We start from the raw sequence: 55,365 nt of genomic DNA, 5'->3' as shown, positions 1-55,365 counted from the left end.
CCAGGCCACCTCCCTGGACCTGCTGGACACGCTCGACGGGCGCGTGGGCACCGGACGGTGGCTCGACGAGGCGATCGCCCGCCAGCCCGCGGTCGTCCTCGGCGCGGTCGCCGCCCGGAGGCTCGGCGTCACCCGTACCGGAGTCCAGGTGTGGGTGGGCGAGCGGTGGTTCACCGTGACGGGCGTGCTCACCTCGCTGCCGCTGGCGCCGGAGATCGACCGGGCCGCGCTGATCGGATTCCCGGTCGCGCGGGAGCGGCTCGGCTTCGACGGCCATCCCACGACCTTCTACGAGCGGTCGACCGAGGAATCGGTGGCGCGGGTCAGGGGCATGCTCGCCCGGACGGTCAGCCCCGAGCGGCCGCACGAGGTCGCGGTCTCACGCCCGTCGGACGCGCTGGCGGCCCGCGCTGCCGCCGCGGGCACCTTCACCAACCTGCTGCTGGGGCTCGGCGCGGTCGCGCTGCTCGTCGGCGGGGTGGGCGTGGCCAACACGATGGTGATCTCGGTGCTGGAGCGACGCAAGGAGATCGGGCTGCGCCGGGCGCTCGGCGCCACGCGGGGGCAGATCAGGATCCACTTCCTGACGGAGTCGCTGCTGCTGTCGGTGCTCGGCGGGGTGGCAGGACTCGCGCTCGGCGGCCTGGTGACCACGGGGTACGCGCTGTCGCGGGGCTGGCCGCCCACGGTGCCGCCCTGGGTGCTGGGGGGCGCCTTCGCCGCCACGCTGGCCGTCGGTGCGGTGGCCGGGATCTACCCGGCGATCAGGGCCTCCCGGCTGGCTCCCACGGCGGCCCTCGCGGCAAGCTGACATCCGGCCGGGAACGTGGAAACGCTCCCGGCAGGACACCTATGACCGGAGTCCCGGTGCCGAGAAGAACACCGGAATCTTCAGGACATCCCTACGGCCGGGCGAGGGCGTACATCTTCGTGGAGCCGACCTTGATCGTGGTGCAGTAGTACTCGGGACCCGCGGAGTTGGCGTCGGAGTTGCACTGCTTCGCGCCCGCGGTGGTGTACGGATACCACCTGACGACGACCTGGGCGGAGGCCGGGGCCGGAGCGAGGACGACGGTCATCGCGGCGGCGGCGATGGCGGTCGACAGGCCTAGAGAGATACGCCTCATGGCAACCTTCATGCGCGAATCCTTTCGAGGTATGGAGCCTTGCGGAAAGACGACGGTGAACGCCGATTCCGACGGCCCTATCCACGGAATTTCGGTCCGAGCCTATGGATGACGTGCCTGTTTTCCGCCTGTTTTCCGCACGAGTCAGAGGCAGGGACCGGTCCCCGCGCGGCCGGAGGGATGCCCTGATCTGGGGCGATGTCGTGATCTTTCCGCCTGTCGGCCCTACACTCGTGCGGAGTCAGGAGGTGGGGAGGGGGCAGGGAGCCGCTGATGGCAGGTGGGGACGCTTCCGCGCCGGCGACGCTGTTCCGCCTCCTCGGGCCCGTCCAACTGGAGGCGGGGGCCGAACGGGTCACCTTCTCCGGCAAGCAGGGAGCCCTCCTCACGGCCCTGCTGCTGCACGCCGATCGCGTGGTCTCGACGCAGCGGCTGGCGGAGGCGGTCTGGGGCGAGCCGTTGCCCAGCGGCTCGGCCTCCCGGGTCAGGATGCTCGTCTCCGAGGTGCGCCGTGCCTGCGCCGCCCTGGGAACCGACGTCATCGCCACCCAGCGGCCGGGCTACGTCCTGCGGCCGTCCCCTGGAGGGCTCGACCTCGCCTGCTTCAACTCCCGGGTGGCGCTCGCCCGCGAAGCGGTGGCCGAGGGCCGGTCCGAGGAGGCGCTCGGCCACTTCGACCGGGCGCTGGGCTGGTGGCGGGGCGCCCCGCTCGCCGGGGTCACCGGCTCGTTCGCCGAGGCGCAGGCCGAGTGGCTGGACGGGCTGAGACTCGACGCGCTGGAGGAGCGGCAGTCCGTGCTGCTGGCCCTGGGCAGGAACACCGACGTCGTCACGGAGGCCCGCGCGCTGGCGGCCGAGGCCCCGCTCAGGGAACGCCTCCACGGGCAGCTCATGCGGGCGCTGTACGAGAGCGGACGGCGCGGCGAGGCACTGGAGGTGTACCGGCAGTTCCGGGACCGGTCGGTCGGCGAGCTGGGCCTGGAGCCCACGAACGAGCTCCAGCGGCTGCAGCGGCTGATCCTGCGGTCCGACGCGGGCCCGCGCGAGCGACCGGGCACGGACCGCGCGCCGCGGCGGGACGAGCCGCCCGTGCTGCCCGTGCCCAGCCAGCTCCCCGCGGCCCCCGCGTCCTTCACCAACAGGAGCGCCGAACTGCGGGAACTCGACCGGCAGCTCGGCGCGGACAGCGTCGGCGTCGCCGTGATCAGCGGGCCCGGCGGCATCGGCAAGACCTGGCTGGCGCTCCACTGGGCGCACACCCACCGCGACCGCTATCCCGACGGACAGCTGTACGCGAACCTCCGCGGTTTCGACGACGCCGAGGAACCGGTGCCGCCGGGCACCGTGCTGCGGCACTTCCTGGGAGCGCTGGGTGTGCCCCCCACGGTCATCCCCGTGGAACAGGAGGCGCAGGCCGCGCTCTACCGTTCCGTCCTGGCGGAGCGCCGGCTGCTCGTCGTGCTGGACAACGCCAGGGACAGCGCCCAGGTGACGCCGCTCATCCCGGGAAGGCCGGGCTGCACCGTGCTGGTCACCAGCCGCAACCGGCTCGTGAGCCTGCACGCCACGCACTCCGCCCGGCTGCTGGAGGTCGGCGCCTTCTCCGACGAGGAGGCCCACCACATGCTCTCCCACCACCTCGGCCCGGAGACCATGGCCGCAGACCCCGCCTCCGTCGGCGTGCTGCTGGAGCACAGCGGCGGCCTGCCCCTGGCCCTGGGCGTGCTGGCCGCCCGTGTCAGCGCGCATCCGGGCTTCCCCCTGGCCGTTCTCGCCCGGGAGCTCCGCGATCCGGCCACCAGGCTCGACGCGCTGCAGACCGGCGATCTGGGCGCCGGTCTGCGTGCCGTGTTCGCCTCCTCGTACGCGGCGCTGGACGCGCGGGCCGCGCGGCTCTTCCTCCTGCTGGGGACGGCCCCGGGCCCCGAGATCGGCCTGCCCGCGACGGCCGCGCTCGCCGGGCTCCCGCCCGCCGAGACCCGCGCCCTGATCTCCACGCTCGAGACCGCGAACCTGGTCCGGCAGGTCTCCCCCGGCCGCTACTGGATGCACGACCTCGTCCGGCTGTACGCCGCCGAACAGGCCGAGGCCGACCTGCCCGCCGGCACGCGGCGACAGGCTCTGGTACGCCTGATCGAGGCCTACACGGCGATGGCCTGCGCAGCGGACCGGGTGCTCTACCCCCACCGCCCCGCCATCGCGGCCCCTCCCTGGCAGGGGGACGACCCGGCCTTCGAGGACGCCACGGCCGCGCTGGCCTGGTTCGAGACCGAACTGCCGTGCCTGCTGGTCGCGCACCACCTGACCCCCGGGCTGGGCATGGACGCGGCGGGCTGGCAGCTCGCCTGGGGCATGAACACCTTCCTGCTGCGCCGCTCCTTCAACAGGGAGCGGCTCGCCTCCTGGGAGATCGCGCTGGCGGCCGCGGACCGGCTGGACGACCCGCACACCACCGCCGTCGTCCACTGGCACACGGGATACGCCCACGCGGCGGCCGACCGGATCGACGAGGCGATCGACCACCTCGACCGGGCGCTGGAGCTGTTCGAGCGGGCCAGGGACTGGTCCAGGCTGGCCCAGGTGCACCACACGGTGGGCTGGATGTGGAGCGTGCGCGGGCAGCCGCGGCGCGGGCTCCGCCACGCGCGGGCCGCGCTGCGGCTCCAGCGCGAGGCGGGCGACCCCATCTGGGAGGCCAACGCCCTCAGCGCCGTGGGCTGGATCCGCCTGCAGCTCGGCGAGCACGAGGCGGCGCGCGACGCCTGCGAGCGGGCACTCACGCTCTTCCGCCGCCACCACGACCGCGGTGGCGAGGCCGCCACGCTCGACAGCCTCGGCATGCTCGCCTTCCGCCAGGGCGAGTACGAGCGCGCGCTGGAGTACTACGGGCAGTGTCTCGACCTGCGCAAGATCACCGGGAACGCCTTCCAGAGCGCCGACACGCTGGTCGGCCTGGGCGACGCGCACCATGCGCTCGGAGACGACACGGCGGCGAGGGACGCCTGGCGGGACGCGCTGGCCCTGTACGAGTCGCAGCATCGCCGTGCCGAGGCCGAGCGGGTGCGGGAGAAGGTCTCGGCGACGCGTGATTGACAGGGGCGGCCCCGCGCTCGGTCAGCGGAGCGCGTCCACCGGCTCCATCCTGGCGGCACGCAGCGCCGGATGGAGCCCGGCCAGCAACCCCACCACGGCTCCCACGACGGGCGCGGCGACGGCCAGTCGTACATCGAGCAGCGGTGTCCACTGTTTGGCCGCGGACACCGCGACGATCGTCACCACGCCCAGGCTCGCGCCGATCACACCGCCGGTCAGCCCGATCAGCGTCGACTCGAGCAGGAACTGGGCGGCGATGTGCCGCCTGGCCGCGCCGAGTGCGCGGCGCAGGCCGATCTCGGTGACCCGCTCCATGACGGTGACGAGGGAGACGTTGGCGATGCCGACCGCGCCGACGACGAGCGAGACCAGGCCGAGGATCATGAACAGCGCGTTGACGTCGTCCTGGGCCTGGTCGCGGGCCCTGGTCGGGCTGGGCGGGGCGACGACCTGCAGCATGTCCTCGTTCCCCGGGCTGAGCGCGGCCGGCGCCTGTCGGGAGATCAGCCCGGTGGCGCCCAGCGTGGTGTTGACCAGCACCCTGTTCACGTCCCGGAGACCGAACCGCCGGCCCGCGGTGTGCGGGACGATCACGGCGGTGCTCAGGTTCCGTTCGCGGCGCAGGTCGCCGAGCACCCCGATGACGGTGTACGCGTGCTTTCCGATGAAGACGGCCGGCGCCCGGTCGAGCGCGGTGACGCCGAGCATCCTGGCCGCCTGGTCGCCGAGCACCGCCACCCGGTCGCCCCGCCTGACGTGCCCGCTGTCGTAGAACCGGCCCCGCACCATCCGGCCGCGCGCCGCCTCCGGCAGCCCGGTCGTCGCGGCGAGCACGGTGAGGGACTGCGTGGTGACCCGGGTCGGGTCCACGATGTCGGTGGACCGCACCGACAGGTTGGCGCCCTCCTTCGACTCGGCCACGGCGGCCGCCGACTCGACCCCGCGCAGCCGGGTCAGCCGGTCGACCGCGGTCCATCCCACCAGCGGAGCGTGCGGCGACTCCGGCACCTCGACGGTGATGGCGGTGGCCACGAGCTCGTCGAAGCGGCCGACGATCTGGTTGCCCGCGGTGGCGGCCACGCCCAGCGTGACCACGAGCGTGGTGATGCCGAGCACGGTGCCGAGCGTGGTGAGCGCCGCTCGGACGGGTCTGGAGAGCAGCCCGGCGGCCGCCTCGCCGGCCAGGTCCCGGAAATCCATCAGGCCTCCGTCAGCATGCCGTCGGTGATCCGGACCCGGCGCTCGGCGCGCTCGCTGACTTCTCGCTCGTGCGTGATGACCACGATCGTCAGCCCTTGCGTCCGCAGCCCGGCGAACAGGCTGAGCACGGCCTCGGTGTTGCGGCTGTCGAGGTTGCCGGTGGGCTCGTCGCACAGCAGCAGGGCCGGCTCTCCCATGAGGGCCCGGGCGATGGCCGCGCGCTGGCGCTCGCCGCCCGACAACCGGCCCGGTGGGAAGCCCGTACGGTGGCCGAGGCCGACGCGTTCGAGCGCCGCCAGCGCCCGCTCCCGCCGTCCCCTCCGCGGCCGCCCGCCGTAGACCTCGGCGAGCATGACGTTCTCGGCCAGGCTGCGGTGGGGGAGCAGGTGGAAGGACTGGAAGACGAAGCCGATGCGGTCGCCGCGCAGCCTGGTGCGGGCGCCGTCCTTCAGCGTCGTGGTCTCGGTTCCGTCGAGGCGGTAGCTGCCCGTGGTCGGGCGGTCGAGCAGGCCCAGCACGTTGAGCAGCGTCGACTTGCCGGAGCCCGACGGGCCGACGATCGCCACGTAGTCGCCCCGGTCCACCCGGAACGACACGTCGTCGAGGGCGCGTACCGGAGGCCGGGAAGGGAACTCCTTCGTGATCGCGCGCAGCTCGATGACCGGCTCAGACATCGCTCACCACCACCCGGTCGCCTTCCTTGAGCTCGCCCGTCACCTCGACGTTCCCGTCGGCGGCCAGGCCCGTCCGCACCTCGACGTCCCTGGTCCTGTCGGAGGCGTACTCGACGCGGACGCGTGTCCTGCCGTCCGCGCCGGTGATGACCGCGGCGATCGGCACCACCAGCACCGGCTCCTCGGTCGCCCCGACCGTGATCCGCGTCGTCACCGCGGTCCCGGCCTTCAGTCCCTTCATCGAGGCGGGGGTGAGCAGGACAGGCCGGCCCCCGTCGGCGGCCGGTCCCGCGCTCTCGTTTCCCACCGCGGCCCGCTCGCCGACGGCGGTGAGCGTCGCCGGGAGCTTCCTGCCGGTGCCGGCCTCGATCTCGGCCCGCATGCCCGCCCGCAGCAGGCCCGACTCCGCCGCCTCGACCGTGCCCGTCACCATGAAGACGGAGCTGGTCACGGTCGCGACCTCGGCCTCGACGCGCTGCCCCGGCTTCACCTCGCTCTTGTGCACGCGGGCCGGCAGCTTCGGCAGGAACACCACCTCCCCTGGCGGTACGGACGTTCCGTACGTGCGCGCGAACTCGGCGAGCATCGCCTCGGCCGCCGCCACGTTCTTCCTGGCGTTGGCGACCTTGAGCCGGGCCGGCGCGAGCTGCCTGGCCTGGCGCAGCGCCTGCTCGGCCGTGGCCAGCGCCTCCCGCGCGTCGCGCACGGCCTTGCGCAGCTCGGTCAGCCGGGTATCGCGGCCCTGCGCGGCCTCCGCCAGGATCCTGCTCCTGGCCTCTCCCGCGGCGGCGAGCTCCGCCTCGGCGTTCGCCACCCGCATCTCCAGCAGTTCCCTGTCGACGGCCGGGGCCGTGGCCCGGGGGCCGTCCGACGGGGCGGCGGTGGGCTGGTCACCGGCCGCGGCGAGGGCCCGCCGCGCCTCCGCCAGCTTCTCCCGCGCCGTGCGCGCCGCCTCGTCGGCCGCCGCCAGCCTGGTCTCGTCCTCGGACGTGAGCCGCCGCGACCCGGCCTGCTCCAGCGCCTTCTTCGCCGCCGCGAGGTCGGCCTCGGCGTTGGCCGCCCTGAGCTTCAGCGGGGACACGTCACGGCCCCGGTCGAGCGCCTGGCGCTCGGTCGCGAGCGTCTCCCGCGCCGTCCGCACGGCCTGGCGCAAGGTGTCGTAGGTCTGCCGGTCGGCGAGTGCCGGCTTCTGGGCCTCGTACCCCTTGGCCGCGTACATCCTGGCGACGGCGGCGATCGTGGCCTGGTCGAAGACGCCGGTGCGCGGGCCGCCGTACCCGAGCCTGCGCAGCGCGCGTTGCAGTTGCCCGACGTCGGCGCCCTCGGCGCCGGGCGTGATCGTGCGGTGCATCGGCACGGCGCCGCGCAGGGCGAACACCGGGCGGCCGTTGACCTCCATGAGCACCGCGCCCTCCACGAGCCTGCCCTTGCGCGGTGCCCGGGTGGCTCGCTGCAGTTCTTCCCCGCCGCCGACGGCTCCGGCGAGGCTCACGGGCAGCGGCGAGCCGTACTCCACCGTGCCGCTGACCACCACGGCGCTGACCAGCCGGCGGCGTTCGACGGCGACGGTGACGAGCGAGGGCCGCGGCGCGGCGCGGCGGGCGGCCTCGTCCGCGGGTGAGCGCAGCCTGGCACCCAGGGCCCAGCCGACGCCGGCGATGACCACGACGCCGGCGAGAACGGCGACGAGAAGCTTGCGCGGGGACTTCATCGGACCCGCGGCCCGCCGATGGACGTCGTCACGGTGTCACGCCCCCGAACATCCGCGTCACCCTGTCGCTGATCTCCCGGTTCCTCGGCTCGTACGCGGCGTAGAAGTCCTTGCCGCACTCCACGTCGTCCAGGGCCGCCTTGATCTCCTTGTCGGCCCACTGCCGGGCCGTGGCGGGGGCGAGGCGCGGAACGATGTAGCGCCCTTCGCCGATGCCTTCCTCGGGGATGTCGTCGTTCAGGGCGATCCGCTTGAGCTGCTCCTCGAACGTGTTCGGGACCTGCCTGCCGATGTCCGCCGGCCTGACGGAGTCGATGCGGTAGCCCTTGCCCTTGAGGCAGTCGCCCATGGCCGCGGCCAGCTCGATCAGCTCGGGGTCGCCGTTGAGCTCGCGGTCGAGCGTCTGGTCGATCATCTGGTTGCGCTGCTCGGCCAGGTCCTCCGCGGAACGGACGACCCGGCCGGTGACCTTCTTGACCGCCTGGGCCCGGCAGGATTCGAGCGCCTTGTCGTAGGCCGCAAGCTGGGCGGGGGAGAGCTCGTTCTTGATGGTGAAGTTGGGGCTGTCCGACTCGCTCCAGACGACTTCCTTGAGGCTCGGGTCGGCGATGGTGGTGAAGATGCCGAACCCGCGCTTCCTGGCGATCGCCCGCATCGCCTCGTAGTCGCCCGAGGCGGCCTTGTCCTGTTCGTCGCCGGTCTTCGGATCGGGGGTCCAGGCGACGTACTTGAAGCCTTCCTGCTTCATGCAGTCGGCGATGGCCGACTGCGTGAGCTGAGCCTGGTCGGCCTTGCTGTCCTCGGCCGGCTGGGGCGCGGATCGGGTCTCGGCCGCGGAGGCGCACGCCGCCGTCCCGGCGAGACAGAGCGCGGCCAGACCCAGGAGGAATCTGTTTGGCATGCGCGGGACCATACTACGTTCAACGAAGTATGGTCAATCGAGGCAGTGGCGCCGATGCCTGAAGGGCGCGAACGCCGCGGCCAGGGCCAGCAGGACCAGCACGCCCTCGTAGGCCAGGTGCTGTTTCGTCAGCTCCGGCGCGTGCAGGATCATCCCGCCCGAGGTCGCGAGCAGGTAGACGCTCGCGGCGAACGCCCACCGGTGGTCGCGTGCCAGATATCCGCACAGCGCCGCCAGGCCGAACGCCGTCACCTCCGCGGCCATCCTGCTCAGACTCAGGGGGTGACCCGCCTCCTCCGCCATCCAGGCCGGACCGGCCCAGGCGGCGGGCACGATCGCCGCCCACCACCACCATGACCTGACCCGCGGCGGCCGGCTCCGGGAGATGAGCACGAGCAGTCCGGCCAGCGCGACCGCGTAACCGGCCGCCGCGACGAGCGGACTGCTGTCACCGAACAGCGGCCGGTCGCCGAGCGGGTTCGGATAGACCGGGAGCACGGTCAGGTCGAACGCCGGCCGCCCGGCCGCGATCGCCGCCGCCTTCACCCCGGTGACCAGCGTGAGCGCGAACGCCGTACGCAGCCGTCCGCGCTGGACGGCCAGCAGCGCGAGCGCCGACAGCAGCGTCCACAACGGCAGCGTGCCGGCGTACGGCAGAAGCGCGGCCAGGTTCGCCGCCGTCACGGCGGTGACGGCCAGGTGGAGGCCGTCCGCCCAGGCGTTGCCCGTCGCCTGATGCAGGATGCGGCTGCGCACGCCGCCCAGAAGCAGGCCCCACACCTCCTTCGGCGGCGGGACGGTCCGTCCCGCCGCGTCGGCGAGCAGGACGTCGAGCAGTTCGTCGCCGTAAGCGGTGCGGTAGTGCCTCGGGTAGGCGAGCAGCAGCTTGCGGTAGCGCCGTTCCAGGACGGACGGGGCGGGTGGTTCGACGGCGGAGGCAGGCTTGACGATCGTCATGGACCGGCCGGGCGCAGGACGAGCGAGGCGGCCGCCTGCATCCGCCTCGCTTCGGCCTCCACCAGAGCCCGGCCTTCGTCGGTGATGCGGAAATAGCGGCGGTTGCGGCCGTTGATCAGCTCTTCGCGGTCCACCGTGATCACGCCGCGATCGTTCAGGCGTTCGAGGATGCCGTACAGCGTGCCGACCGACGGCTGGACCCGGCCTCCGGACAGCTCCTTGATGGACTTGCTGATCGCGTGCCCGTGCAGCGGCCCCGCGCGCAGAGCGGCGAGCACGAAGAACATCGGCTCGCTGACTTCGGAGGTTCCTCTTGGCATGAGGCCGACATTATTCCGTTCAACGGAGCATCTGCAACGCCGCTCATCCCCTCTGGCGGCGCACGATCTCGTCGATCCAGATGGGCGCGAAGGGGGACGTGCAGCCCGGGGGAGTCGGGTAGTCCTTGAGCACCTGCAGCCGCTCGCCGATGTCGACGGCCCGGGCGCGGTGCTCGGCGTGGTCGATGCCGATCTGGGCCAGACAGTTGTTCATCGCCCACTGCAGGCGGTCCGGGGCGTCCTTCATCTCCGCCTCGATGACGTCGAGCAGTCCCGCGAGGTCGAGGATCTCGGGCTTCTTCGTCACGCGTTCGGTGGTCAGCGCCCAGCCGGCGCTCGCGACCACGGGGTCCGGGTCGGCGGACCAGATCAGGCGCAGCTCCTCGGCGTGCGGGTTCTTCTTGACCACGTAGTTCACGAGCCAGTCGTGGACCTTGGGCGTGCGCGCCTCGCGCAGCATGGCGTCCAGCTCGTCCCGCCCGAACGCCTTCGGGCGGCAGATCAGGATCGCCACCAGCCTCGCCGCGGTGTCACCCGTCTCCCAGAGCCGGACCGAGAGCTCCTGCTGCGTCTTCAGCCGCTTCGCGAGCGCGCGCAGCTTGCCGAGGTTCACCCCGTGATCGTCACCGTGCTTCTCGTTGACCGCGCGGGTCTTCGGGTCCTCCAGCTCGGCCAGCTCGGCCATCACCTCGGCCGCCGTCGTCTCGGCCACCTCGGCCTCCTGTCCGGTTGCGTACGACGGGGCCACAGTCTCATCTGGCGCTTATATAAGTCAAGGCTGATTGAGTCGGGCCTCGGTGCACGCGTAAAAGTGGGTCGGTCCTGCCAGCCAGAAGCCGGTGCTCCGCGTCTTCTTTGCGGGATGTGTCTGTTGTAGATATCTGATATCGGCGCGGTCAGTGTTCAGGAGGGTGACATGGCGAATTCCTCTTCGAATTCCCGCGGATGGCTGGGGCCGCGATCTGTAGCTTTTTGGACGGTAATAGCAGGAATTGTCGGCATTCTATCCCTTGTCGTGGCGGTAGTGCCGTTATGGCAGGAGACATCGTGGACCGATCCAACACCCAGTCCCACCAGCTCACCCTCACCGGCCGACTCCTCCGAACAGCCCAGCGAAGAGCCATCCGAGGAGCCGACCGAAGAGCCGGTCGAGGAGACCGAAGAGCCCGTAGTGGAGGAAACGGAAACATCCGATCCTGATTCTACCGATATTCGTTCACCCATGCCGGTGCCAGCGCCTACGCCTGTTCCGTGGAAGGCCGGCTCCACTCGGTGAACGGATGGCCCTCACAGCTGATGGTGATCAACGAGAGCCCGTACTCCATACAGATCCATTGGCTGGACAGCGCGGGAAACCGGCAGCAGTACACGACGCTGGAGCCCGGTCACAACTACCGGATCGACTCGTTCGGCAACCACGCCTGGCTGATCGCCGACCATGGCGCCAACTGCATCCAGATCTTCGGCCTGGCCGCCAACGGCTCCACCATCACCGTCTCCTGACGAAGGAGCCGGAGTGAGCGGTGCGGACGGTGAGGCGGCCGTAGGTCAGCTCGCCGGTGATCCGGACGTGCGGCCCGCCGGCGAGCCGGGAGGCGGGGGCCTTCCACACCACGGAGCCCCATCCGGTGCGCACCCCGTCGGCGTTCGCGCTCGCCCCGGCGGGCAGGATGATCGTGGCGCTGCCGAACGGGAGCCGGAGCTCGATGTCGATGTGCGGATGCCGGATGACGGCCTGCGACAGGTCGAGCCGTACCCTGCCGTACTCGGAGCTGACGCGCAGGCGGCGCGGGACCTGCCAGTCGCCCGCTCGCCTGATGCTTCCGCCGGTGGTCTCGAGCACGACCACGTCGTCCGGCAGGTCGGCGAGGATCGGCTCCAGGTCCTTCGCGGAGGTGGCGGTCAGGGCGAGTTCGAGGCGCTGTTCCAGCTCGGCGGGCTGGAGCCGGCCGTCCGCGTACGCCTGCTGGACCAGCTCCACCGCCATCTCGCGGTCGTCGGGGGTCATCGGCTGACGGCCTTCTTGTACAGCCGCGTGGCGAGCGGCGCGAACACGGCCAGGAGCAGCACCGACCAGAGGAACGACACCGGCACCGCGTGCCGCAGCGGCCAGGCGTCGGGGACGGGCATGGCGGGGCTGGTGTTGCCGAACAGCTCGCGTGAGGCCTGGATCAGGGTGGAGACCGGGTTCCATTCGGCGATCGGCTTCAGCGGGCCGGGCAGGCGCGCGCTGTCGACGAACGCGTTCGACAGGAAGACCAGCGGGAACGACATGATCGTGGCCACGTTGTTGAAGACCTCGGGCGTGCGCAGGGCCAGCGCGACCGTCGCCGTCACCCAGGAGAAGGCGTACGCGAACAGCAGCAGCATGAGGAACCCCAGGGCCGCCTCCCACGGCGAGGTGTGCACGCGCCACCCGACGAGCAGCCCCACGAGCGCCATCGTCACGATGCTGGTGACGTTCATGATGACGTCGGCGACGGTCTGGCCGGTCAGCACGGCCGAGGGCGACATCGGCAGCGTCCGGAACCGGTCGAAGATGCCTCTCTGCAGGTCCTGGGTCAGCGTGTAGCCGGTGATCTGCCCGCTGGAGACGATCGTCATGACGAAGATCCCGGGCAGCAGGTACTCCACGTACGACACGCCCGGCAGGCTGATCATGCTGCCGAAGACGTACGTGAACAGCAGCACGAGCACGATCGGGAGCATGACGACGCCGCCCAGCAGGTCGGGCGCCCGCCGGATCTTCAGGGCGTTGCGCCTGGCGATCGTCACGCCGTCGGCGACGGCGAGATGCAGGGTGTTCATCGTGCGGTCTCCTTGGTCTTCTCGTCGGCCTCGCGTCCCGTGAGGGTCAGGAACACGTCGTCCAGGGTCGGCCGGCGCAGCCCGGCGTCGCGTACGGTGATGCGTTCGGCGGCCAGGCGGACCAGCGCCTCGGTGAGCGCGGACGCGCCGCCCGCGACCGGGATCGTCACCCGCAGGGCGGTCGCGTCGCTCTGCGGGGCGCCCGCGGACAGCGGGGCCAGCACGCGCGTCGCGGACGCCAGGTCCGCGGCGCTCGTCACCGACAGCTCGATCCGGTCGCCGCCGACGTGGCTCTTGAGCTCGTCGGCGGTGCCGAGCGCGATGACGCGTCCGTGGTCGACCACCGCGACGCGGTCGGCGAGCCGGTCGGCCTCCTCCATGTACTGGGTGGTGAGCAGCACCGTCGTGCCCGCCGCGACGAGCTCGGAGATGACGTCCCACAGGCTCGCCCTGGCCCGCGGGTCCAGGCCGGTGGTGGGCTCGTCGAGGAACAGCACCGGCGGGTCGGCGACCAGCGCGCCGGCCAGGTCGAGCCGGCGCCGCATGCCTCCCGAGTAGCCCTGCACCGGGCGGTCGGCGGCGCCCGTCAGGTCGAAGCGCTCCAGCAGCTCGCGGGCGCGCTCCCGGCTGCGCCTGGTGCCCAGGTGGTAGAGGCGGCCGACCATCTCCAGGTTCTCGGCGCCGGTGAGATGGTCGTCGACGGCGGCGTACTGGCCGGAGGCGCCGATCCGGGCGCGTAACCGGCGCGCGTCGCGGACGACGTCGAACCCGGCCACCGTGGCGTGTCCGGCGTCCGGTGTCAGCAAGGTGGTCAGGATCCGCACCGTGGTGGTCTTGCCGGCGCCGTTCGGGCCGAGCAGCCCGAGCACGGTCCCTTCCGGGACGGTCAGGTCCATCCCGTCGAGGGCGACGACGTCGCCGTACTTCTTGACCAGACCTTCGGCCACGATCGCGTCAGGCATGAGCTTCTCCTCACTTGTCAGGAACGGTGGATGACGATGTCGCCGTAGGAGGTGTGGGCCCGCACCTTGACGACGTCGCCGGCCGGGCCGGGGCCGTCGGCGGAGTCCAGGCCGACGTCCACGGATCCGTACTTCGAGCTCACGTCCAGCCAGGCGGCGCTGCCGTCGCGGATGCCCAGCTCCAGCCCGCCGCCGGTGGTCTCCATGACGACCGAGCCGCGGACCGCCTCGCCGATCCGGACGCTGCCGTACGCCGTCTTGGCGACGACGCCGGCCAGGACGCGGTCGACGGTGGCGTCGCCGTGGGCCGTGTTCAGCCGCAGCTCGCCGGTGACCTCCCGGAGGCGGATCTCGCCGTGCGAGTTCCTGATCACCGCCGTGCCGTCGATCTCGCCGACGCGGATGTCGCCGTGGTCCGTGGTGATCTCGGCGTGCCCGGCCGCGCGGGTGACCGAGATGTCGCCGTACGTGGTCTTCAGGCGGAGCCGGCCGGCCGCTTCCACCTGGATGTCGCCGTAGGAGGTGGTGAACGCCACCTCGCCGAGCGGTCCGCGGCAGCGCAGGCCCGCCGCCCGCTTGACGTCGAGGCGGGAGCCCGCGGGCAGGTCGATGGTGACCTGGACCGAGCCGCCCTGGCCGAGCAGCAGCGAGCGCGCCCAGTCGGCGGGCGACTCCACGAGCTTGCCGAGAGACAGGTCCCGGTCGGAGGTGTCCTTGTCGGCGCGGACCAGGAGCCTGCCGCCGGCGTACTCGACCTCGGCGCGCTCGGCGGCCCGCACGTCGGCGTCGTCGAACTCGTCGGCCGGGCGGATCTCCACCACCGTGTCGTCGCGGTCGCCGGCGTTGACCCGGACGGTGGCGGTCGCCATGTCGATGATGGCCAGGATCGGCTCGGGGGTGTGGAAAGCGGGCATCATGGTCCCCTCGTCATGGGTCGGCGTGGTCATCAGCGCACCCATCCGCTGTAGCGGTTGCCGCTCTGCCGGGTGGCGCGGCGTCCGGTCTCGCCGGGGTCGAGGGCGGCGGACACGGCGCGGACCAGCCAGGCGTTGACCGACAGGCCGTCGCGGGCCGCCGCCTCCTCGATGCGCGGCTTGAGGTGCTCGGGAACCCGGAGCGAGATCCGGGCCGTGCCGCCCTCGTCGGCGTCCGGCGGTGGCGGGGCGGGCGGTGGCGCGGCGGGCCGGTCGCTCTCACCCTCGTCCTCGTACGAGCTGCCGCCCGGCGGTGGCGTCACGACGAAGCCGGGGTCGCGGCCGCGCAGGCGCACCTCGACGGAGCCGGGCGCGAGGTCGCGGGTGATCTCGTCGGCGGCGGCGGAGAGAGCCTCGAGCAGCGCGAGCCGGGTGGCCGACTCCAGCGTGGCGGCGAGGCGTTCGCCCAGCACGCGGGCTTCCTCGCCGCCCGCCCCTGCGGCGATCGCCAGCTCGCGGCGGAGGTGATCGACATATGGTGCGAGGTCCATGACGCCACTATGACGCTATTCTGACGCCATTGCAATCCCATAGCGGCGTCTTCATAGCGTCATAGGGGTGTCGGGCCGACCCGTCGTGGCTAGTCCCAGCGGAAGAACACCGCCGCGATCACCGTGCCGAACACCACGTTCGCCGCCAGGGCGACCAGGTGGGCGGCCTCGACGGGCGCGCCGACCCAGGCGGACGACAAAGCCTGGACGCCGGCGCCGAACGGCAGCCACTGCCCGATCGTCGCGACCGCCTCCGGCAGGTTCTGCATCCCGCCGAACATGCCGCCGGTGGCCCCCAGGAGGAAGAAGAGGGTCAGGCCGATCGCCACGGCGGAGTTCGGGGTGGGCGACAGGGCGGCGACGATCAGGCCCACGGCGTACATGGCGGCCACCGTCAGCGCCAGCACGCCGAGCGCCGCGCCGATGTTCACCGGCGTGTTGGCTCCGAACGCCAGCATGGCCACGGCGTAGGCGACCGCGATGCCCACGGCGATCTGCACGATCCCGACCACCGCCTGGGCGACCAGGACCATCATGGGCGAGGCGGGGGTCACGCCGAGACGGCGCAGGATGCCGCTGTGCCGGTAGGCGGCCAGGAAGCTCGGCATGTTGACGATGCCGGTCGTGGCCATGACGATGGCGAACACCAGAGGCAGCACGAACACGTCGAGCGCCGTGCGGCCGTGCGCGACGACCTGCTCACCGGCGGACGAGGCGTTCATCACCAGGATCAGCACGGGCATGCCGATCGGCACGATCAGCCCGGCGGTGTCGCGGGCCACCATCTTGAGCTCGCAGATCAGCATCTGGCCGAAGGCCCGCGGGCCGGGCCGGTACACGGGGATGTCCGTCATCGGGTGCTCTCCTCCTCGGGGTCCAGCCGGTGCCCGGTCAGCGCGACGAACGCGTCGTCCAGGTTGGCCTGCACGCTGCGGGTCTCGGTGGCCACGACGCCGGCCCTGACGAGCGCGACGCTGACGGCCTGGAGCAGGTCTCCCTTGCCCTCGACCGTGACGCGGTCGCCGTCCGCCCGGACGCGCTCGACCTCGGCGAGCCCTTCCAGGAGCCCCTCCGGTACGGGGGAGGCCGCGCGGAAGGTGACCCGCTGGGCGAACCCGGCCCGCCTGACCAGCCCGGCGGGCGAGTCGAGGGCGACGACCCGGCCCGCGTCGAGCAGCGCGACCCGGTCGCACAGCCGCTCGACCTCCTCCATGGCGTGGCTGACGAGCAGGACGGTCACGCCGGACTCGCGCAGCCCTTCGACGGTCGCCCACATGTGACGGCGCGCCTCGGGGTCGAGCCCGGTGGTGAGCTCGTCGAGGATCACCACCCGGGGGCGTCCGATGAGGGCCAGCGCGATCGACAGCCGTTGCTGCTGGCCGCCGGAGAGGTGGTCGAACCGGGTGCGGGCGGAGTCGGTCAGGCTGACCGACTCGATCAGCTCGCCGGCCGGCACCGGGTCGGGGTAGAAGGTCGCGTACAGCCGGACCAGCTCGGTGACGGTCAGCGCATGGTGCAGGGTGGCGTCCTGCAGCTGGACGCCGAGGACCTGGCGCAGCCGGGCGCGGTCGCGCCGGACGTCCAGGCCGAGCACGCGGACGGTGCCGCGGTCGGGCCGCCGGAGACCGGCGATCATCTCGACGGTGGTGGTCTTGCCGGCCCCGTTGCGCCCCAGGACGCCGAAGATCTCGCCGGCGCCGACCGACAGGCTGATCTCCTCGACGGCGACCTTGGCCCGGTAGCGCTTGTGCAGTCGTTCCGCCTCCACGGCGGGCGTTGATGGCATGCCTCCGACGCTAGGAAGGGGCGGGTGCCGGGCGCCTGTGCCGATGGTCAGCAGGCGCACCCATGACTTTCGGCACCCCAGCATCGGGCAGATCGCTCGTACAGTGGCGTTATGCGGCGAATCGAGCCGGACGTGTGGGCCGGTCTGGCGATGCTGCTGGTGTGCGTCGGAGTGGGCGCTCCGACGCTGCTCGGCGTGACCGAGACGTGGGCGCCCCTGCCTGTCTGGAGCGCGTTGTTCGCGGGCCTGATGCTCGCGTGCCTGGGCGCCGTGGTCTGGGAGGAAGACAAGAAGAAGGCGGCGTGGGTCTGTTACGCCGCGGCGGTCGTGCTGGGCTGGCTGACGGTCCTGACGGCGCCCCGGGCCGGATGGCTGCCGATCCTGCTGGTCTTCACCGCGACCTTGAGCGCCTACGTCGCGCCACGGTGGGCGGGCCCCGTGGTGATCGCGCTCAACACCGCCGTCATCGCCGTGACCGCGGGCCTCGCCGGCGCCGACCCCACCGGGATCGGTCTCGGCGCGCTGCTGTACCTGCTGATCCAGACGGCGGCGGTGCTCAGCTCGGTGGCGATCATCCGGGAGCAGCGGCTGCGCCGCGAGCTGGCCGAGGCGCACGTGGAGCTGCGGGCGGCGAGCGTCATCCTGGCCGACACCGCGCGAGCGCACGAGCGCCTGCGCATCGCCCGCGAGCTGCACGACCTCATGGGACACCAGCTCACGGCGCTCACCCTGGAGCTGGAGGTCGCCAGGCACCACGAGGGCGCCGCCGCCCGCACCCACATCGAGCGCGCCGACGGGGTGGCGCGCAACCTGCTGCGGGACGTGCGCACGACCGTCGGGCAGCTCCGCGCCGACGCGCCCGACCTGCGCGAGTCCCTCGACGCCCTGGTACGCGACATCCCGGGGCTCGACGTGGGCATCAGCATCGACGACGTGAGCCTGTCCGAGGAGGTGACGCTGACGCTCATCCGCGCCGTACAGGAGATCGTCACCAACACCATCCGGCACTCCGGCGCGACCTCGCTGCGCATCAGCATCGAGAACACGCCCGGCCAGGCCGTCAAGCTCACCTCCGTCGACGACGGGCGCGGCAGCCCCGAGCTGCGGCTCGGCAACGGCCTGCGCGGGCTGCGCGAGCGCATCGACGCCATCGGGGGCGACGTCAGGCTCGACGGCAGCGACGGGTTCCGCGTGACGGCGACGGTGCCCGCGCGATGATCCGGGTGATCGTGGTCGACGACCAGACCCTGGTGCGGCAGGGCATCCGCAGCCTGCTCGACCTGACCGACGACATCGAGGTGACGGGGGAGGCCGACGACGGCATGTCCGCGCTGGCGGCGATCGAGGAGCACGCCCCCGACGTCGTCCTGCTCGATCTGCGCATGCCCCGCCACGACGGCATCTGGACGCTGAACGCGCTGCGCGAGCGCGCGGGCGACGCGCCGCCGGTGCTCGTGCTGACCACGTTCGACAGCGACACCCTCGTCCTGGACGCGATGCGCGCGGGAGCGGGCGGCTACCTGCTGAAGGACGTGACGCTGGAGCGGCTGACCCGGGCGATCCGCGTCCTGGCCGGCGGGGGGACGCTGATCTCGCCGTCCATCACCGAGCGGCTGATGCGGGCGGTGGGCCGCCGCCCGCCGCCGGACGAGGCGGGGCTGCCCGCGATCCAGCAGCTCACCGAGCGCGAGCTGGAGGTGCTGCGGCTGGTCGCGGAGGGATACAGCAACCGCGAGATCGCGCGGGCGCTGTTCCTGGCCGAGGGCACGGTCAAGAACCACGTCTCGACCGTGCTGCTCAAGCTCGGCGCGCGAGACCGCACGAACGCGGTGCTGCGCGCCCTGCACGCCCACGTCCTCGACTGATCAGAGCTTGATACGGGCCATGACCGGCAGGTGGTCGCTGCCGGTGGCGGGCAGGGTCCACGTGGTCACCGGCGTCGCCGCCCGGGTCATGACGTGGTCGATCCTGGCGAGAGGGAAGGCGGCGGGCCAGGTGAAGCCGAAACCCTCGTCCGCCGGGATCAGCCGCGAGGTGACCGGGGCCAGGCCGCGGTCGTCGAGGGTGCTGTTGAGGTCGCCCATCAGGACGATCCGGTCCAGCTTCTCCGCCGCGAGGGCGGCGCCCAGTTCGCCGGCGCTCTCGTCGCGCCAGGCCGAGCCGAAGCCGTCGGGCAGCCGGATGCGGACCGACGGCAGGTGGGCGACGTACGCGGCCAGGTCGCCGTACGGTGTCCGCACGGTCGCCCGCAGCCCTCGGCTCCAGTCGCCTCCGACCTCCGCCGGCCTGATGTCCACCGGCCCGGAGTCCGCGAGGGGATGCCTGGACCAGAGCCCGACGCTGCCGACGACCACGTGGTGCGGGTGATCGGGCGCGAGGACGGCCTCGTACACCGGCCGGGCCTCGGGCGTCAGCTCCTCCAGGGCGATCAGGTCGGCCCCGGCCCCGGCGAGCGCGCGGGCGGTGCCTTCCGGGTCGGGGTTCTCGTCGTTCACGTTGTGCTGGAGCACGGTCAGGTCGTGCGCCGCTCCCTGGCCGGCGGGTAACAGCCGGGCGCCGAAGAGGCCGCCCCACACCGCCGAGGGAAGCACCAGCGCCACCAGCGCGAGGGCCGAGCGGCGCAGCACCGCCAGGACGAGCAGCACCGGCACGGCCAGACCGGCCCAGGGCCGGAAGGTCTCCAGCAGGCTGCCGAGCCGGCTCACCGTGTTGGGCAGCACGCCGGGGAACGCCGTCAGCACGGCCACCACCACGGCGGCCGCCGCCAGGACCCGCCCGCGGGTCCACGACATCCCGCCGCCGGCTTTCCGATCTTGCGTGCTCATGCCGCCGACCGTACGGGACGTCGCGGGTTCCCGCCCGGATCTCAGGGAATCGCCGCCTGCGGACGGAGGCCGTGGTCCGCAGGCGGACGAGTGCGGAGCGGCGTCAGGCGCCGCAGTGTTCGAAGGGGCTGGTGTACGAGCTGCTGCCGACCGAGCCGCCCCACTTGACGCACTGGCCAGGAGCCGACCGCTTGACCGGGCCCGCGTAGTAGCCGTAGCTGCCGGAGTCGGTCGTGCGGGTCGAGCCCTGCGGTTCCAGGAAGGCTGACACCGGCGAGGCCGTGCCGACGTTCGTGGTCTTCAGGGTGACGACGCAGTTGTAGCCGTTGCCGGAGTTGTAGAGCAGGTAGACGCGGCCGCCGGTGAGCGCGGCGGAGTCGATGACGCCGTAGCCGCTGCCGCAGGCTTCCTGCGGGGTGTAGGGGTTGCTGCTGCCGCCGCAGGCGTTGGTGCTGGTGATGGCCTTCTTCTGGCCCAGGGAGACGGTGACGCCGTCGACGGTCGGGCTGGTGTCCATGGCGCCGGTGGAGGTGCGCTGCTCGTAGTGCAGGTGCGGGGCGTCGGTGCCGCCTGTGGCGCCGACGGTGCCGATGGCGGTGCCCTGGCCGACGCTCATGGAGCCGCCCGCCGCGCGGACCATGGTCGCGAGGTGGGCGTAGCGGGTCCTGGTGCCGTCGCTGTGCCGGATCTCCACCCACTGGCCGTAGCTCGTGCTGCCGGCGTTGTAGAAGTACGCGGTGCCGGCCGCGGTGGCGCGGACGGTCTCGCCGTTGGTGGCGTCGCCGCCGTAGCTCTGCCAGTCGATGGAGCCCGACGGGTTGTGGTTGGGGGTCCAGTTGTTGGCGTAGAAGGTCTTTCCGCAGTTGAACGGGCTCTTGTGGGACGCCAGGGCGGTGGACGCCGAGGCGGCCTGGGGGAACAGCGTGGCGGCGAGGGTGACGACGAACGCGATGATCATCGGCCGGGTCGGCTTGCCGGTTGCGGGCATGCGTACCTCTCGGAAAAAGGGGGGGTGAGGGGGGTTCGCTGTGGCCACGGAACGTGATCGGAAAGATATCCCTGAAAGTTGTCTTCATCAATCCCTGATGACATGAAAGTTGACCGTGACGCGTAAGGCGGCCTGCCGACCGCCATATCTCCTGCGTCAGGGCCCGTTTGGCGAAAGTTGTCAAAAAACCTGGGTTTCATGGAAAACCTTTACAGACCGCGATCAGCCTCTTGATCACCCCCTCCGCCGCGTACACACTTGCGCTGAATCCCCGGCTTTACAGAGCGTCGTCGGAGGCATGATGGCTCGGGTCAGGAGCACCGCAACATCGCCAGGCCACCGTTTACGTCCGAGCCTCAGACCCGTCACAGCAGTCGCCGCAGCGGCTGCTTTTCTGTTGGCAGGGCTGACAGCGCCGACCCCCGTCCAGGCGGGCACCCCGGTCACGCACCGGGAGCCCTCTCCCGACACCGCCACCGAGCGGGGCGCCCTCGAAGCGGCCCGCCAGAAGAACGAACGCTTCGAGGTCGGCTCGCTGCGCACCGAGACCCGCACCGTCTACGCCACCCCCGAGGGCGGCCTCGTCCTGGAGCAGAACGCCCGCCCCGTCCGCGTACGCCAGGACGGCCGGTGGACCCCGGTCGACACCACCCTGCGCCGCCTGCCGGACGGCTCGGTCGCGCCCGGCGCGACGGCGGTGGACCTGCGGTTCTCCGGCGGCGGCGACGCCCCGATGGCCAAGGTCGCCAGGGGCGCCAAGTCCCTCGCGATGACCTGGCCGGGCAAGCTGCCCGAGCCCGTGCTCGACGGCGCCACCGCGACCTACGCCGAGGTGCTGCCCGGCGTCGACCTCCAGGTGACGGCCGACGTGGACGGCTTCTCGCACGTCCTCGTGGTCAAGACCAGGGAGGCCGCGCTGAGCGGCCGGCTCGACCGGCTCGACTTCGCCCTCCAGCCGGAGGGCCTCACCGTACGGCGGGGCCGGGGCGGCGGGATGGAGGCGGTGGACCGGACGGGCGCGGAGGTGTTCGCCGCGCCGACGCCGCTGATGTGGGACTCGCCCGACACCGTCAGGGCCCTGGCCAAGCGGCCCGGCGAGGGACCGGACCCCGGCACCCGGCACGAGGCGATGGGCCTGCGGGTCGACGACCGCGCGCTGACGCTCACCCCCGACAAGGCCATGCTGGCCGACCCGGACACCCGCTACCCCGTCTACCTGGACCCGTCGGTGTCCGCGCCGCGCGGCTCGTGGACCGCGGTGTGGAAGCGGTATCCGACCACCAACTACCTCAACTCCAGCGACGTGGCGCGCGTCGGGCACGAGAACGACACCGGCGGCACGAACCGGTCGTTCTTCCAGATGAACACCGGCAGCGCCATCCACGGCAAGCAGATCATCAAGGCCACCCTGCGCACGTACGAGACGTGGTCGTGGTCGTGCACCAAGAAGCCCGTCGAGCTCTGGCGGACCGGCACCATCAGCAAGTCCACCACCTGGAACAACCAGCCGACCTGGTACGAGAAGCTCAACACCCAGACGGTGGCCAAGGGCTGGGGCACCGCCTGCCCGGCCGGCGGCGTGGAGTTCGACGCCACGGCGGCGGCGGTGCAGGCGGCGGCCAAGAGCTGGCCGAACATCACGCTGGGCCTGCGCGCCAGCAGCGAGACCGACACGTACGCGTGGAAGAAGTTCCGCAACAACCCCACGCTCGTCGTCGAGTACAACACCATCCCGACCACTCCCGTCGCGGCCGACGTCTGGTCCGACCCGGGCGGCGCGTGCGTCTCCGGCACGGCACGGCCGAGGATCGGGACGGCGACGCCGAAGCTGTGGGCGAAGCTGCGCGACGGCGACAACTCGGTGAAGGCCCGCTTCGAGTGGTACGACGCGGCAGGGACGAAGCGCGGCGAGTTCCTCACCGCCGCGGCCTCCTCCGGCAACGCGTTCACCGCGACCGTCCCCGCTGGCGTCTACACGGACGGCTCGGTGATCCGGTGGCGGGCGCGCGGCGAGGACGGCCAGGCGAACAGCGGCTGGAGCCCGTACTGCGAGATCGGCGTGGACACCACCGCGCCGGGCCGCGAGCCGACGGTCTCCTCGGCGCGGTATCCGGAGAACGACTGGGGCGACGGGCTCGGCCGGGCCGGGGAGTTCACCTTCGGCGCGAACGGCGAGGCCGACGTGATCTCGTTCCTGTACGGGCTCAACACCAGCCCCGTCACCGAGGTGAGCGCGACCGGCGGCGCGGCGACGATCAGTCTCACCCCGCTGGAGGAGGGCCCGAACGTGCTGTCGGTGCGCAGCAAGGACGGCGCGGGCAAGCAGGGGCCGATCCGCAGCTACGTGTTCAACGTGCGGGCCGGCACCGGCCCCGCGGGCTACTGGCGGCTCGACGAGGGCTCAGGCGCCACCGCCGGGGACGAGGCGGGCGCCCATCCGGTGGCGGTCACCGGCGCCGCCTGGGCCGACGGCCGGGCCGGCAAGGCGCTCAAGTTCGCCGGCGCCGGCCAGTACGCCGCCACGGCCGCCGGCGTCGTGCCGACCGATCAGAACCTCGCGGTCTCGGCGTGGGTGCGGCTGTCGTCGCTGCCCGCGGGCAACGTGGCCGCCGTCAGCCAGAGCGGGCAGGACAACAGCGGCTTCTGGCTCGGCTACAGCGGCGGCGTCAAGTCGTGGGCGTTCATGATGAACCACCCGGGCGGCACCTCGCACACCATCTGGGCGCGCAACCCCGCGGTGGTGCCCGCCGCGAACGAGTGGACCCACCTCACCGGCGTCTACGACTCCGCCACGCGGAAGATGACCCTGTACGTGAACGGCACGCTCGCCGCCGGGCCCGTGACGTACCACGGCGGGGCCGGACCGGCGTCGGCGGTGCAGTTCGGGCAGGCCCGCTACCAGGGCAGGCAGACCGACCCGTGGCCCGGCGAGGTGGACGAGGTCCGGGTGCACGACCGGGCCCTGGCCGCCGACGAGATCGTGAAGCTGGTCAACCACGCGGCCACGCTCACCGGCCACTGGACGCTGGACGAGGAGACCGGCACGGCCGCGGCCGACGCGGCGGGCGTGACCGGCCCGCTCACCCTCGGTCCGGGGGCCTCCTGGACCAGCGGCTGGCTCGACGGGGCGCTCGCGCTCGACGGAGCCGCCGGGCACGCCGAGGCGTCGCGGGCGGCGGTGCGCACCGACGACAGCTTCACCGTCACGGCGTGGGTCCAGCTCGACACGCTGCCGCCGGCCGACGCCGCGGCGGTGGCGCAGCGCGGGACGCGGGCCCGCGGCTTCGCGCTCGGCTACGCCGCCGACGGGCCGCGCTGGTCCTTCGGCATGGCCGGCGCCGACGCGGACGGGGCGCCGGTGACGCGCACCCGATCGGACGCCGTCCCGTACGTCATGGAATGGACCCACGTGGCGGGCGTGTACGACGCGCTCGCCAAGAAGCTGCGCGTCTACGTGGGCGGGCAGCTCGTCGCCACTACCGAGACCGGCCACGCGAGCACCTGGAACGCCACCGGGCCGCTCCAGCTCGGCCGGACCCTGCACGACGGCGCGTTCACCGGGCACTGGCCCGGCATCGTCGACGATGTCCGCACCTACCAGGGCGCACTGGGCGATCTCGACGTCGCCCGGCTCGCCGCCGAATGACCCTCCGCCGGCACCCCCCATGCCCGACCCCTGGACGGTGAGGATGTACGACCACGAGGAGATCCCCGACTACGAGCGCTCGACCTTCCTGATCTTCGAATGGTTCCCGCGTAAGTTCCGCTGGTTCGCCCGGTCCTGCGCGGCCATGGCGATCGTGGTCGTCGTGCCGCTGGTGTACGCCATGCCGGCCGAGGCCGAACGCAGGGAACGGCCGGAGGTCCAGAAGGAGGAGCCGGTGCCCGGCCGGCCGGTCGCCGTGCTCCCCAAGGCCGAGGACGTCACGGCCGAGAAGGCGCTCAAGGCGGCCCCGTCCGTGGCCTGGCCGAAGCCGGGCACCGCCGAGCTCGCGCCCGCCGCGAGCCGGCCGGAGCAGGGCAAGGCCGAGCAGGGCAAGGCCGAGCAGGGCGCGGGTGAGAAGGCCTGGGTGAAGGCCGGTTCGCTGCCGGTGCGGGTAGAGGCCCCGGCGAGCGGGCGCGCCCAGGCGCCGCCCGAGCGGGTCAAGGTCGAGGTGCTCGACCGGGCCAAGACCCCCGGCGTCCAGGGAGTGCCGCTGCGCCTGTCCCGGGGACAGGGCGCCACGCGCGGCGGCCCGGCCCGGATCGAGCTGGACTATTCGGGCTTCCGGCACGCGTTCGGCGGCGACTACGCCGACCGGCTGAAGCTGGTCAAGCTGCCGGACTGCGCGGGCGCCGCCTGCCCCGAGCCGGAGCCGGTGCCCGCCGAGAACGACGTCAAGGCGGGCGTGCTGACGGCCGAGGTGAACGTCGAGGGCGCCCAGCTGTACGCGCTGACCGCCACCGCCTCGGGCGCCTCGGGCGACTACTCGGCCACGTCGCTGGCCCCGTCGGCGAAGTGGAGCGTCGGCCCCCAGTCGGGCGACTTCAGCTGGAACCACCCGATGCGGGTGCCGCCGTCCATCGGCGGCGAGGAGCCCGTGATCAGCCTCGGCTACTCCTCGCAGAGCGTCGACGGCCGCACCTCCTCCACCAACAACCAGGTGTCCTGGGCGGGCGAGGGCTTCGACCTGACCTCCGGCGGCTACATCGAGCGCCGCTACAAGTCCTGCACCGCCGACGGCAAGAAGACCGGCGACCTGTGCTGGGACCACGAGAACGCCACGCTGATGCTCAACGGCTCGGCCGTGGAGCTGGTCAAGGACGCCACGACCAAGCAGTGGCGGCCCAAGCGCGACGACGGCACCCGGATCGAACTGCTCACCGGGGCGACGAACGGCGACAACGACGGCGAGTACTGGCGGCTCACCACCACCGACGGCACCCAGTACCACTTCGGCCTCAACCGGCTGCCCGGCTGGACCACCGGCAAGCCCGAGACGAAGTCGGCCTGGACGGTGCCGGTGTTCGGCAACGAGTCCGGCGAGCCCTGCTACAACTCCACCCCCGCGAACGCCTGGTGCCAGCAGGCCTGGCGGTGGAACCTGGACTACTCGGCCGACCGGCACGGCAACGCGCTCACGTACTGGTACGAGACCGAGCGCAACCACTACGGCCGCAACGAGAAGCCCGACCTGGGCACCCCGTACGTCCGCGGCGGCTACCTGACCCGCATCGACTACGGCTACCGCTCGGCCGAGCTGTTCTCCGGGGCCCCGGCGGCGCGGGCGGTGTTCACCGTGGCCGAGCGGTGCCTGCCGAGCGGCTCGATCACCTGCGAGCCGGCCCAGCTCACCAAGGACACCGCGAGCCACTGGCCCGACGTGCCGTTCGACCGCAACTGCGACGCCGGCGAGAGCTGCAAGGACCGCACCTCGCCCACGTTCTGGACCCGCAAGCGGCTGGCGAAGGTGACGACGCAGGTCCGCTCCGGCAGCGCGTACCGGGACGTGGACTCCTGGACGCTCACCCACTCCTTCCCCGCCACCGGCGACGGCCTGAGCCCGGCGCTGTGGCTGGCCTCGATCCAGCACGCCGGCCACGTCGGCGGCACCGTCACGCTGCCCAAGGTGACCTTCGCCGGGGTGCAGCTCCGCAACCGGGTCGACGCCGACGAGGGACGCGCCCCGCTGTACAAGTGGCGCATCCAGGCGATCCACTCCGAGGCCGGAGCCGAGACCCGGGTGAACTACGCGCCCGAGGAGTGCGCGCCGGGCAACCTGCCCGCCGCCGACCGCAACACCAAGCGCTGCTACCCGCAACGGTGGACGCCGCAGGACGAGATGGAGGTGCTCGACTGGTTCCACAAGCACGTGGTCGCGCAGACCGTGGAGATCGACCGGACCGCCCGCTCCCCCTGGCTGGTCACCGACTACGAGTATCTCGACGGGGCGGCCTGGCGGTACGCCGAGCACATCCTGATCAAGCCCAAGGAGCGCACCTGGTCCGACTGGCGCGGTTTCTCCCGCGTACGGGTGCGTCAGGGCGACGGCCAGGACGGGCCGCGCACGATGACCGAGCACCGCTACTACCGCGGCATGGACGACGACCGGCTCGCCGACGGGAGCCGCAAGGACGTCAGGGTCACCGACAGCGAGGGCAAGGCGCGCGAGGACCACGACCAGCTCTCCGGGGCCGACCTGGAGACGATCGTGCACGACGGCGACGACGGGAAGGTCCTGTCGGCCACCGCCGAGGAGCACTGGTGGCGCAAGACGGCCGAGTTCACGTTCGAGGGCGTGACCAAGACGGCCCACATCGTGCAGTCCGCGAAGATGACCGCCCGCGACCTGAAGGAGGACGGCACCTGGCAGCGCACCGCCGAGGAGCGGACGTACGACGAGCACGGCATCCTCACCCAGGTGAGCGACCTCGGCGACGTCACCGACCCCGCTGACGACGTCTGCACCCGCTACACCCACGCCCGCGACCCGGCCGCGTGGATGCTCGACTTCACCAGTCGCGTCGAGACCGTCGCCAAGCCGTGCTCGGCGACGCCGCAGCGGCCCGCCGACGTGCTGTCGGACGAGCGGTTCCACTTCGACGGGCGCGCGTTCGGGCAGCCGCCGCTGCGCGGCGACGTGACCCGCGAGGAGGAGCTGGCCTCGTACGAGGGGAGCACGCCGCGGTACGTGCTGGACGTGGCGCGCACGTACGACGCCTACGGCCGCGAGACGTCGGAGACCGACGCGGCCGGCGGCTCCACCACGACCACGTACGTGCCCGCGACCGGCGCGCAGGCGACCGAGGTGCGCTCCGCCAACCCGCTCGGCCACTCGGACGTCACCTACGTCGAGCCCGCCTGGGGCGAGCCGGTCGCGGAGGAGGACGAGAACGGCCGCCGCGCCGACCTGCAGCACGACCCGCTCGGCCGCCTGGTCAAGGTGTGGCAGAACGACAGGAACAAGGCGGCGGGCCAGTCGCCCAACACCGAGTACTCCTACCTGATCCGCACCGACGGCCCGAACGTCGTCACCACCAGGACGCTCGCGACCGACGGCACGTACATCGCCAGCCACGAGCTCTACGACGGGCTGATGCGCCCGCGCCAGACCCAGGAGCCCGCGCCCGGCGGCGGGCGGGTCATCACCGACACCTTCCACAACTCCATCGGCGAGGTGGCCAAGACCAACGAGGGCTACTACGCCACCGGCGACCCGGAGACGAACGTGTTCGCGGTGTCGGACGACGACGTCGCCGGCCAGGTCGTCACCGCCTTCGACGGGGCCGGCGAGATGGTCTCGCAGAGCTTCCGCGTCAAGGGCCAGGAGAAGTGGAAGTCCACCGTCCGGCGCGCCGCCGACCGGGCGCACGTCACCCCGCCGCCCGGCGAGAGCGCCGCCACCCTCATCGCCGACGCCGAGGGCCGGGGCGTGGAGCTGCGCCAGTACAAGGGCTCGACCCCGACCGGCGAGTACGAGGCCACCAAGTACACCTACGACAAGGCGGGCCGGCTCGCCACCGTGACCGACTCCGCGGGCAACGTGTGGCGGCACCACTACGACCTGCGGGACCGCGAGATCAAGACCGAGGACCCGGACAAGGGCGTCACCACCCGCGTCTTCAACGACCTCGACGAGGAGGTGTCCAGCACCGACGCCCGCGGCCGCACCCTCGTGCACGCCTACGACCTGCTCGGGCGCAGGACCTCGACCCGTGAGGGCTCGGCCACCGGGCCGCTGCTGGCCGAGTGGCGCTACGACGTGCTGGCCAAGGGCCACCTGGCCGAGACGGTCAGGTACGCCGGAGGGCAGGCCTACTCCGCCAAGATCGAGGCCATCGACCGGGAGTACCGCACCCTCCGCCAGAGCGTCACCATCCCGGCACGCGAAGGCCCGCTGGCCGGCACGTACCTCTTCAACACCCGCTACACCGCCGACGACCAGGTGCAGTCCATCACGTTCCCGGAGGCCGGCGGCCTCCCGGCGGAGACCGTCACCTACGGGTACGACGCGCTGCGCCAGCCCACCAAGGTCGAGGGCCTGTCCACGTACGTCACCGACGCCCGCTACGGCAAGCTCGGCGAGACGCTCCAGTACGAGCTCAGCACCGGCGCGCGCAAGACGTGGCTCACCTACACCCACGAGGAGGGCACCCGCAGGCTCATCCGCTCCCAGCTCGACAGGGACATCGGAACCGCCTCCGACCTGGACCTGAACTACACCTACGACGCGACGGGCAACGTCACCCGCATCGCCGACCGGGCGTCCGCCGACACCCAGTGCTTCACCTACGACCACCGGCGCCGGCTCAGCGCCGCGTGGACGGCCACCGACGCCTGCGCCGTCCCTGAGCCGCGCTCCACCCTGATCGGCGGCGTCGCGCCGTACGCCACCAGCTACGCCTACGACTCCACCGGCAACCGGACGAAGGAGACCCACCACGCCTTCGGCGGCCGGTCCCAGGTCGTCCGCGACTACGCCTACCCGGCCGCCGGGCAGCCCCGGCCGCACGCGCTCGCGTCCGTCACGCCCACCGGCCCGGCCGGTGAGCAGTCGTCCTCCTACGAGTACGACGCCGCGGGCAACACGATCGTGCGCCGGACCGGCAGTTCCTCCCAGCAGCTCACCTGGGACGCCGAGGGCAACCTCGAATCGGTCACCGAGGCCGGCAAGACCACCTCGTTCGTCTACGACGCCGACGGCGACCGGCTGATCCGCCGCACCCCCACCGACACCGTCCTGTACGTGGACGACCTGGAGCTGCGGCTCGACCAGGCCAAGCAGACCGTGGAGGGCACCCGCTACTACACGGTCAACGGCGAGGCGGTGGCGGTACGCAACTCGGCGGGGAAGGTCCACTTCTTCGCCAGCGACCACCACGGCACCGCCAACGCCGCCGTCGACGCCGACAGCGGCGCGGTGGCGATCCGCCGCCAGACCCCCTTCGGCGCCGACCGGGGCACCCCGCCCACCTGGTGGCCGGGCGAACGGGGGTTCGTCGGCGGGACCGTGGACCCGACGACCAAGCTCGTGCACCTGGGCGCCCGCGAGTACGACCCGGTGATCGGCCGGTTCCTGTCCGTGGACCCGGTCATCGACGAGCAGGATCCGCAGCAACTGCACGGCTACGCCTACGCCGGCAACAGCCCCGTCTCCGCGACCGACCCCGACGGGCAGCTGTTCTGGTTCGCCGCCGGCATCGCGCTGCGGATCGCCCTCCAGGCCGCGGCCAGGCGGGCGGCGATCGCCGCGGCCCGCAGGGCAGCCGCTGCCGCCGCCCGGCGCGCCGCGCTCGCCGCCGCCCGCCGCCGCGCCGCCGCCGAGGCCCGGCGCAAGGCGATCGAGGCGGCCAGGAAGAAGGCCATCGCCCAGGCCAAGAAGAAGGCCGCCGCCGAGGCCAGGAAGAAGGCCATCGCCAAGATGCGCAAGGCCGCCGCCGAGGCGGTCAAGCGCAGAGCGGCCGCGGCGAGAGCCCGCGCGGCGGCCGCACGGGCCCGCGCCCGCGCCGCGGCGTCACGCGCACGGGCGGCCGCGTCCAGGGCACGCGCCAGAACCGCGGCGAAGGTCAAACGCGCCGTCGCCCAGCGTCCGAAACCGGCCAGGGCCAGACCCAACCACCGGCCCACCACCCGCCGGGCGCAACAACGCGCGAACCCGCCCAAGGCCCAGCGAAATCCGTCCAGTAACCAGTCCCAGCCCCGAAGAGGGCTCTCCGAGGAGCAGAAACGCTCCATCGACGAGCAGATGGGAGCACGCCGCTACAGTCCGGAGGAGCTGGGCGCCCACACCCGCACCGCGCGCAGCGAGTCGGAGCTCATGCCCTGGCAGGGCACCGGGCACGGCCCCGCGAGCAAGCCCTTCGAGTCGGACACCCCGGGCGTCGGCAAGGGCAAGGCGGTCGCCTGGTTCCTCTGGAAGATCCTCAGACCGGTGGCCAAGGACTGACCACCCGCTGATCGGCCCCGGGACCTCCCGGGGCCGATCACACCGGTCGGAGCATGCCCGAGAGGTGGACCAGCCCTTCCCCGTACCGCTCGGCGACCTCTCGCTCCAGCTCCGGAGTGACTACCCAGACCCCTACCTCGACCCGTCCCGCGAGGATGTCGACAGAGGCCGATCGCAGGCCCTCCACCTCCTTCTCCACCCGCTCCCGCACGGCCTGGAGCTCGGCCTCGGTGTGCTCGGCCGGGCTCAGGCACAGCGCGCCTCCCCAGAGCTCGCGGATCGCGGCCTCGTGAGCGGCGGGGTCGCCGGTGAAGCGGACGTTCAGGACGAGCCGCTTCGGGTCGTTGCCGTGGCGCTCGACCGACCCAGGGTCGCCTTCCATCTCCTCCAGGTAGCTCTGGTCCAGCCAGCTGCCCGCGTAGCCGGGAAGCTCCTGGGCTCTGGCGAGCGCGGCCTCCATCGCCTCCTGGGTGGCCTTCGCCGGGTCGGCCGGGCGCCAGCCGCCCTCGGGTCGCGGGCACGGCGAGGTGAAGTCCGGCCCGCCGCCCGGAGCGTCGCGCTGCCCGGCGGGGCGCGGCGGCTCGGTGAGCGTCAGTTTCGCGCCGTCCCAGGTGCCGACCACGTGGTACTCGCCCCACCGCACGCCCCCTTGGGCCGAGTGCTCGACCGCCTCCCAGTCCCACCCGGCCAGGTCGATCCCGCCGCACTGGGGCGGAAGGGACTCCATGACCAGGTCGCAGAGCTGGGGTCCGTGCTCGTCGTCGGACAGCACGGTGCCTTCGGCCTGGTATCGCGTGACGGTCGCGGCCGGGGCCGTCCCGCAGGAAACGACGGTCACCAGCACGGCGACGAGCAGGGCACCTCTCATGCCTCTGAGACGGGTCCGGGCGCGCGGTGGTTCAACGGGCCTTGAGTCGGTCGATCAGCGTGCGGTAGTCCGTCGCGATGTCGGCCAGCAGGTCGCGCAGCTCGTCGCCGTACACCGCGGCGGCGGCGAACGCCTCGAAGGCCTCCTCGTGGGCGGCGATCTCGGACGCCCCGGTCAGGGTGAGATCACCGGTCAGGGTCTCGACCACGCTCACCGTGCCGTCGTAGATGGTGAACCCGTGGAGCGGGAAGGCCGGCGCCTCCGCCTTCCAGGGGACGACGCCGAGCCGGACGTGCGGCAGCGCCGAGACCTCCATCAGCCGGTCGAGCTGCGCCGGCATCAGGGACGGCGACCCCGGCCGGGTGCGCACCGCGCCCTCCGTGAGCACGAACGCGAACCGCCGGCCCTCTTCGAAGAGCACCGCCTGCGCGTCGACCCGGGCGGCCACCGCCTCGGCCGCGTCGGCCGCGTCGTCCGTGTCGTCCGGGTCCGGGCCGATGGCCAGTCGCGCGTAGTCCGCCGTCTGCAGCAGTGGCGGGATCACCGCGGGGGAGAACACCGCCATCCACCGCGCGGACCGCACCCGCGCCGCCTCGGCCGCCTCGCGCCGGGGCAGCTCACCGGGTGTCCGTAGTCGATCCTCCACACCGAGGGTTCTACCACGCGCTTGATTTGTCGCAACCTTTGACGCATCATATTAAGACAATGCTTGCGACAAACTGGAGGGGTCATGTCGAGCGACGCGTTATCCGGTCACGGCCCGGCGGTGCGGCCGGAGGACCTGAAGATGGCGGAGATCTGGCTGACCGGCCACGGCCTGCCCGACGTCCGGCCGACGCCGCTGCTGGCCGTGCGGCTCGCCGTGCGCCGGCGGGCGCGGCTCGCCAACGCGATCCTGCCGGCCGGCCTGTTCATCGGGGCCGCCCTCGCCTACGTCTCCGGCGAATCCGGGCTGCACGCCATGGTGCCGGTGCTGATCCTGATCGTGCTGGTGGTCGGGATGCTGCTGGCGCAGGCGCTGCTCGACCGGTGGGTGCGCAGGGTCGACCGGCGGGCCGGCGAGGCCCTGCCGCGCCGGACGGCCCACCTGGCCCAGCCCGGCTGGCAGGCCCTGCTCGGCCGGCCGCGCGCCGTGTTCATCGTCGCCACCTTCGCCGGCGCGACGGCGCTCGTGGTGAGCGCGCTGACCGTCCAGGACGCCGACGCGCGGTACGCGGCCCTGGTCGTGCTGGTCGGCGTCGCCGGGGCCGGCGCCGGGATCGTCCTGCAACTGCGCGACCTGCTGGCGCGTCCGATCGTCGCCGAGGACGAGGCCTCGCTGACCGCCGACGTCATCATGCGGATCGAGGACGCGCGCGAGGCCGGCATGCCGACCGTGCCGTGGTCGCTGCCGGTGGTGCTGATCTTCGGCGCCGCGCCCCTCTGGTGGAAGGTCGCGTCGATCGCCCTCGTGATCATCGGGATGATCGCGCTCATCGTGATCACCATGCGGACGCCGTCGAGCGTGACGACGGCGCGGCGCGTGATGAGCCTTTCATGATCGTCATCGACGCGGCCTCACCCGTCCCTCCGTACGAGCAACTGCGCGCCCAGCTCGCCGGCCAGATCCACGACGGCACGCTGCCCGTCGGCTCCCGGCTGCCGACGATCCGCCAGCTCGCGGCCAACCTGGGGCTGGCCGTCAACACGGTGGGCAGGGCGTACCGGGAGCTGGAGGAGGCGGGGCTGATCGAGACCCGGGGCCGGGCCGGGTCGTTCGTGTCGGCCGCCGGCGAGGAGGGCCGCGAACGCGCCCGCCGCGCCGCCGCCGACTACGCGGCCGTGGTCGCCAGCGTCGGCATCGACCCGCACGAGGCGCTCCGCATCGTCGAGGCCGCCCTGCGCCCCACCTCACCGGCGCGGGCCTCCCCCTGAGCGTCCGGTCAGGTCAGGACGACGAGCAGGATGGTCACGCCGAGGGTGAGGTCGAGGACGGCGCAGAACTCGGCGAGCGAACGGGTCACGACCTTGTCCGCCCGCCAGACGATCACGTCCAGCACGACGTGCCCGATCAGGGCCGCGGCGACGAGGCAGCCGCCCAGGACGGGCGGCAGGGAGAGCCCGACCAGGGCGGCGCCGCCGAACACCAGCATCGCGGGGAGCTGGCCGGCCCTGAGCCCTGGCTCGCCCAGCATGCCGTTGACCAGGCCGAGCGCGGCCAGGGTGACGGCGCTCGCGACCAGCGCCGGCCACACGTCCAGGTCGAACAGCCGCAGCGCCGTCACCCCCACCACGGACATGCAGAACAGCGTCCACACCACGCCCGGCTTCCCGATGACGGCGGTGGCCAGGTAGACGAGCGCGGCGAGGAACACCACCATCCCCTCGTCCCGCGCGTCTCCCATGTTCAGCCCGGAGAATGCGGCGAAGGCGAGCCCGGCCAGCGTCGGCCACCGGTGCGGCAGCGACCTGAGCAATCGGGCGGCGGGGGATACGGGTGTCTCGCTTGCGACGTGCATATCGCCGACTATCACCGCCAGGCCCGCCGCTCCTCCGGGCCCACGGCCCTACATGTCCGAATACTTGGGAATGTCGTCAGTTCGGACATGATCCAGCGCCGGGTTCGCCGCCGACGCAGAATGGCGGCATGAGAGCGATCGTGCAGGAAGCGTATGGCTCATTCGATGTCCTGAAATTACGTGACATCGACATGCCGGCGGTGAAGGACGACGAGGTGCTCGTCCGGGTGCGCGCCGCCTCCGTGCACCCCGACGTGTGGCATGTCGTGACCGGCCGGCCGTACGTCCTCCGCGTCATGGGGTCCGGGCTGCGCCGGCCGAAGGTCCGCGTTCCCGGCACGGACATGGCCGGGGTGGTCGAGGCGGTGGGCGCGGGCGTGACGCGGTTCCGGCCGGGCGACGAGGTGTTCGGCGAGACCCTGCACGGCATGCAGTGGAAGAACGGCGGCACCTTCGCCGAGTACGTCGCCGTACGGGAGGACAACCTGGCGCCCAAGCCCGGCGACGTGAGCTTCGAGCAGGCCGCGACCGTGCCCACCGCCGGGCTCATCACCCTGATGAACTTCCCGCCGGGCCCGCTGGGCGAGGTGCTGGTCAACGGCGCCGCCGGCGGCGTGGGCGGGCTCGCGGTGCAGATCGCCAAGGCCCGCGGCGCGACGGTGACGGGCGTCGAGCACACCTCCAAGCTCGACCTGGCGACCTCGCTCGGCGCCGACCACGTGATCGACTACACCAAGGAGGACTTCACCCGGCGCGGCGAGCGCTACGACCTCGTCTTCGACATCCCGGGCAATCACCCGTTCGCGGAATGCCGCCGCGTGCTCAAGCCGGAAGGCACGTACGTTCTCATCGGTCACGACCACTACGGCGCCGGGGGCCATCAGGTGCTCGGCAGCCTGCCGCGCATGATCAAGCTGATGGCCCAGTCCATGTTCCACCGGCAGCTGCCGAAACCGACCGGGTCCCCGCCGCCCAGGAAGGAGTCGATGGCCGTGCTCACGGAGCTGCTGGAGACGGGCGGGCTCACCCCGGTCGTCGACCGCGCGTTCCCCCTGGAGGAGGCCCCCGCCGCCCTCCGCTACCTGACCGGGGGCACGGCCCGGGGCCGGATCGTCGTCGTCCCCTAGCCCGGTAACGTGGGGCGAATGCGGCTTCATGTGGGTTGTGCGATGTGGACGCACGGGCCGTGGCAGGGCCGGTTCCTGCCGCATCCGCTCCCGCCGGCGGAACGGCTGCGGGCCTACGCCACCTGGTGCAACGCCGTCGAGGGCAACACGACGTTCTACGCGACACCGGCCAGGAGCACCGTGGAGACGTGGGCGGCCCAGACGGCGCCCGGCTTCCGGTTCGTGGTGAAGCTGCCCAAGACGATCACGCACGAGCGCCGGCTCTCGGGGGCCGACGAGCCGCTGCGCGAGTTCCTGGACGCGATCGAGCCGCTGGGCCCGAGGACGCACGCCCTGTGGATCCAGCTGCCCGGATCCTTCGGTCCCGGTGACCTCGGGACGCTGGCGGCGTTCCTGCACCGGCTGCCGCAGTCCTACCGCTACGCGGTCGAGGTGCGGCACAAGGCGTTCTTCGAGGACGCGCGGGCCGTCCGGTCGCTGGAAGGCGTGCTGGGCCGGGCCGGCGCCGAGTGGGTGCCGTTCGACACGGTGACGCTCTTCGAGACCCCGCCGGCCACCGACGCCGAGCGCGACGCCTGGGTGAAGAAGCCGCGGGTGCCACGCCGGTCGGCCGCGCTCACGGACCGGCCGATCGTGCGCTACCTGGGCCGCGACGACGTCGACCGTACGGTGGAGGGGTGGGGCCACTGGGTGGGCGTGGTGACGGAGTGGCTGCGTGAGGGCCGCTCGCCGACGGTGTTCGTGCACACCCCCGACAACGCCGAGGCCCTGACGCTCGCCCGCCGCTTCCACGACGCCGTGCGCGCCCGGCTGCCGCAGGTGGAGCTGCTGCCCGAGCCTGTCCCGGCCGAGCCGCCGACGCTGTTCTGACGGCCGTGGACGTGTCACCGTACGGACGGAAGGGCAGGCCGGTCGCATGGAGTACGGCGAGCTGCTGGAGGCGGCGCGCGGCGGCGACGAGAGGGCGTTCGGCAGCCTCGTCGGCCCGTTTCAGGACGAGCTGCGCGCCCACTGCTACCGGATGCTCGGCTCGGTGCACGACGCGGAGGACGCCGTGCAGGAGACGCTCGACCGGGCATGGCGGAGCATCGGCCGGTTCGAGGACCGGGACGGCTCGCTCCGCCCGTGGCTCTACCGGATCGCGACGAACCGGGCGTTGACCCTGGCCGAGCGGAGAGGCCGCCGGGAGCTGCCCGCGGACCTGCGGCCCGGGGCGACCGAGGTGGCGTGGCTGGAGCCGTACCCGGACCGGCTGATGGGCCCGGAGGCGCGGGCCGTGGAGCTGGAGAGCGTGGAGCTGGCGTTCGTGGCCGCGCTGCAGCACCTGCCCCCGGTGCAGCGGGCCGCCCTGCTGCTGCGCGACGTGCTCGGCTACACCGCCGCCGAGACGGCGGGCCTGCTGGACACGACGGTCCCGGCCGCCAACAGCGCGCTGCAACGCGCCCGCAAGGCCGTGGCCGGCCTGCTGCCCGGTACGACGCAGCGGCGCGAGCTGGGCGCCGGCGGGCAGCGGGAGCTGGCCAGGCGGTACGCGGCGGCGTGGGAGGCGGGCGACGTCGAGGCGATCGTGGCGATGCTGACCGAGGACATCAGATACTCGATGCCGCCGCGGGTCGAGTGGTACGCGGGCCACGACGCCGTCCGCGGCTTCCTCATGGAGGCGGCGCGGCGGGAGCGCTGGCGGTTCGTGCCGGCGCGGGCCAACGGTCAGCTCGCGTTCGGCACGTACCGCTGGGACGGGACCGCGTACGTCCCCGGCGGGCTGGACGTGCTGGCCGTGCGGGACGGACGGGTGGCCGAGGTGGTGTCGTTCCTGGAGGCCGACCTGACGGCGTTCGGGTTGCCGGCCGAGCTGCGATGAGTTTCCCGATCCGGCCGGGTTGTACGGGTGAGGGAGACCATCCAAGGAAAGGCCGGAGCTCATGCGTACCGATGACCAGCGGATCAGGGAACTCGTCGAGCGGTGGGCGCGCGCCGCGCACGCCGGCGACCTGGACGGGGTGGTCGCCGACCACGCCGACGACATCGTCATGTTCGACGTGCCGCCGCCCTACGAAGGGGTGCGCGGCATCGAGGCCTACCGGCGCACCTGGCCGGAGTTCTTCACCTGGCAGGCGGCGGGGGCCACGTACGACATCGTCTCGCTGGAGGTGACCGCAGGCGAGGACGTCGCGTACGCGTACGCGCTGCTGCGCTGCGGGATGCCGGACGACGACCCGAAGGTCCTGCTCCGGCTCACGTTCGGGCTGCGCAGGGAGGGTGGGCGGTGGGTGGTGGCGCACGAGCACCACTCGTTCCCGGTGGGCGCCGGGGCTTGAATCGAATCAAGCATCAACCCTGAGCGTAAGCGAGGGCTTCCCCCTGGGCTTGTGCGGTAGAAGGAAGAACGTTTTAATCCTCCTCTGAAGCACCGACAGGAGGAGGAGCCTTGATCGGCTATGGCGGCGACTGGAATCCGGAGCAGTGGCCCGAGGAGATCTGGGCCCAGGACGTCGCCCTGATGCGCGAGGCCGGCGTCAACCAGGTCAGCGTCGGCATCTTCTCCTGGGCGCTGCTGGAGCCGGTCGAGGGCAGGTTCGAGTTCGGCTGGCTGGACCGGGTCCTGGGCCTGCTGGCGGACAACGGCATCGGCGCCCTTCTCGCCACGCCGACCGCCTCGCCGCCGCCCTGGTTCGGCCACGCCTACCCCGAGGCGCTCCCGGTGGACGCCGACGGCCGGCGGCTCCACCACGGCAGCCGCCAGGGCTTCTGCCCCAGCTCGCCGATCTACCGCGACAAGGCCCTGCGCGTGGTGGAGCGGCTCGGCGAGCGCTACCGCGGGCACCCGGCGCTCAGGTTGTGGCACGTGCACAACGAGTACGGCTGCCACAACGCCCGCTGCTACTGCGACGCCTCCGCCGACGCCTTCCGCGCCTGGCTGCGCGGCAGGCACGGGACGCTGGACGCGCTCAACGACGCCTGGGGCACCGCCTTCTGGTCGCAGCGCTACAGCGCCTGGGAGCAGATCCTGCCGCCGCGCGCCACCCCGTCGTTCACCAACCCGGGGCAGCAGCTCGACTTCCGCAGGTTCAGCTCGGACGCGCTGCTCGACCTCTACCGCGCCGAGCGCGACCTGCTCGCCGGGCTGTCGCCGGACGTGCCGGCCACCACGAACATGATGGCGGGCGCGCACTGGGACATGGACTACTGGTCCTTCGCCAAGGAGGTGGACATCGTCTCCACCGACCACTACCTGATCGGCCCCGACCCGCACATCGACCTGGCGTTCGCCGCCGACTACGCCCGCTCGCTCGGCGGCGGCCGGCCGTGGCTGCTGATGGAGCACTCCACCAGCGCGGTCAACTGGCAGCCGGTCAACCGCGCCAAGCGCCCCGGCGAGCTGCGCCGCAACTCGGTGCAGCACCTGGCCAGGGGCGCGGACGCGATCATGTTCTTCCAGTGGCGGGCGTCCAGGGCGGGGGCCGAGAAGTGGCACTCGGCGATGCTCCCGCACGCCGGCACCGGCACGAAGATCTGGCGCGAGGTGACCGCCCTCGGCACGCTCCTCGGCGCCGCCGCCGAGGTGGCAGGCAGTACGGTCGAGGCCGACGTCGCGATCCTGCTCGACCACGCGAGCGTCTGGGCGCAGGACCACCCGGCCCAGCCCACCACCGAGCTGAAGCCGGTCGAGGTGATCAAGAGCTGGTACGCCGAGCTCTGGAAGCAGGGCGTCACCTGCGACGTCGTCCACCCGGAAGCCGATCTGTCCGGCTACCGCCTGGTCCTGGCGCCCTCGCTCTACCTGGTCAGCGACCACGGCGCCGCCGGTCTCGAACGCTTCGTGGCCGCCGGCGGGACCGCCCTGGCCGGCCCGTACAGCGGCATCGTCGACGAGCACGACCGCGTCAGGCTCGGCGGCTATCCGGGCGCCTGGCGCGACCTGTTCGGGGTGACCGTGGAGGAGTTCTTCCCGCTGGAGCCGGGGGAGAGCGTCACGCTGTCGGGCGGCGGCACCGGGACCGTGTGGACCGAGACCGCGCACACCACCACCGCCAAGGTGCTCGACACGTACGCCACCGGCGAGCCCGCCTGGACCCGCAACGCCTGGGGCGACGGGACGGCCCACTACCTGACCACCCTGCTCGCGGGCGACGACCTGGCGGCCGTGCTCCGCACGGTCTGCGACGAGGCGGGCGTCACCGCCCCGGCGGCTCCCGGCGTCGAGCTGGTGCGGCGGGCCCACCCGGACGGCCCGGCCTACCTGTTCGCCATCAACCACACCGGCGCGGACACGACGGTCGACGCCACCGGCACCGACCTGGCCACCGGCGACCCGTTCACCGGCGAACTCCCCGCGGGCGAGGTGCGGATCATCCGGCTCACGCCCGCCGGATAGCCCGTGGGAGGATCACGCGCGAACCCCGGGTGGATCCGGGGCGTCCTACACACGTGGACGGACAACGGGAGGCTGTCGTGAAGTTCGTGAGCGTGCTGGGCGCCGTGGCGCTCGTGGTCACCGCCGTACCCCCGGCGCAGGCGGCGGAGCGGACGGGGCCGGTGAGCGGGGCCGCCGTCTACGCCCGCTACGACGACGGCTACCGGATCGCCCACCACCGCCCGGGCTCCGGCCTGAAGACGCTGGCGGAGCTGAAGGACAGCGTGCAGTTCGCGGCCTCGCCCGACGGGCGGAAGGTCGCCTACGTCGCGGGCGGCGCGTTGCGGGTGCGCGACGGCGGCAAGGTGACGACCGTGGCACGCCGGGTGCAGGACGGCACGCCGTGCCTGACCCCCGCCTGGTCGCCCGACTCCCGGCGGGTCGCGTACGTGACGGGCTCGAAGGTGCGGGTGACCGACGGGCGGACCTCCAAGGTGCTGGGGAAGACGCGGGGCGTGTGCCACCTGACGTGGTCGCCCGACGGCCGCTACCTCGCCGGATACGCCGGCACCACCGACGGCGTCTACCGCCTCGACGTGAAGACGGGGAAGTCGGTCAGGGTCAAGGGCGTGAAGCTGGCCAACCATGTGCAGAGCCTGTCGCCGGGCGGCCGCTACGTGGTGGTGCGGACGCTCGGCCCCGACGACCCGGGCGGTGACGGCGGCTGGCCGGTGTGGTTCACGCCGACGGTGGTCGACACCGTCACCGGACGCCGGGTGCCGATCCCGGTGAAGAGGGCGATCGGCGCCTTCTACCTGGCGGACGGCCGGCTGGTGGTGCGGGTGCGCGGGCAGGCCGCCAACACCTGGGCCGTGCTCGACCGGCGGGGCCGCGTCACCGAGCGGCTGACCGAGCCGTCCGCGGCCAGGGAACAGTCGCTGCTCCAGGTGCTCTGACCCCTGCCGGTGGATGATCTCTTCCAGTAGCATCGGCGGACGTGTCGGTCGTGCGCGGTCCCGTCCTCCTCTCGTACGTCGCCTTCGTCCTGGTCGGGGTGAGCGCCGGGGTCGCGGGGGTGCTGCTGCCCACGCAGATCGCCGACTACGGCGTCGACATGGCGACGATCGGCATCACGTTCTTCACCTTCTCCGCCGGTTACCTGCTGGCCGGGTCGACGTCCGGGGCGCTCGTGCAGCGGTACGGGACGCGGCTGGCGCTGCTCGCGGGCGCGGGCTCGTTCGTGCTGTCGGCGCTGGTGCTGGGGGTGCGGCCGTCGTTCCTGGTGTTCGTGGCGGTGCAGGTGGTGGCCGGTTACGGGACGGGGCTGCTGGAGGCGGTGCTCAACGCGTACCTAGCTGGGCTGCCGTCGGCGACCACGCTGCTCAACCGGCTGCACGCGTTCTTCGGCGTCGGCGCGCTGGTGGGGCCGCTGCTGGCGACGTGGATGCTGACGTTCGCGCCGTGGAACGCCGTGTGGCTGGTCCTGGCCGGGCTGTTCGCGCCGCTGACGGTGGCGTTCGGGCTCACGTACCCGAAGGAGGCGGCCGCGTCGCAGGAAGAGGGGGCGCGCAGCGGGCTGCTCGGCACGGCGCTGCGCTCGCCCGCGGTGGTGCTGGCCTGCGCCTTCCTCGCCGTGTACGTGGGGCTGGAGACGGCCGTGGGCAACTGGGGGTTCACGTTCCTGGTGGACGAGCACGCCCAGGCCGCCGAGGTGGCCGGGCCGATGGTGAGCGGCTACTGGCTGGGGCTGACCGCCGGGCGGTTCCTGATCAGCCCGGTCGCCGCCCGGCTCGGCTGGACCACGGCGGCCATGGCGTACGCGTGCCTGGCCGGGATCGCGGCGTCGGTGGCGCTGATCTGGGCGGCCCCGGTCGGTCTGGTGGCGGGCGCGGGGCTGGCGCTGCTCGGGTTCTTCCTCGGGCCGGTGTTCCCGACCGCGATGGCGGTGGTGCCGAACCTCACGGAGGCCAGGCTGGTGCCCACCGCCATCGGCGTCATGAACGGCGTGTCGGTCGTCGGCGGCGCGGCGTTCCCGTGGCTGGCCGGGGCGGTCGCCGAAGGCGTCGGCGTGTGGACGCTCATGCCGTTCTCGCTCACGCTGGCCCTGGTCCAGCTGGCGATCTGGCGCCTGCTCATGGCCCGGACGCGCTGACCGCTCACCTCGGCCGGCGGGCCTCCTCGGGCCCGTACTTCTCGTGGACCCGCCGCAGCATGTTCATCAGCTGCTCGTCCTCGCGGATCTTCGCCCGGTACTTCTCCGGCAGCCTGCGCAGCTCCTCCTCCTCGTCCTGGAGCCTGCGGTAGAAGTGCGCGCACTCCTCTGGGGAGCACTCCTCGTCCAGGAGCCTCGTGGCGTAGCGGCGGGTGGCCGAGGACATGTTCTGCGCCCGGCCCTTGGTGCTGGCCAGAGAGGCGAAGACGGTGATCGTCAGGAGGGTGACGATCACGATCAGGGACAGGCCGGTGGGGATCTCGACCACCGGGACGGGCTCGCCGTCGTTGATGAACGGCACGCTGTTCTCGTGCAGGGCGTGCAGGAAGAGCTTGACGCCGATGAACCCGAGGATCGCGGCGAGCCCGTACGAGAGGTAGATGAGCCGGTCGAGCAGGCCGTCGATGAGGAAGTAGAGCTGACGCAGGCCCAGCAGGGAGAACGCGGTGGCGGTGAAGACCAGGTAGACGTTCTGGGTGAGGCCGAAGATGGCCGGGATGGAGTCGAGCGCGAACAGCAGGTCGGTGCCGGCGATGGCCACCATGACGAGGAGCATCGGCGTGAGGACGCGCCTGCCGTTCTCGACGGTGGTCAGCTTGTCGCCGTCGTAGTGCTCGGAGGTCGGCAGGAAGCGCCTGGCCAGGCGGACCACGAAGTTGTCGCCCTTGTGGCTCTCCTCGCTCTCCGGCCTGACCAGGTGTCCGGCGGTGAAGAGCAGGATCAGGCCGAAGATGTAGAACACCCAGGCGAACGTGTTGATCAGCGTCGCGCCCAGGAAGATGAACCCGGTCCGCGCCACCAGCGCGAACGTGATGCCGAACAGCAGCACCTTCTGCTGGTCGGCCCTGGGCACCCGGAAACTCGCGATGATGATCAGGAACACGAACAGGTTGTCGACCGAGAGCGCCTTCTCCGTGATGTAACCGGCGAAGTACTCGGCCCCCATGTCGCCGCCGCCGAAGACCCACACGCCGAGCCCGAACACGACGGCGATGCCCACGTAGGCGGCCGACCAGGCCGCGGCCTCCCTGAGCGTGGGGATGTGCGCCTTGCGTACGTGGAAGACGTAGTCGAACAGCAGGAGGCCGGCGATCCCGAGGACCGTCAGCCACCATATGAGCGCCGGCACATCCACGTAGGCCCTCCAGATTCCGGACAGAGATCCTTCTGTTACCCCTCGCCGGAGAACTCACGCATCAGGCGATGCAGAGCTCGTTGCCCTCCGGATCGATGATCGTCACCCACCGGGTGGGGCCCTGCCGCCCCTCGTGGAGCACCTTCGCACCCTTGCCGACCAGCCGCTCCACCTCGGCGTCGATGCTGCCGGCCCCGGCGCGGACGTCGAGGTGGATCCGGTTCTTGACCGTCTTGCGCTCCGGCACGAGCTGGAACAGCACGCGCGGGGCGCGCTCCAGCCCGGCCGGGTGGCGGATCGCGGTGCCCTCCTTCCACACCAGCGCGCCCTTGTGGAACCCGGTGTCGGCCTCGGTGGCGTGGCCCTGCACGATCTGCCGGCGGATGAACGCCTCGTCCTGCCGCTCGACCTGCCAGCCCAGGGCGTCGGCCCACCAGTCGGCCAGATTGTGCGGGTCCTGTGAGTCGATGACCACCTGGATGTCGTGCGCCATGTGCCGATCCTAATAAGGTCTTTTCATCATGACTTCGGTACGCCGCTCCGGGATCGCACCATGAACGAACCATGGCAGGAAATCGGCGATCAGGTTTACGTCCGCCGCCACGAGTCCTATGACATGAACGTGGGCCTGGTGGTCGGCGACGGCCAGTGCCTGGTCCTCGACACGGGGATGTCCCACCGGGAGGCGGCCGACCTGGTCGCCGCAGTCCGCCGGGTCACCGGCAGCCCGTGGACGGTCGTCAACACGCACGCGCACTTCGACCACTACTTCGGCAACGCGATGTTCGGCCCGGCGGAGATCTGGGGGCACGTCCGCTGCGCCGAGGAGATCGAGCTGCGCGGGGCCCACCACCGGGCCGGCGTGGTGGCCGCGCTCGGCGGGGAACGGCGGGCGGAGCTGGAGGAGGTGCGGATCGTGCCTCCCGACCACGTCTTCACCACGGCCGCCACGCTCGACATCGGCGGCCGGATCGTCCACCTGCGCCATTTCGGGCTCGGCCACACCTCCGGCGACATCGCGGCGCACGTGCCCGACGCGGGCGTGGTCTTCGCGGGCGACCTGGTCGAGGAGGGCGCGCCGCCGGCGTTCGGCGACGCGTACCCGCTCGACTGGCCCGGCACCACGGCCAGGATGCTGCGCGACATGCGCGAGCAGGTGTACGTGCCGGGCCACGGCGCGGTCGTCGGCCGCGACTTCGTGATCGGGCAGCACGAGGAGCTGTCGGTGGTGGCCGAGCTGGCCCGTCGCGCCCACGTGGAAGGGCTGCGCGACCTCATCGGGAAGTTCCCCTATGACGAGGACGTCACCCGTACCGCCATCGGCAGGGCCTTCGCGCAGCTCGACGGAGAGCTTCCCTGAAGACGGGCATTTCGCTATAGTGCATATTGCACTATTGAGGGAGGCATGATGGCGCGACGCCACGACCTGGTGGGGCTCACCGTCCTCGCCATGCTCTCGGTACGCGCCAGCCACCCTTACGAGCTGCACCGTTTCATCGTCGACACGCACAAGGACTACGTGACCGGCCTGCCGAGGAGCCTCTACCACGCGGTGGACCGGCTGGCCAAGGACGAGCTGATCACCCCGGCGGAGACCGGTCGCGAGGGCCGCAGGCCGGAGCGCACGGTCTACGAGATCACCGACGAGGGCAGGCAGGAGCTGACCGTCCGGATGCGCAGGCTGCTGGAGCAGCCGGAGCCCGACCGGCGCACGTTCGTCGCCGCCGTCTCGATGATCGGGGTGCTGGCTCCGGAGGCCGCGCTCAAGGCGCTGCGCACCCGCACGGCCGCGCTCCAGGGCTCGATCGGGGGCATCGACGCGCACCTGGCCACCCTGGCCGAGAACGGGCTGCCGGAGATGCTCATGCTGGAGCTGGAGTGTGACCGCGCCCTCTACGGCGCCGAGCTCGACTGGGTGCGCACGGTCATCGGCCGCATCGAGCGCGGCGAGCTCGACTGGTCGGGCACGGTCAAACAGTCGCTGATGGAGCAGCTGCTCGACGAATGAAGCGGCCGCCGGAGTGCGCCAACACCCCGGCGGCCCATCCGAACACGGCGCCTGCCCTGTCCAGACTCGCAGTCCCAGGATAGGCGCCGCCGACCACGGGAGTGTGCCATGTCCGCTGAGATCCGCCGGTTGCTCGACCGCGTCTACGAGATCTGGAACGCCGGTGACGCCGCCGCCTACGCGGCGCTGTTCACCGAGGACGCCGACTACATCACCTACTTCGGCGCCAACCTGAAGGGCCGGCAGGCCATCGAGGACGCCCACCGGCAGCTGTTCACGATGCCCATCAAGCTGGAGAGCCGGGGCGAGCCCGCGATCAGGGAGCTCGGCGACGGGGTCGCGCTGGTCATCGCCACCGGCGGGTCCACCGTCGACGGCGAGCCCGCGCCCGAGCGCGACTCCGTCCTCACCTATACGGCGGTCCGGACGCCGGAGGGCTGGCGGTTCGCCTCCTTCCAGAACACCCGGGTGAGCCGGCCGTGAAGAAGCTCGTCACGGAGGTTTCGGGCGTCGTCGAGGCGCCCGCCGCCCAGGTGCGCGCCGCCCTGGCACGGGCTCTCCTGCCCGGCGGCAGGGACGTCCACGGGCGGTTCACCGTCCAGGACGCGCCGGGCCACACGTCCACGGTCGAGGTCACCGGCTCGGTGATCGCGTTCCAGGGCGGCTGGTGGTACCGCGGCGAGTGGTCGCTCGCGCCGCACCCTTCGGGGACGCTGCTGGTGCACCGCGTCTACAACGTCGCCCGGCGGGCGCGCTGGGGCGTGGGGCTCGCCAACCGGTTCTTCGCCGGCTTCGCCGAGGAGACCCGCCGCTCCTTCACCGACACCCTCACCCGCCTCGGCGCCGACCTGGGGACCCGCACCCGGGTGACCTGATCAGGTGGCGGCGCAGGTGTCGTGGGTGGCGTCGAAGCCCTTGAGCGCCTCGCTGTCGGCCGGGTCCAGGGGCTTGAGGCCGCGCCAGTCGTCGCCCACCACCAGCACCAGCCGGGCCGTGCGGGCTCCCGGCACCGCCCGCGGCGTGGCCGTGCGCACGTCGCGGGCGAGTGTCGGCACGCGCGCCTCGCCGTTCGTCCCGTACAGGATCACGGACTTGCGGTACGGCTTGCGCGCGGTGTCGCCGACCTGGGTGACGTGGTAGCCGCGCTGCTCCAGCGCCGCCGCGACCTCGGTGGCGATGCCGCGGCGGTAGGTGCCGTTGCGCAGCTCCACCGCCACCTCCGACCGGGGCACCCGGGTCTGGCCGCCGCGCACGCCGTCGAGGCTGCCGTCCCTGGCCACGATGCGGAAGAGCCGGTCGGCCTGCGGGCGCTCCCACTCGACGCGGCCCGGCTGGGTCGTCGAGTAGTGCCAGGGCGTGGTGATGAAGCGGATCCGGCCGGCGTTCAGGCCCTGGAGGCTCTCGGCCAGGTCCTTCATGACGCCGAGGGTGAAGTCGGGGTCGGTGGTGACGGCCCGCGTGCCGGCGTCGAGGAAGCCGATCAGCCGGGCCGGGTCGGTGAGCGTGTCGCCGCTCATCACCTTCTTCACCATCGAGGCGATGAACCGCTGCTGCCGCTGGATCCGCCCGATGTCGGAGCCGTCGCCGAAGGAGTAGCGGGCGCGGACGTAGCCGAGCGCCCGCTCGCCGTTGAGCGTGTGGCGGCCGGCGGGCAGGTGGAGCATGGCCTTGTCGTCGTCGACCCGGCGCGACAGGCACACCTCGACGCCGCCGATGGCGTCGACCATGCTCTTGAACCCGGAGAAGTCGACCTTGACGAAGTGGTCGATGTGGATGCCGGTGAGCGACTCCACGGTCTTCCAGATGCAGGCGATGCCGCCATTGTTGAACGATTCGTTGATCATGCCGACGTGCGGCTGCTGGCCGGAGTGGCCCTCACGTGGGCGGCAGGCGGGCAGGCGGACCACCGAGTCACGCGGGAAGCTGACCACGACCGCGTCGTCGCGCCGGGACGACAGGTGGGCCAGCATGATCGTGTCGGTGCGCTCGCCTTCGATGCGGTGGCCGTAGCGGGCGTTCTTGCCGTCGCGCTGGTCGGAGCCGACGATCAGCACGTTCACGGAGGTCATGGCGACCTTGGGCGGGCGGGTGGCGCCCAGCTCGCCGGTCACGTCGATGTGGCGGACGTTGCCGGTGAGCTTGAGCACGACGCCCACTCCGGCGGCCGTCACCAGCAGCACGGTCGCACCGGCGCCGACCGCCAGCCGCCGCAGCCAGCGGCGGCGCGGCGGCGAGCTGGAGGTCGGGGGTGCGTCGATGAGCCCGCTGGTCACGAGACTCCCCAGGGAGACGGGGCCGCGGGTGGCAGCCCTAGGCGCGTGGTGGTTCCGGCCGAACGATAGTACTGAAACGGACCGGGTGTGGTGTCCGTATCGGTCGACTGCCGATATACGGAGCGTCACCGCTCAGCCGTCGGGCATGCAGGCGGGCGGGCGGCCCGAGGTCGGCCACACGTACTCCAGGTCGTCCGGCTCGTCGCCGAAGATCGGCCGGTAGAACGCCGGGTCCTTGCGCAGCAGCGCCGAGCGGTGGCTGAGGTGCAGGGCGGGGTCGCCCAGCCACGGCGGCAGCTCGCCCGACCCGGCCAGCTCCGCCTGGCTGCGCGCGGCCGGGGTGCCGCAGTGCTCGGCCAGCTCCCGCGTCAGGGTGCCCGCGCAGGTGTCGGCCCGGCCCAGCGCGCACCAGTGGCGGCACACCTCCAGCCCGTAGCGCACCAGCGCCTCCTCGAACCCGGCCCACATCTTCACCACCGGGTGGTGCCGCCAGCCGTAGCCGGGCACCGTCAGCGCCCGCAGCACCTGCAGGCACTCCACCCGTTGCTTGCCCAGCCTGAGCGGGTCCAGGACGTCCGCGGTGCGGGCGAAGTCCGGGTAGGGCAGGAAGGTCTGCATAGCGGTCTCCCTGCCCTGGCCAGGGTGTTCACACGTGCGCGGCGAGCCACGGGCGGAGCACCGGCAGCACCGCGGCCGGCTGCATGGCCCGCGCGTGGTCGAGCCCGTCGAGCACCACCACGTCCCAGCCGAGCGCCTCCAGCTCGGCCCGGCGGCGGACGACCGGCCCGGCGATGTCGACGCGCGTGCCGCCCCACCGCTCGTCGTACTCGATCACGTCGGCCGATCCGGCGAAGCACAGCCTCGGGCAGGTGACCGCCCGCTGCGCGGCCAGGTCGTCGAAGTCCTGGAGCGCCTCGTACAGGGTGACGAACTGCCTCGCCTGGCCGTCCGACATGTCGACCTCCACGGTCGACCAGTCGCCGGGGGTGGCTTCCTCGCCGGTCGCCGACCCCACCATCGCGAGGGTCGCCCTGGTCACGTCGAGCATCTCCGCGTACGGGCCCTCGACGGGCGGGTAGCCGCCCATGACGAGCCCGTCGAGCCGGTCGGTGCGGATCGCGAGCTGCAGCCCGCTGAGGGCGAGCCAGGAGTAGCCGTAGTAGGCGAACCGGCCGGCTCCCACGGCGTCGGCCACGGCCAGCAGGTCGGCGGCCACGTTGTCCGGGGTGAGCGTCGCGGCCTTCGGGTGGGCGAGCACGTGGCCCTCGTAGTCGAACGCGGCCACCCGGACCTGGTCGCCGAGCCCTTCCATGAGCGAGCGCCCCAGCGCGGGGTCGGCGCCCCAGGCACGCATCGCCTCGGCCTGCGCTCCTTCGGCGGGCCTGGGGTTGACGGGCAGCAGCAGCGTGGGACCGGCGCCGTGCACCACGATCTCGATCGTGCTGCCGTCGTGCAGCCTGGCTTCGGGCATGACATCTCCATACGCCGTAAAGGATTCTCGACGAGAGAATACCTTAGGGCGTAAGGAGATCGTCCATGGCGCGGCGGTGGTTCGCCGTGGCGGGGGCGGGCCGGTACAGGATCGCCCGGGCCGCGACCAGGACGCACACGGTCCCCAGCAGGAGTCCCCACACGGTGTCGCTGACGAAGTGCATCCCCCGGTACAGGCGCGAGAACGCGACCGCGAGCGCCGCCCCCACGGAGACCACCCACACGGCCACCCGCAGCACGGGATGGCGCGTCCGCGTGGACAGCACCAGCGCCAGCCCGCAGTAGAACGCCACCGCGGCGCTGGTGTGCCCCGACGGAAAGCTGGACGTGGGCGGGGCCGGGTCGAGGTGGGGCACGTCCGGCCTGGTCCGGTCGATGACCGCGGTCGTCGCCAGGAAGATCAGCGACTGGCTCCACACGGCCGCGACCAGGAAGGCGGACTCGCGCCAGCGCCCGAAGGCCCACCGGAAGGCGAGGGCCGAGATCGCGGTGAGCGCCACGATGTACGGGGTGTCGGACAGGCTGCTGCCGAAGTCGGTGGCCGCGTTCCACGGGCCGGTCCGCCCGGCGGCCAGCATGTCGCTGACGGCGGCCTCACCGGTGGGCACGGAGAGGATCAGCTCCCCCGCCGCGAAGGTCACCCCGGCCATCAGCGCCAGCGGCAGGACCAGGGATAAAGCGTAGTATCGAAGATCAGTAACGGTCATGTCCCGTCCTCACCGCCTCGGGTTCCACTCCCTCCAGATGCGGCGACGCCCGCTTGCGCCCCTGCTGTCGCCGCCAGGTCTCGAACGCGGCCACCGTCGCCGCCAGCACGGCCACGCCGAGCACGACCCCGCCCAGCACGTCGCTCACCCAGTGCACGCCCAGCGCCACCCTCGTGTACGAGACGGTCACGATCATGAAGACGGCCCCCGCCCACGCGGCGACCCGTCCCCACGCGGGCAGGTGGGGCAGGGCGAGCAGCAGCAGGATCCCGGCCCCGAGCGTCGCGTGCAGCGCGTGGCCCGACGGGAACGCCATGCCCGGGGCGAGCGCCACCGGGTCGGGCAGGCTGGGCCTCGCCCGATCCACGATGATCTTCAGGAGCCAGCCGATCAGGCCGCCCACCACGATCGTGGTCGCCGCCCACAGGGCCGCGCCCTCGCGCCGCCGCCGCCACAGCCAGACCGCCAGCACGAGCACGACGGCCCGCCACGACCACGGCCCGAACACGTCCGTCCACACGATGAGCAGGTCCGTCGCCAGAGGGTTGGCCCGCGCGTACGCGTGCAGGTCGTGCGCCACCCGCGCGTCCAGCGGGTTGAGCGGCAGCTTGGCCAGCACGAGCAGCAGCATGAAGGGGATCGTGAGGGTCACCACCGTGACCGACGCGATCGTCAACCTGATGGGCAGCCCGTGCTCACCCCTGAGTCGCGTCGCCATCCACCGCCGCATGAGGCTCGCGGCTACCCCCAGCCGCGCGCCTCATGCGCCGCCCGGCCGCCGACGACCTTTCCGCCTGCCATCGTGAGCGTGTCGTGGGCCCGCGCGGCGGCGTCGCGCGTCGCCATCACCACCGTCTGTCCCAGGTCCTCGGCCAGCTCCGCGAGCAGATCGAGGACCCGGGCGGCGGGGCCGGGCCCGAGCCCTCCAACGGGCTCGTCCGCGAACAGGACCGCGGGCCGGGCCGCGAGCGCCCGGACGACGGCGGCCCGCTGCCGCTGCTCCCCGGACAGCTCGGCGGGCCGGAGATGGAGCCGGTCGGCCAGCCCCGCCCGGCCGACCAGCTCCCGCAGCCACGCCCGGTCCGGGCGGAGCCGCGCCAGGCGGAGCGGCAGGGCGAGGTTCTGCTCGACGGTGAGCGACGGCAGCAGGTTGCAGGAAGGGAAGACGTGACCGGCGTTCGCGCGCCGCCACTCGTCACGCTCGGTCTCGCCGAGCGCGGTGACGTCCACGCCGTCGACGGTGACCGTGCCGGAGGTGGGCAGGTCGAGGGCGGACGCGCAGTGCAGCAGTGCGCTCTTGCCCGACCCCGGCGGCCCCACCACGGCGAGGAACCGCCCGGCGGTGACGGTGAGCGACACGTCGTCGAGCGCGACCGTCCCGCCGTGGAACTTGCTGACGTGCTCCAGAGTCACGGCTCCGGTCACGCGCCGCGCCTGTTGCGGTGGTCGACGACGAGGCCGGCGATGCACGCCAGGGCGAGCACGCCGGTGGCGGCGCCGACGAGCATGCCCCACCCGCCGACGGCGTTGGCGACGACGTTGGCCGCGGCGCTGACGACCAGGCCGGTCCACAGGGCCATACGCGGCATGACGGACTTCTGGGCGGCGGAGGAACTGTATGAATCAGTCATGGCGGCAACGTTAGGAACGGCGCAGCCCCCGGAGAATCCCGCCCGCTGCCCTCTCCGCGGTACAGCAGGCTGGAGTGACGGCCTGTCCGGTTGTCCGTAGATTGGCCGGTGATGATGAGAAACGCCGTCGAGGCGCTCGACCGCCTCGCGGGCGGCCTCGGCACCGCCGTGCTCGCCCTGGCCACCGTGGCCTGCTGGGTGATCGTCGGCACGGCGTCGCTGTTCTGGATCGGCCTGCCGCTGCTGCCCTCGGTGATGGCGATGACCAGGGTGGTGGCGGACAAGGAGCGGGTCAGGCTGGGCCGCTGGGGCGAACAGGCGCTGAGCCCGTACGAGACCTCCATCGAGGACCTGACCTGGCAGGACGCGGTGCGCGCCGCCCGGCGCGACCCGGCCACCTGGCGCGACCTGCGCTGGCTGTGCCTGCACGCGACGTCCGGCCTCGTGCTGGGGCTGCTCGGCATCGCCTTCCCGGTCATGGCCGTGCGGGACCTCTCGTTCCCCCTGTGGTACGGGCTGCTTCCCGAGACCGAGACGACCAGCACCATGTACCTGCCGGTCGACTCATGGACGGGCATCGCGGGCACGGCGCTGATCGGCCTGGTCTGGGCGCTGCTCAGCCTGACGATCGGCCCCGGCATGGCCAGGCTGCAGGCGCTGCCCGGGCGGCGGCTGCTGCCGCCGCACCCGTCGGTCGACCTGTCGCACCGGATCGCCCAGCTCACCGCCACCCGGGCAGGCGCTCTGCAGGCGCACGCCGCCGAGCTGCGCCGCATCGAGCGCTCGCTGCACGACGGCGCGCAGAACCGGCTGGTGGCCGTGGTCGTGCTGGTCGCGGCCGCCAAGCGGGCGCTGGAGCGCGATCCCGCGACGGCCGGCCCGGTGCTGGACCGCGCCCAGGAAGCCGCCGAGACGGCGCTGACCGAGCTGCGCGGCGTGGTGCGCGGCATCCTGCCGCCGATTCTGCAGGACAGGGGCCTGGCGGGCTCGCTCGCCGCGCTGGCCTCCGACTGCCCGGTGCCGTGCAAGGTGTCGGTGGGCGAACTGGGCGCGCTGCCGCTGTCGGTGGAGACCACCGCGTACTTCACGGTGGCGGAGGCGCTCACCAACGTGGCCAAGCACAGCGGCGCCACGCACGCCCGGGTGGCGCTGGACCGGCGCGGCGACACGCTGCGCGTCGAGATCGAGGACGACGGGCACGGCGGCGCGGCGGAGCGGGACGGCTCCGGCCTGGCGGGCATCCGCCGCCGGGTGGCGGCGCACGACGGCGTCCTCACCCTGGACAGCCCGGCAGGCGGGCCGACGAGAATCGAGGTGGAGTTGCCGTGCGTGTCGTGATCGCCGAGGATGACGCCCTGTTGCGCGAAGGGCTGGCGCTGCTGCTGGGCGGTGAGGGGTTCGAGGTGGCCGCGGCCGTGCCCGACCCGGACGCGTTCATGAAGGCGGTGGCCGAGCACCATCCGGACGTGGCGGTGGTGGACGTGCGGATGCCGCCCACCCACACCGACGAGGGCATCAAGGCGGCGGTCGAGGCCAGGCGGCTGCACCCGGAGCTGGCGGTGCTCGTGCTGTCGGCGTACGTGGAGCAGGCGTTCGCCACCGAGCTGCTGGCCGGCGGCGCCAACGGGATCGGCTACCTGCTGAAGGAACGGGTGGGCCGGGTCGGCGAGTTCATGACCGCGCTGGAGCGGGTGGCGGCCGGCGGCACCGCCATCGACCCGGAGGTGGTGGCCCAGCTCTTCACCCGCCGCGACGGGCCGCTGGACCGGCTCACCGCCAGGGAGCTGGAGGTGCTCGCGCTGATGGCCGAGGGCCTGGGCAACACGGCCATCGCCGAGCGGCTGGTGGTCACGGAAGGCGCCGTGCACAAGCACATCCGCAGCATCTTCGCCAAGCTCGACCTGTCACCCGCCGACCGCGTCGACCGCCGCGTCGCCGCCGTCCTCCACTACCTGAACGCCTGACCCCGGCCCTGCCCGTCGCCTCCGGCGGATCGTCGGCCCGAGAAGCCCCACGCATGCGCCGGGAGGATGTCCCGTACACGAGCCCGACCAGCGGACGCGGTGTCTTGCCCTGGATGGAGTGGCCGCTCGTAAGGGGTGCCGCTTGGAGGGTGGGGTGGTCTCCCGGAGGATGCGTGCGCTGCCTCGAAGGGGTGCTTGACCAGGAGCGCACTTTCTGCGGGGCTGCGCTGCGCACCTGGAGGATGGGTTGCCCTGCGGTGGGGTCCTGCGAAGAGGTGGGTGGGTTGTTTCGCGGCGGGGTGGATGGGGTCCGGGTGTTGGGGGCGGGGTGTGATAATCCGTGCGTGGTGGGGTGTTCCAGGCGGGCGCTGTTATGGGCGGGGGTCGGGGCGCTGGTTCCGGCTCGGGGCGGGGTGGGTGCGTCGCCTGGGGCGTTCGCGGGGGTGCGGCGGCGGTGGCGGGAGGTGACCGTCGATCCCGCGTACCCGGTGGGGCCGGCGAGGCGGCGGCTGGCGGAGATGGCGCCCACCGGCCGTCATCTGTGGCCGGATCTGCCGTACCCGTCCCTGAGCGCGACCCCGGGGCGGCTGCTCGCGATGGCGCGGGCGTACGCGGTGAGCGGCGACGCGCGGCTGCGCGCCGGGGTCGAGACCGGCATCGGCCACTTCTGTGAGCACGTGTACGCGGCCGGGGCGGACCCGGTGGGCAACTGGTGGGACTGGGAGATCGGCGCGCCGAAGCGGCTGCTCGACGCCGCCGTCCTCGTCGGCCTGTCGGGGCGGCAGGGCGGCGCGTTGCTGGAGGCCGTCGACCACTTCGTCCCGCCCGACCGGCTGAGCGACTACGGCGGCACCAGCACGGGCGCGAACCGGGTGGACCTGTGCCTGGTGACGCTGCTGCGCGCGGTGCTGGGCGCGGACGCGGAGCGGGCGGACCTCGCGGTGCGGGCGCTCGCGCCGGTCTTCCGGTACGTGACGGAAGGCGACGGCTTCTACCGGGACGGCTCGTTCCTCCAGCACGACACCGTCCCCTACCAGGGCGGTTACGGGCTCGTACTGCTGGAAGGGCTGGCGACGCTGTTCGCGGTGCTGCGCGGGAGCCCGTGGGAGGTCACCGACCCGAACAGGCGGATCGTGTACGACAGCGTGGAGCGGTCGTTCGTCCCGTTCACGCACGCCGGTCACGTCATGGACCTGGTGAGCGGCCGGGGCATCGCCAGGGACCCGTCCGGCGGCGAGCTCAGGTTCCGCCGCCTGGCCGGCGCCGTGAGGCGGCTGGCCGTCACCGCGACGCCCGCCGAGCGCCGTCGCTGGCGAACCCTGGTGGACGGGGCCGGCGAGCAGCCCACCGGGCACCGGCTGTTCCCGATGAGCGCCCGCGCCGTGCACCGCGCGCCCGGCTGGTGCGCGGCGCTCAGCATGTCCTCCGACCGGATCGCCCACTACGAGCACGGCAACGGCGAGAACCTGCGCGGCTGGCACACCGGCTCGGGGATGCTCTATTGGTGGGGCGAGGGCCACGGGGCCCACTACGCCGACGGGTTCTGGGCCACCGTCGACCCCTACCGGCTGCCGGGCACCACCGTCTCGACCCGGCGGCTGCCCGACGGCGCGGGCGAGGCGTGGGGCGGCGCGTGCCCACCGTTCCGCTGGGCCGGCGGCGCCACCGACGGCCGTTACGCGACCGCCGGCCAGCACCTGCGCGGGCTGGAGTCCACGGTGGAGGCGTTCAAGTCCTGGTTCTTCCTCGACGACGCGGTGGTCTGCCTGGGCGCGGGCATCACCGGCAGGGACGGCGCGCCGGTGGAGACCGTGGTCGACAACCGCCGCACCGCCGCGCTCCTCACCGTGGACGACGCGAACGGCTGGGCCCATCTGGCGAGGCACGGCGGCTACGTCGTCCGCGACGGCGGCGTGCTGCGCCGCCTGCGCGAGCACCGGCCGGGCGGCGGGATGACGCGCCCGTACGTCACGCTCTGGCTCGGTCACGGGCTGGACCCCGGCGACGCCCGCTACGACTACCTGCTGCTGCCGAACGCCACCGTGGCGGCGACCAGGGCCCGCGCCGCCGACCCCGGATGGGCGCGGGTGCTCGCCAACACGACCTCCCAGCAGGGCGTGCACGTGCCGTCGGCGGGGGTGACGGCGGTCAACTTCTGGCAGCCGGGCACCGCGGGCCCGCTGTCGGCGTCCGGGCCGTGCGCGGTGCTCGTCACCGAGCGCGGCGACGGCTCGGCCACCGTCACCGTGTCCGACCCGCGCCGCGACCTGACGGAGCTGACCGTCACCTGGAACCGCCCGGTGGCGGCGGTGACGGGACGCCCGGCGGCCCTGACAGGGGCGCGGACGGGACGG

General features: G+C 72.6%; 52 protein-coding genes (2 of these 52 running past the window's edge). 23 read left to right on the top strand and 29 right to left on the bottom strand.

Annotated features, from left to right (window positions below; translation table 11 throughout):
* Positions 1–811: the 3' portion of an ABC transporter permease gene (locus ACIBF7_RS04630; RefSeq protein ID WP_397196438.1), read on the top strand. 110 nt of this gene lie to the left of the window's left edge; only the last 811 of its 921 coding nucleotides appear in the window; its start codon lies off the left edge, out of view; its stop codon occupies positions 809–811.
* 91 nt (positions 812–902) lie between these two features.
* Here ACIBF7_RS04630 and ACIBF7_RS04625 read toward each other — a convergent pair whose 3' ends face one another.
* Complete coding sequence (locus ACIBF7_RS04625; RefSeq protein WP_271277023.1) at positions 903–1,139, bottom strand: hypothetical protein; 237 nt, start codon at positions 1,137–1,139, stop codon at positions 903–905.
* 261 nt (positions 1,140–1,400) lie between these two features.
* On the opposite strand from ACIBF7_RS04625, the gene ACIBF7_RS04620 reads away from it, so the two are divergent.
* Complete coding sequence (locus tag ACIBF7_RS04620) at positions 1,401–4,220, top strand: BTAD domain-containing putative transcriptional regulator (protein WP_397196437.1); 2,820 nt, start codon at positions 1,401–1,403, stop codon at positions 4,218–4,220.
* Between the two features lie 21 nt (positions 4,221–4,241).
* Here the strand turns inward: ACIBF7_RS04620 and ACIBF7_RS04615 are convergent, their stop codons facing one another.
* Genes ACIBF7_RS04615 through ACIBF7_RS04585 form a run of 7 tightly spaced genes read right to left on the bottom strand, consistent with a single transcriptional unit; the run spans position 4,242 to position 10,695 of the window.
* On the bottom strand, positions 4,242–5,420 hold the full coding sequence (locus ACIBF7_RS04615) for an ABC transporter permease (protein WP_397196436.1): 1,179 nt from the start codon (positions 5,418–5,420) through the stop codon (positions 4,242–4,244).
* The gene (locus tag ACIBF7_RS04610) at positions 5,420–6,094 is read right to left on the bottom strand and encodes an ABC transporter ATP-binding protein (RefSeq protein ID WP_271277026.1); all 675 of its coding nucleotides are present in this window, start codon (positions 6,092–6,094) and stop codon (positions 5,420–5,422) included. Before ACIBF7_RS04610 ends, ACIBF7_RS04615 begins: the two co-directional genes overlap by 1 nt.
* Positions 6,087–7,805, bottom strand: a complete 1,719-nt coding sequence (locus ACIBF7_RS04605) for a peptidoglycan-binding protein (RefSeq protein ID WP_271277027.1) — start codon at positions 7,803–7,805, stop codon at positions 6,087–6,089. The genes ACIBF7_RS04610 and ACIBF7_RS04605 overlap by 8 nt, the downstream gene beginning before the upstream one ends.
* Before the next feature lie 28 nt (positions 7,806–7,833).
* Complete coding sequence (locus ACIBF7_RS04600) at positions 7,834–8,706, bottom strand: hypothetical protein (RefSeq protein WP_271277028.1); 873 nt, start codon at positions 8,704–8,706, stop codon at positions 7,834–7,836.
* Positions 8,707–8,739: 33 nt separating this feature from the next.
* Entirely contained in the window at positions 8,740–9,663 is a 924-nt protein-coding gene (locus ACIBF7_RS04595; protein WP_397196435.1) for a hypothetical protein, read from the bottom strand.
* Positions 9,660–9,983: a PadR family transcriptional regulator gene (locus ACIBF7_RS04590; RefSeq protein ID WP_148035860.1), complete on the bottom strand. Its 324-nt coding sequence runs from the start codon at positions 9,981–9,983 to the stop codon at positions 9,660–9,662. Before ACIBF7_RS04590 ends, ACIBF7_RS04595 begins: the two co-directional genes overlap by 4 nt.
* Before the next feature lie 43 nt (positions 9,984–10,026).
* On the bottom strand, positions 10,027–10,695 hold the full coding sequence (locus ACIBF7_RS04585) for a DNA alkylation repair protein (RefSeq protein ID WP_271277030.1): 669 nt from the start codon (positions 10,693–10,695) through the stop codon (positions 10,027–10,029).
* 539 nt (positions 10,696–11,234) lie between these two features.
* Between ACIBF7_RS04585 and ACIBF7_RS04580 the strand changes: the two genes are divergently transcribed.
* Positions 11,235–11,486 carry a hypothetical protein gene (locus tag ACIBF7_RS04580; protein ID WP_397196434.1) on the top strand — a complete coding sequence of 84 codons (252 nt, stop codon included), beginning with the start codon at positions 11,235–11,237 and terminating at the stop codon, positions 11,484–11,486.
* Here the strand turns inward: ACIBF7_RS04580 and ACIBF7_RS04575 are convergent.
* From ACIBF7_RS04575 to ACIBF7_RS04545, 7 genes are all read right to left on the bottom strand, one after another.
* Positions 11,473–11,991: a DUF1707 domain-containing protein gene (locus ACIBF7_RS04575; protein ID WP_271277032.1), complete on the bottom strand. Its 519-nt coding sequence runs from the start codon at positions 11,989–11,991 to the stop codon at positions 11,473–11,475. The two genes, ACIBF7_RS04580 and ACIBF7_RS04575, sit on opposite strands and share 14 nt — an antisense overlap.
* On the bottom strand, positions 11,988–12,791 hold the full coding sequence (locus ACIBF7_RS04570; protein WP_271277033.1) for an ABC transporter permease: 804 nt from the start codon (positions 12,789–12,791) through the stop codon (positions 11,988–11,990). The genes ACIBF7_RS04575 and ACIBF7_RS04570 overlap by 4 nt, the downstream gene beginning before the upstream one ends.
* On the bottom strand, positions 12,788–13,753 hold the full coding sequence (locus ACIBF7_RS04565) for an ATP-binding cassette domain-containing protein (protein WP_148035855.1): 966 nt from the start codon (positions 13,751–13,753) through the stop codon (positions 12,788–12,790). The genes ACIBF7_RS04570 and ACIBF7_RS04565 overlap by 4 nt, the downstream gene beginning before the upstream one ends.
* 17 nt (positions 13,754–13,770) lie before the next feature.
* Positions 13,771–14,700, bottom strand: coding sequence for a DUF4097 family beta strand repeat-containing protein (locus ACIBF7_RS04560; protein WP_271277034.1), 930 nt, complete (start codon positions 14,698–14,700; stop codon positions 13,771–13,773).
* On the bottom strand, positions 14,700–15,218 hold the full coding sequence (locus tag ACIBF7_RS04555; protein WP_219546837.1) for a toxin-antitoxin system HicB family antitoxin: 519 nt from the start codon (positions 15,216–15,218) through the stop codon (positions 14,700–14,702). Before ACIBF7_RS04555 ends, ACIBF7_RS04560 begins: the two co-directional genes overlap by 1 nt.
* 89 nt (positions 15,219–15,307) lie before the next feature.
* A complete protein-coding gene (locus tag ACIBF7_RS04550; RefSeq protein WP_397196433.1) occupies positions 15,308–16,072 on the bottom strand; it encodes an ABC transporter permease in 765 nt (254 codons plus the stop codon).
* Positions 16,069–17,004, bottom strand: coding sequence for an ABC transporter ATP-binding protein (locus tag ACIBF7_RS04545; RefSeq protein ID WP_397196432.1), 936 nt, complete (start codon positions 17,002–17,004; stop codon positions 16,069–16,071). The genes ACIBF7_RS04550 and ACIBF7_RS04545 overlap by 4 nt, the downstream gene beginning before the upstream one ends.
* Before the next feature lie 111 nt (positions 17,005–17,115).
* Between ACIBF7_RS04545 and ACIBF7_RS04540 the strand changes: the two genes are divergently transcribed.
* Together ACIBF7_RS04540 and ACIBF7_RS04535 are read left to right on the top strand one after the other, a co-directional pair.
* On the top strand, positions 17,116–18,222 hold the full coding sequence (locus ACIBF7_RS04540) for a sensor histidine kinase (RefSeq protein ID WP_397196431.1): 1,107 nt from the start codon (positions 17,116–17,118) through the stop codon (positions 18,220–18,222).
* The gene (locus ACIBF7_RS04535) at positions 18,219–18,869 is read left to right on the top strand and encodes a response regulator transcription factor (protein WP_271277038.1); all 651 of its coding nucleotides are present in this window, start codon (positions 18,219–18,221) and stop codon (positions 18,867–18,869) included. Before ACIBF7_RS04540 ends, ACIBF7_RS04535 begins: the two co-directional genes overlap by 4 nt.
* Here the strand turns inward: ACIBF7_RS04535 and ACIBF7_RS04530 are convergent, their stop codons facing one another.
* Positions 18,870–19,829: an endonuclease/exonuclease/phosphatase family protein gene (locus ACIBF7_RS04530; RefSeq protein ID WP_397196430.1), complete on the bottom strand. Its 960-nt coding sequence runs from the start codon at positions 19,827–19,829 to the stop codon at positions 18,870–18,872.
* Between the two features lie 103 nt (positions 19,830–19,932).
* A complete protein-coding gene (locus tag ACIBF7_RS04525; RefSeq protein ID WP_397196429.1) occupies positions 19,933–20,817 on the bottom strand; it encodes a M23 family metallopeptidase in 885 nt (294 codons plus the stop codon).
* Positions 20,818–21,214: 397 nt separating this feature from the next.
* Between ACIBF7_RS04525 and ACIBF7_RS04520 the strand changes: the two genes are divergently transcribed.
* The gene (locus tag ACIBF7_RS04520; protein ID WP_397196428.1) at positions 21,215–24,463 is read left to right on the top strand and encodes a LamG-like jellyroll fold domain-containing protein; all 3,249 of its coding nucleotides are present in this window, start codon (positions 21,215–21,217) and stop codon (positions 24,461–24,463) included.
* Positions 24,464–24,482: 19 nt separating this feature from the next.
* The gene (locus ACIBF7_RS04515) at positions 24,483–30,743 is read left to right on the top strand and encodes an RHS repeat-associated core domain-containing protein (protein WP_397196427.1); all 6,261 of its coding nucleotides are present in this window, start codon (positions 24,483–24,485) and stop codon (positions 30,741–30,743) included.
* Between the two features lie 37 nt (positions 30,744–30,780).
* Here the strand turns inward: ACIBF7_RS04515 and ACIBF7_RS04510 are convergent, their stop codons facing one another.
* On the bottom strand, positions 30,781–31,611 hold the full coding sequence (locus ACIBF7_RS04510) for a hypothetical protein (RefSeq protein WP_397196426.1): 831 nt from the start codon (positions 31,609–31,611) through the stop codon (positions 30,781–30,783).
* A gap of 31 nt (positions 31,612–31,642) precedes the next feature.
* Positions 31,643–32,257 carry a Scr1 family TA system antitoxin-like transcriptional regulator gene (locus tag ACIBF7_RS04505; RefSeq protein ID WP_397196425.1) on the bottom strand — a complete coding sequence of 205 codons (615 nt, stop codon included), beginning with the start codon at positions 32,255–32,257 and terminating at the stop codon, positions 31,643–31,645.
* 84 nt (positions 32,258–32,341) lie between these two features.
* Here ACIBF7_RS04505 and ACIBF7_RS04500 point away from each other — a divergent pair, with 84 nt between their 5' ends.
* Positions 32,342–33,151, top strand: coding sequence for a hypothetical protein (locus ACIBF7_RS04500; protein ID WP_364234078.1), 810 nt, complete (start codon positions 32,342–32,344; stop codon positions 33,149–33,151).
* Positions 33,148–33,525 (top strand): GntR family transcriptional regulator, encoded by a 378-nt coding sequence (locus ACIBF7_RS04495; protein ID WP_148035843.1) that lies wholly within the window; start codon positions 33,148–33,150, stop codon positions 33,523–33,525. The genes ACIBF7_RS04500 and ACIBF7_RS04495 overlap by 4 nt, the downstream gene beginning before the upstream one ends.
* A gap of 8 nt (positions 33,526–33,533) precedes the next feature.
* On the opposite strand, the gene ACIBF7_RS04490 is transcribed toward ACIBF7_RS04495, so the two are convergent.
* Positions 33,534–34,109 carry a hypothetical protein gene (locus ACIBF7_RS04490; RefSeq protein ID WP_271278700.1) on the bottom strand — a complete coding sequence of 192 codons (576 nt, stop codon included), beginning with the start codon at positions 34,107–34,109 and terminating at the stop codon, positions 33,534–33,536.
* Positions 34,110–34,237: 128 nt separating this feature from the next.
* Here ACIBF7_RS04490 and ACIBF7_RS04485 point away from each other — a divergent pair, with 128 nt between their 5' ends.
* The 7 genes from ACIBF7_RS04485 (at position 34,238) to ACIBF7_RS04455 (ending at position 41,742) form a co-directional block, all read left to right on the top strand.
* Entirely contained in the window at positions 34,238–35,236 is a 999-nt protein-coding gene (locus ACIBF7_RS04485) for an NAD(P)-dependent alcohol dehydrogenase (protein WP_364234083.1), read from the top strand.
* A 42-nt stretch (positions 35,237–35,278) separates the two neighbouring features.
* Entirely contained in the window at positions 35,279–36,106 is an 828-nt protein-coding gene (locus tag ACIBF7_RS04480; protein ID WP_397196424.1) for a DUF72 domain-containing protein, read from the top strand.
* A 46-nt stretch (positions 36,107–36,152) separates the two neighbouring features.
* Positions 36,153–37,097 (top strand): RNA polymerase subunit sigma-70, encoded by a 945-nt coding sequence (locus ACIBF7_RS04475; RefSeq protein ID WP_397196423.1) that lies wholly within the window; start codon positions 36,153–36,155, stop codon positions 37,095–37,097.
* Positions 37,098–37,158: 61 nt separating this feature from the next.
* Positions 37,159–37,554 carry a nuclear transport factor 2 family protein gene (locus ACIBF7_RS04470; protein ID WP_219551780.1) on the top strand — a complete coding sequence of 132 codons (396 nt, stop codon included), beginning with the start codon at positions 37,159–37,161 and terminating at the stop codon, positions 37,552–37,554.
* 110 nt (positions 37,555–37,664) lie between these two features.
* On the top strand, positions 37,665–39,611 hold the full coding sequence (locus tag ACIBF7_RS04465; RefSeq protein WP_271278705.1) for a beta-galactosidase: 1,947 nt from the start codon (positions 37,665–37,667) through the stop codon (positions 39,609–39,611).
* Positions 39,612–39,688: 77 nt separating this feature from the next.
* Positions 39,689–40,546: a TolB family protein gene (locus tag ACIBF7_RS04460; protein WP_397196422.1), complete on the top strand. Its 858-nt coding sequence runs from the start codon at positions 39,689–39,691 to the stop codon at positions 40,544–40,546.
* A gap of 41 nt (positions 40,547–40,587) precedes the next feature.
* Positions 40,588–41,742 (top strand): MFS transporter, encoded by a 1,155-nt coding sequence (locus tag ACIBF7_RS04455; protein WP_397196421.1) that lies wholly within the window; start codon positions 40,588–40,590, stop codon positions 41,740–41,742.
* A 4-nt stretch (positions 41,743–41,746) separates the two neighbouring features.
* On the opposite strand, the gene ACIBF7_RS04450 is transcribed toward ACIBF7_RS04455, so the two are convergent.
* On the bottom strand, positions 41,747–42,937 hold the full coding sequence (locus ACIBF7_RS04450; protein WP_397196420.1) for a TerC family protein: 1,191 nt from the start codon (positions 42,935–42,937) through the stop codon (positions 41,747–41,749).
* Positions 42,938–42,998: 61 nt separating this feature from the next.
* On the bottom strand, positions 42,999–43,430 hold the full coding sequence (locus tag ACIBF7_RS04445; protein ID WP_397196419.1) for a VOC family protein: 432 nt from the start codon (positions 43,428–43,430) through the stop codon (positions 42,999–43,001).
* Between the two features lie 60 nt (positions 43,431–43,490).
* Here ACIBF7_RS04445 and ACIBF7_RS04440 point away from each other — a divergent pair, with 60 nt between their 5' ends.
* The 4 genes from ACIBF7_RS04440 to ACIBF7_RS04425 all read left to right on the top strand — a co-directional run bounded on the left by ACIBF7_RS04440 (position 43,491) and on the right by ACIBF7_RS04425 (position 45,820).
* The gene (locus tag ACIBF7_RS04440) at positions 43,491–44,297 is read left to right on the top strand and encodes an MBL fold metallo-hydrolase (protein WP_397196418.1); all 807 of its coding nucleotides are present in this window, start codon (positions 43,491–43,493) and stop codon (positions 44,295–44,297) included.
* Between the two features lie 45 nt (positions 44,298–44,342).
* The gene (locus tag ACIBF7_RS04435) at positions 44,343–44,945 is read left to right on the top strand and encodes a PadR family transcriptional regulator (protein ID WP_246641318.1); all 603 of its coding nucleotides are present in this window, start codon (positions 44,343–44,345) and stop codon (positions 44,943–44,945) included.
* A gap of 108 nt (positions 44,946–45,053) precedes the next feature.
* Positions 45,054–45,428, top strand: a complete 375-nt coding sequence (locus ACIBF7_RS04430) for an SgcJ/EcaC family oxidoreductase (protein ID WP_397196417.1) — start codon at positions 45,054–45,056, stop codon at positions 45,426–45,428.
* Positions 45,425–45,820 (top strand): hypothetical protein, encoded by a 396-nt coding sequence (locus ACIBF7_RS04425; RefSeq protein ID WP_148035832.1) that lies wholly within the window; start codon positions 45,425–45,427, stop codon positions 45,818–45,820. Before ACIBF7_RS04430 ends, ACIBF7_RS04425 begins: the two co-directional genes overlap by 4 nt.
* Here the strand turns inward: ACIBF7_RS04425 and ACIBF7_RS04420 are convergent, their stop codons facing one another.
* From ACIBF7_RS04420 to ACIBF7_RS04390, 7 genes are all read right to left on the bottom strand, one after another.
* Positions 45,821–47,218, bottom strand: coding sequence for an LCP family protein (locus tag ACIBF7_RS04420; protein WP_148035831.1), 1,398 nt, complete (start codon positions 47,216–47,218; stop codon positions 45,821–45,823).
* A 132-nt stretch (positions 47,219–47,350) separates the two neighbouring features.
* The gene (locus tag ACIBF7_RS04415) at positions 47,351–47,836 is read right to left on the bottom strand and encodes an MSMEG_6728 family protein (protein WP_397196416.1); all 486 of its coding nucleotides are present in this window, start codon (positions 47,834–47,836) and stop codon (positions 47,351–47,353) included.
* Positions 47,837–47,864: 28 nt separating this feature from the next.
* Positions 47,865–48,689, bottom strand: coding sequence for an alpha/beta fold hydrolase (locus ACIBF7_RS04410; protein ID WP_397196415.1), 825 nt, complete (start codon positions 48,687–48,689; stop codon positions 47,865–47,867).
* 43 nt (positions 48,690–48,732) lie between these two features.
* The gene (locus ACIBF7_RS04405; RefSeq protein ID WP_397196414.1) at positions 48,733–49,416 is read right to left on the bottom strand and encodes a phosphatase PAP2 family protein; all 684 of its coding nucleotides are present in this window, start codon (positions 49,414–49,416) and stop codon (positions 48,733–48,735) included.
* The gene (locus ACIBF7_RS04400) at positions 49,403–50,134 is read right to left on the bottom strand and encodes a phosphatase PAP2 family protein (protein WP_397196413.1); all 732 of its coding nucleotides are present in this window, start codon (positions 50,132–50,134) and stop codon (positions 49,403–49,405) included. The genes ACIBF7_RS04405 and ACIBF7_RS04400 overlap by 14 nt, the downstream gene beginning before the upstream one ends.
* 23 nt (positions 50,135–50,157) lie before the next feature.
* A complete protein-coding gene (locus tag ACIBF7_RS04395; RefSeq protein ID WP_397196412.1) occupies positions 50,158–50,841 on the bottom strand; it encodes an ABC transporter ATP-binding protein in 684 nt (227 codons plus the stop codon).
* Positions 50,838–51,047 carry a hypothetical protein gene (locus ACIBF7_RS04390; RefSeq protein WP_397196411.1) on the bottom strand — a complete coding sequence of 70 codons (210 nt, stop codon included), beginning with the start codon at positions 51,045–51,047 and terminating at the stop codon, positions 50,838–50,840. The genes ACIBF7_RS04395 and ACIBF7_RS04390 overlap by 4 nt, the downstream gene beginning before the upstream one ends.
* 111 nt (positions 51,048–51,158) lie before the next feature.
* Between ACIBF7_RS04390 and ACIBF7_RS04385 the strand changes: the two genes are divergently transcribed.
* The 3 genes from ACIBF7_RS04385 to ACIBF7_RS04375 all read left to right on the top strand — a co-directional run.
* Entirely contained in the window at positions 51,159–52,385 is a 1,227-nt protein-coding gene (locus ACIBF7_RS04385; protein WP_397196410.1) for a sensor histidine kinase, read from the top strand.
* Entirely contained in the window at positions 52,373–53,011 is a 639-nt protein-coding gene (locus ACIBF7_RS04380) for a response regulator transcription factor (RefSeq protein ID WP_148035823.1), read from the top strand. The genes ACIBF7_RS04385 and ACIBF7_RS04380 overlap by 13 nt, the downstream gene beginning before the upstream one ends.
* A gap of 464 nt (positions 53,012–53,475) precedes the next feature.
* Positions 53,476–55,365: the 5' portion of a polysaccharide lyase 8 family protein gene (locus ACIBF7_RS04375; RefSeq protein WP_397196409.1), read on the top strand. 72 nt of this gene lie beyond the right edge of the window; the window shows 1,890 of its 1,962 coding nt (coding positions 1–1,890); it begins with the start codon at positions 53,476–53,478; its stop codon lies beyond the right edge, outside the window.

Source organism: Nonomuraea sp. NPDC050478 (genome assembly GCF_044458265.1).
In the GTDB taxonomy this organism is placed as follows: domain Bacteria; phylum Actinomycetota; class Actinomycetes; order Streptosporangiales; family Streptosporangiaceae; genus Nonomuraea; species Nonomuraea ferruginea.
The sequence above is the reverse complement of the archived record's forward strand: the minus strand, read 5'-3'. Positions and strand labels throughout refer to the sequence as shown.

Coding starts and splice junctions, on each gene's coding strand:
- ACIBF7_RS04625 (WP_271277023.1), bottom strand. CDS start 1,139: ATGAAGGTTGCCATGAGGCGTATCTCTCTAGGCCTGTCGACCGCCATC.
- ACIBF7_RS04620 (WP_397196437.1), top strand. CDS start 1,401: ATGGCAGGTGGGGACGCTTCCGCGCCGGCGACGCTGTTCCGCCTCCTC.
- ACIBF7_RS04615 (WP_397196436.1), bottom strand. CDS start 5,420: ATGGATTTCCGGGACCTGGCCGGCGAGGCGGCCGCCGGGCTGCTCTCC.
- ACIBF7_RS04610 (WP_271277026.1), bottom strand. CDS start 6,094: ATGTCTGAGCCGGTCATCGAGCTGCGCGCGATCACGAAGGAGTTCCCT.
- ACIBF7_RS04605 (WP_271277027.1), bottom strand. CDS start 7,805: ATGAAGTCCCCGCGCAAGCTTCTCGTCGCCGTTCTCGCCGGCGTCGTG.
- ACIBF7_RS04600 (WP_271277028.1), bottom strand. CDS start 8,706: ATGCCAAACAGATTCCTCCTGGGTCTGGCCGCGCTCTGTCTCGCCGGG.
- ACIBF7_RS04595 (WP_397196435.1), bottom strand. CDS start 9,663: ATGACGATCGTCAAGCCTGCCTCCGCCGTCGAACCACCCGCCCCGTCC.
- ACIBF7_RS04590 (WP_148035860.1), bottom strand. CDS start 9,983: ATGCCAAGAGGAACCTCCGAAGTCAGCGAGCCGATGTTCTTCGTGCTC.
- ACIBF7_RS04575 (WP_271277032.1), bottom strand. CDS start 11,991: ATGACCCCCGACGACCGCGAGATGGCGGTGGAGCTGGTCCAGCAGGCG.
- ACIBF7_RS04570 (WP_271277033.1), bottom strand. CDS start 12,791: ATGAACACCCTGCATCTCGCCGTCGCCGACGGCGTGACGATCGCCAGG.
- ACIBF7_RS04565 (WP_148035855.1), bottom strand. CDS start 13,753: ATGCCTGACGCGATCGTGGCCGAAGGTCTGGTCAAGAAGTACGGCGAC.
- ACIBF7_RS04560 (WP_271277034.1), bottom strand. CDS start 14,700: ATGACCACGCCGACCCATGACGAGGGGACCATGATGCCCGCTTTCCAC.
- ACIBF7_RS04555 (WP_219546837.1), bottom strand. CDS start 15,218: ATGGACCTCGCACCATATGTCGATCACCTCCGCCGCGAGCTGGCGATC.
- ACIBF7_RS04550 (WP_397196433.1), bottom strand. CDS start 16,072: ATGACGGACATCCCCGTGTACCGGCCCGGCCCGCGGGCCTTCGGCCAG.
- ACIBF7_RS04545 (WP_397196432.1), bottom strand. CDS start 17,004: ATGCCATCAACGCCCGCCGTGGAGGCGGAACGACTGCACAAGCGCTAC.
- ACIBF7_RS04540 (WP_397196431.1), top strand. CDS start 17,116: ATGCGGCGAATCGAGCCGGACGTGTGGGCCGGTCTGGCGATGCTGCTG.
- ACIBF7_RS04535 (WP_271277038.1), top strand. CDS start 18,219: ATGATCCGGGTGATCGTGGTCGACGACCAGACCCTGGTGCGGCAGGGC.
- ACIBF7_RS04530 (WP_397196430.1), bottom strand. CDS start 19,829: ATGAGCACGCAAGATCGGAAAGCCGGCGGCGGGATGTCGTGGACCCGC.
- ACIBF7_RS04525 (WP_397196429.1), bottom strand. CDS start 20,817: ATGCCCGCAACCGGCAAGCCGACCCGGCCGATGATCATCGCGTTCGTC.
- ACIBF7_RS04515 (WP_397196427.1), top strand. CDS start 24,483: ATGCCCGACCCCTGGACGGTGAGGATGTACGACCACGAGGAGATCCCC.
- ACIBF7_RS04510 (WP_397196426.1), bottom strand. CDS start 31,611: ATGAGAGGTGCCCTGCTCGTCGCCGTGCTGGTGACCGTCGTTTCCTGC.
- ACIBF7_RS04500 (WP_364234078.1), top strand. CDS start 32,342: ATGTCGAGCGACGCGTTATCCGGTCACGGCCCGGCGGTGCGGCCGGAG.
- ACIBF7_RS04495 (WP_148035843.1), top strand. CDS start 33,148: ATGATCGTCATCGACGCGGCCTCACCCGTCCCTCCGTACGAGCAACTG.
- ACIBF7_RS04490 (WP_271278700.1), bottom strand. CDS start 34,109: ATGCACGTCGCAAGCGAGACACCCGTATCCCCCGCCGCCCGATTGCTC.
- ACIBF7_RS04485 (WP_364234083.1), top strand. CDS start 34,238: ATGAGAGCGATCGTGCAGGAAGCGTATGGCTCATTCGATGTCCTGAAA.
- ACIBF7_RS04480 (WP_397196424.1), top strand. CDS start 35,279: ATGTGGACGCACGGGCCGTGGCAGGGCCGGTTCCTGCCGCATCCGCTC.
- ACIBF7_RS04475 (WP_397196423.1), top strand. CDS start 36,153: ATGGAGTACGGCGAGCTGCTGGAGGCGGCGCGCGGCGGCGACGAGAGG.
- ACIBF7_RS04470 (WP_219551780.1), top strand. CDS start 37,159: ATGCGTACCGATGACCAGCGGATCAGGGAACTCGTCGAGCGGTGGGCG.
- ACIBF7_RS04445 (WP_397196419.1), bottom strand. CDS start 43,430: ATGGCGCACGACATCCAGGTGGTCATCGACTCACAGGACCCGCACAAT.
- ACIBF7_RS04440 (WP_397196418.1), top strand. CDS start 43,491: ATGAACGAACCATGGCAGGAAATCGGCGATCAGGTTTACGTCCGCCGC.
- ACIBF7_RS04435 (WP_246641318.1), top strand. CDS start 44,343: ATGATGGCGCGACGCCACGACCTGGTGGGGCTCACCGTCCTCGCCATG.
- ACIBF7_RS04430 (WP_397196417.1), top strand. CDS start 45,054: ATGTCCGCTGAGATCCGCCGGTTGCTCGACCGCGTCTACGAGATCTGG.
- ACIBF7_RS04415 (WP_397196416.1), bottom strand. CDS start 47,836: ATGCAGACCTTCCTGCCCTACCCGGACTTCGCCCGCACCGCGGACGTC.
- ACIBF7_RS04410 (WP_397196415.1), bottom strand. CDS start 48,689: ATGCCCGAAGCCAGGCTGCACGACGGCAGCACGATCGAGATCGTGGTG.
- ACIBF7_RS04405 (WP_397196414.1), bottom strand. CDS start 49,416: ATGACCGTTACTGATCTTCGATACTACGCTTTATCCCTGGTCCTGCCG.
- ACIBF7_RS04400 (WP_397196413.1), bottom strand. CDS start 50,134: ATGGCGACGCGACTCAGGGGTGAGCACGGGCTGCCCATCAGGTTGACG.
- ACIBF7_RS04390 (WP_397196411.1), bottom strand. CDS start 51,047: ATGACTGATTCATACAGTTCCTCCGCCGCCCAGAAGTCCGTCATGCCG.
- ACIBF7_RS04385 (WP_397196410.1), top strand. CDS start 51,159: ATGATGAGAAACGCCGTCGAGGCGCTCGACCGCCTCGCGGGCGGCCTC.